Genomic DNA, 54,739 nt, shown 5'->3' with positions numbered 1-54,739 from the left:
AGCCCGGCCTGATCGAGCGGCGCAGCCACGACTACGTCCGGCACGGCACCAGCACCCTGTTCGCGGCGCTGGACATCGCCACCGGTCAGGTCACCGCCGCACTCAAACCGCGTCACCGGAACCAGGAGTTCCTGGCGTTTTTGAAGCAGATCGAGCGGGCGTACCGTCATGTCGTCGATGCCGACGGTCAGCCAGTTGAGCTGCACCTGGTGATGGACAACTACGCCGCCCACAAGCACGCAAACGTCAAGGCCTGGCTGGCCGAAAATCCCCGGTTCAAGGTCCACTTCACACCCACCCACGCGTCGTGGATGAACCTGGTCGAGGTGTGGTTCGGCATCGTCGAACGCCAGGCCATCCGCCGTGGGATCTTTACATCCGTCAAGGACCTCAACGCGAAGATCCGCGCCTTCATCGACGGCTGGAACCACCGATCCCACCCCTTCGTCTGGACGAAAACCGCCGACGAAGTCCTCAAGAAAGCCAACCGTAAGAAGACTTCAAATGCGGACCACTAGGAACCCCCCGACTAACCCGTCAGGACCCGGCACCTTCAACTGCAGAAGGGGAATACTGCCCTCCAATGACTCCCAGACACTGAATCGCTCGGAGGGATGCGCCTGCACTGGCTCAAGATGCTTGTGCAGCGACGTGGATAGTTGGTGAACCGCCTGACCATGTAAGTCAGACCATTCCAGAATGTGCTCCCGGTGATTCAAGTAGAAGTCCAACTTGGAGTCGTCCACTGTCGCTGGCCTTTCTCCGCTCATCTCAAGCGTTTCGATAAGGTCTCGAGCCCCCGGGGCGATGGTCTCCGGACCGATGCGATTTATGAGAACCCGACCAATTGCACCCAGGTCCTGCCACCGCAGTGTTGTCCACTGGTCGACACTGTCCACGGCTGTGGCCGGGACGCCTCCGTCCGAGGTCAAGAAGACGAACGAAGGGCTCTCGGAGCTCCACCCCTCGGCAAGTCGGTCTGCTTGTCTTGCGCCCTCCGGAGCTGAGATCTTTGCTTCGATCAAGACTGTCGCCGCTGTAGTCCGCACAATGATGTCCGCGCGGGTATCCCCGCGAGTTTCCTCTGTGGTGACGGAAGCCTGCTCTGCGCCCTCGACCGACAAGGCGAGCAACTCGAGAAAGGCAGAGAGGTACTCGGAGCCCAGCCCATGCCAACCGTCTGGCGTTAGCAGCCACGCCAGTCCGCGGCACATGTAGACCTCAAGGCGATGTAACCCGAGTTCGCGCACCAAGGTCCGATGACCTGAGCGCCACGTCCGGTCGTTCTTTTGCTGACGGGTTAGCTCGGCCATCTTTCTGAACGCGGTTTCCCATTCGTAGACCACGTCCGGCCCCGTTGAGCGAGGCTGATCGCCGTCAACCATTGAGGACGACATGCGCGATCAGATGGTCGAGCTTCCGGATGTCGACGCCCCGGTTCAGGTTGATCTTGATGTGGCCGGCCCGTGTCCACAGTTCGAGTTCGGAGTTGAAGTCGAGCATCCTCCCCGCGTTTTCGGACGACCACATATTGATCGCGTTGTATGGCAGGGAGTAGATCTCGACCTTCTTGCCGGTGAGGCCCTGGGCATCCCGCACGATGAGGCGCTTGGTGGTGAAGATCGCGGAGTCGCGGAACGTCTTATATGCGGCGATCGGCTGCTCGCCCTGAACGAGCAAAGGCCCGATGTCGTCGGGAATCGGGCATTCAGCGACGAACGTCCAGGCGGCGATGTTGGCAACAGCAGAGGTCAACGGAGGGATCCGATCTATTCGGCGGGTATTCCGCACAGAAGAAGAAGTTGCTCGGGATAGTAAGCACCGATCCCGGGGTTTCGAGACGCAATGAGTAGGACTCGACCGCGAGAGCGCGGCGTCGAAATTGACCGGTGCACCTCGCCGCTCGTGAGGGGCAAGCTGGGGCCATGCCCTCCATCCCGAACCCCACCGCCCTCGAAGCCGCTGTCTCCGACCACCTCCCGTGGCTCCGCGACCTCTATCGCCACTTCCACCGCCACCCGGAGCTCAGCATGGCCGAGCACGCGACGGCGGACCGGATCGAGCAGGAGCTCACCGCGCTGGGCCTGGAGCCCCAGCGCATCGGCGGGACGGGCGTCGTGGCGGTCATCCACAACCCGGGCCCCGCCGGCGCGAAGCCGACCGCCACTGCGGTCGCCGGCGCCGGGCCCAACGGCGAAGCCCCCACCGTCCTCGCCCGCGCCGACATCGACGCGCTGCCCCTCCAGGAGGACACCGGCCTTGAGTACGTCTCCGAAACCCCGGGCGTCATGCACGCGTGCGGCCACGACGCGCACGCGGCGGCGCTGCTGGGTGCCACCCGCATCCTGGCCGAGAACCGGGACGCGTGGTYGGGCACCTACATCGCGGTGTTCCAGCCGGGGGAGGAGACGGCCGCCGGCGCGCGGGCGATGGTCGACGRCGGCCTGCTCGAGCGGGTCCCGCGGCCGGACGTGGCGCTGAGCCAGCACGTCATGCCAAGGGCGGCGGGCACGATCGGCACGGTCGCGGGCCCGGTGCTCTCGGCGGGCGACGCTCTCAAGATCACGATCCGCGGCCGGGGCGCGCACGGGTCGATGCCGCACACGGCGGTGGACCCGGTGGTGCTGGCGTCGTCGATTGTCCTGCGGCTGCAGACCGTCGTCTCGCGCGAGGTGGAGCCGGGCRCGTTCGCGGTGCTCACGGTCGGCTCGCTCACCGCGGGTGCCAAGGCCAACATCATCCCGGACTCGGCGGAGCTGCTGCTCAACATCCGGACCTACGATCTGGCGGTGCGCGAGCAGGTGATCGCGGCGATCGAGCGCATCGTCCGCGGAGAGTGCGCTGCTGCCGGCGCCCCGGCCGACCCGGAGTTCCACTACTACGACCAGTACCCGCTCACCCGCAACGACCCGGCGGTCACGGACACGGTCACCAAGGCGTTCGTCGAGCACTTCGGCCCGCAGGCGGTGTACGAGGCCAGCCGGGTCACGGCGTCGGAGGACTTCTCGCTCATCCCAGACGCGTTCGGGGTGCCATACACGTACTGGACCGTCGGCTCGGTCGATCCCGCCCGCTACCGGGACGCGGTCGCCCGCGGCGCGGTGAGTCAGGAGATCCCGGCCAACCACTCGCCGCACTTCGCGCCGGAGGAGGAGCCGACGCTGCTCACGGCCATGCGCGCCCAGGTGGTGGCGGCGCTGGCCTACCTGGGAGCCGAGCGCGGGGCCGTATAGAAGACGACGACGACAAGGACGCGGCTGCGCCACGCCCCCGCGGTCACCACGGTGGCGAACTTGTCGAAGTGCAGCAATGGCACACGCGATCGCGCGCACAGCGTAAACTTCCCCTCGTCCTGAGGGGAAGGTCCAGAGATGAGACTGGTCATTGCTACCGCGGCAGCCGCGATTGTCACGCTCGGTCTCTCCGGCTGCGGATCCGACAGCGGTGACCCTGTGGAGGCTGGCTCGCTGACGACGAGCACCACCACGAGTGCCAGCACCAGCAGCACGACCTCAACAGTGACCAGCAGCGCGCCCAGCTCGCCTACCACGGAAGCGGAGAGCGCGGCACCCGCGACTAGTGAGACCCCAGCTGTCGCGCCCGCGCCACCGGCAGCGGCAGCGCCGACCCGACCGGTGTTCATGCGGCCGGAGGACTTCGACCCGTACGGTCCTCCGCGGTTCGTCCAGTGCTGGGAGCGAAATGCGGCGGTGATGTCGGACGGGTCCATCGTCACCGACACCGTCAATTGCGCGCCGCCGCTCTCGGGGCCCGAGTCAGCTCCGTTCACCGACCCGCCGCGGGCCGACGGGTGCGTCGGGCCTGCTGCCACCTGCGGCTACTACGACGAGAACGGCAATCCGATCTGGTTCGACAAGGAAACGGGAGAAACCTCGCCGCGCTACTTCGATGAAGACGGCAATCCGACCATGGACCCGAACTAGGACTCGCGGTTCCGGCGGCTCGCCTGTCTATCCGGTCGGGTGGCACCGCGCCCCGTTCAGTTCCGGGCAGGGTCGGTGGTGTCCACCGCGCAGCGGATCGCGTCGAGACTGTCCAGGTCCCGGCGCAGGGCTTCGCGGACCAGCGCGGTCCGGTTAGGAACGCCGAGTTTCATCAGCGCGGACTCAATATGGGTGCGGACAGTGCGGACCGAGATTCCCAGGTGCTCGGCGACCGTGTCATTGGTCCAACCACGTGACAGAAGCCCCACGACGTCCAGTTCGCGAGCGGTGAGGTGATCGTCCGGTTCGGTCCGCTCGAGCCGGATGAGGACCCCGTTCGCGGCGGAAGAGGTGTCTACTCGCCACCAGTGGCCAGCGGCATCCCGGTGCCGGAAGTGCAGGTCCGCGGTCGCCCGCCGGTGAAGTCGCTCAATCTGCGTGAGCCGCTTGGCGGGAAACGGGGAGTCAGTGAGCGTCCCGATTCGCGGTTCGATCCGGCTATCTGACGCCCAGATCACGAGGTCTGCGGGGGAGCGTGGAGGGTCGGGTTGCGGGTCGGTGAGCTTGGCGAGGTCGGGGGCGAGCATGGTGAGCGCGAGTCGGGCGTCGTCGGAAAGAGGCCGCCCGTGAAGGGAGCTGAGGGCGAGGAATCCTGGGCTGGCCGCGTTCGGTCGGGCCGCGTCCTGTTGGCTCGCCCTGAGGTGCAGCGTCCCGAGAGGCACAGTGAGGCCCTCGTGGAATCCGCAGGGTTCGAGCGCTTCTTTGTAGGTACGTAGCGCACGAAAGTCGAAGGGCAGGTCGATGAACCGACGCGCCACGCGGTGCTCAAGGGCGAAGCGGTGTGCAGGGCACTGCAGGGCGTAGGTGGTGACGATGAACTTCACTGCGTCGGTGGGGTAGTCGAGGTTGACCAGCACCGGATGGCCGATTGCCGCGGAGCCGTCCCGCGCACCCTGACCGGGCGGACCACCACGCCGCGGGCCCACGAGAGTCGCGCAGTCGAACCCCAGCCCGTCACGGATCATCCGGATGGGCTCGTCCACGGGCACGTCCCCGCATCCGGCCGCGCGAACGCTGTCGGCAAGTCGGATCCACCAGGTCATGTCCATAGTCGTGCACTCCGCGAGCAGTCGCAGTCGACGCAGCCGGAAAGGACCGGCCAGCGTGACGGCATCGGCCAATCGGCCGATGTGAGCCAAACCACATGATGTCACTGTTGGGGCATCGGCGCGACGTGCCGACCGCGTACACCCCCGGGGCCATTAGTTGCCGGGGACGCCAACCCCTTGGAGGAACCATGAATGTCGAGGAGTACTCGTCGCAGGACGCAACCGGTCTGGCGGCGCTGGTCGCGGCCGGTGAGGTTACAGCGGATGAACTGGCCACGCTGGCTACGGACGGTATCAACGCGGTGAACGAGCACATCAATGCCGTCGCCTCGGGACCGTTCGATGCTCCGCTGGAGTACGCGCAGGAAGGCGCGTTCGCGGGCGTGCCGTTCGTGATCAAAGACCTGGTCTGCCACGCGGAGGGGGTTCCCACGCGTATGGGCACGCGAATGCTGACGGAAGGCATGACTCCGCCGTCGGACACTCATCTGATGGAGCGATTCCGGGCGGCGGGACTGGCGACACTCGCTACCTCCACGACGCCAGAGTTCGGATACAGCGCCAATACCGAGGCTCTGGTCTACGGTTCCACGCGAAACCCTTGGGACACGACGCGGAGTCCGGGTGGATCGAGCGGCGGGTCCGGGGCGCTAGTGGCGGCCGGGGCGGTCCCGATGGCGCACGCCAACGACGGGGGCGGGTCTATTCGCATTCCCGCTGCGGTCAATGGGCTCGTCGGGCTGAAGCCGAGCCGCGGCCGCGTCCCGCTCGGCCCGGACGTGGACGGGAACGCGCTGAGCGGTATGGCCATCGAATTCGCGGTGACGCGTTCCGTGCGCGACGCGGCGGCGCTGCTCGACGAGGTAGCGGTGAACTACCCGGGTGACCGCTTCATCATCGCTCCGCCCGAGCGGCCGTGGGCACAGGAGGTCGGGGCAGACCCGGGCCGGCTCCGCATCGCCGTGCACACGGAAGCATGGTCGGGGACATCGGTCGATCCGGAGGTAGCGGCCGCGGTGGAGCTGGTGGCGAAGACGCTCGAAGAGGCGGGCCATCACGTGGAGTGGGCGACACCCTCGTTCGAGTGGGAACCCTTCCTCGAGGCCACTGCGAAGGCATGGGCGGCGTTCCTCGCGGAGTCGGTGGCCGGTATCGAGGCTATGACGGGGAAGACGGCGGGCCCGGACAACCTGGAGGCCACCACGTGGGCATGTGTGCAGTACGGCCGGGGCCTATCGGTGTTGGAGATGGCGGCGGCCAACGCGACGTTCAACTCGATCTCCCGCGAGGTCGGCCGCTTCTTCGAGAGCTACGACGTCCTGCTCACGCCGACGACCAACCATCCGGCGATGGAACTGGGTTACCTGGACGCGAACGCCGATCTGGACGCGTTGGGATGGACTCGCCGGATCTTCGAGTCGTTCTCATTCACGCCGCTGTTCAACACCACGGGGACCCCGGCGATCAGCCTGCCGCTGGCCGAGTCACGGGGCGGACTGCCCATCGGCGTGCAGTTGGCGGGGCGGATGTCCTCCGAGTCGATGCTGCTCCGGCTCGCCTCGCAGCTCGAGTCGGCGTTGCCGTGGGCAGAGCGCAGGCCGGGCGTCCACGTCACGAAGGTGTGACCCGGGCACCGCGGTACGTACCCGCGTAGCAGCCGTCGCGGGAGGGACCTGAGGATGCGACGGCGAACAGCCGTCGCATCCTCAGGTCTCGCGGCCGTTCAGGCGTGAGCGCTGATGAGCTCCTCCATGGAGTCGCCGGTGTGCGCTGCCCACAGGCTGAAGACCGCGGCTGTCATGGCCGCGGCGGCGTAGAGGGCGGACGCCGGCCCGTGCTCGCGGACCACGGTGCGGATGCCGGCGGCGGCGTCGCAGTCAAGCAGGACCGCCTCGCACAGCTCGGACATGCCTTCCGGAGCGTCTTCCAAACGCGCCCGGTCCCGGACCGCGCCGATGACGTCCGCCGGTAGCTGCGGCGCCAGCGTCTGGGCGAGCTGGGCGAAGCGCGTTGCCACGGTCAACGCGTCGGGGATCGGCGGTGGAGTGGCCTCGGCGGTCAGCTCCAGCTCCTCGAGGAGCGCGCCGGCGGCGGAGATGTCGTCGCGGGCGTGGGCGTCCAGGACAGCGCGGACCCGGGCGACCGCAGCAGCGTGGCGCTGCTTGGCGCGCTCCATCCCGGCGTCGAGGTCAGCGACGGACACGGTCCACACATCGACGCCCTCGCGGGCCAGGAGAGGGGCGAGGAGCTCGAACTGCGCGCGCTGATCCGGAGATGACATGCACCCATTGTCTCCGGCGTCCCTGCCGGTGCGCGCGCGGCTGCCCCCGCATGCGTGCCCGGCAGCCCCCGCACGAGTGCCCGGCAGCCGATGCGCGCGCGGCCGCGGCTAATCCTCCTCGCGCCGCCTCACATTGGCGAGAACCCGGGCCACGCCGGCCAGGAAGTCCCGGCTGCGCCGCGCGGCCTGCTGTTCGAGGAGCAGCAGATCCAACGCCCGGATCACCGCGGCGAGATCGGCGCCGGCGCCCAACCGATCCAGAGCCGCTGCCGCCGCGACCGCCTGCCCCTCATGGAACGCCAGGTCCGGCAGCACGGCCTCCACGGCCCGGGACAGCTCGCCCGCGGGCCGATCGTCGAACGCCGCGCTCACGGAGACGCGGTACTGCTCGAACCGGTCCCGGGCGGCGTCGAGCTCCTGGCGAAGGTTCGCGGTCGCAGACATGGTCGCCAAGCCTACGACGACGACGAGGTCGCCTCGCCCTCACGGTCCCGCGGCCACCGCGACTGCGCGCGCGGTCACACCCCGAACGCCGCGGGATAACGGATGACGCCGCCTGGGACGGCAGAGGAGTCGTCGAGGGGCAGGGCCATCAACGCCTCGTCGGGGACGTCGAACGACGCGCGGATGCCGAAGCTGGAGGCGCGGCGGAAGCCGAACCGCGGGTAGTAGCCGGCATGGCCCAGCACCACGACGAGCGACTCGCCCATCGCCCGAGCCGAGGCCAGGGCCGCGAGGATGGCGGCCGAGCCGGCGCCGGTGCGCTGGAACTCGGGCAGCACCGAGCACGGCGCCAACGCGAGGGCGGGCTCGTCCCCGACGTGGCAGCGGGTGAGCAGCGCGTGGCCCACCGGACGCCCGCCGGCGGTCGCGGCGATCATCGACAGCCCGTCGATCCACGCGGCCGGGTCAGCGCGGAGGGCGTCGACGAGGTCGGCCTCGGCGGCGGTGGGAAAGGCGCGGAGGATGATGTGGCGGATCGCGGCGATGTCAGCGTCGGACTCGGGGCGGGTGGCCCAGGTGGTCATGCGGCTCCTACCCGGGGCGTTCCCGGCGGGAAGAGTTGGGCGAGGTCGCGAACGCAGCGTCCGGCCGACACCGCTGGTGGCTGTCCGCGTCTCGGAGCGTCGGAAGAACAGACAATGAAACACTTAGCCTTGCTCCGTATAGCTGACGCTTGTGAACTGGCGCGGCCGTTCCTATAGTGGGCCTCGTTGGCGCAACATGATCCCCCCTCATGTCGCCGACCCCGCCGCGTCGCGCGGAACACGCGGACCGTCCCCGGTCGCGACCCGCGCGTCGTGCGATGGAATCGCCGGCGGTCGCTGACCCCCCTTCCGCGGCCGCTGGCGGTTCACTCCCGTGGAGCGCCGAGCGCCGGGAGCCGAGCGCCGGGCCGTGTGGAGCGTCAGCGGTTGACGAGCTTGAAGAAGGTACTGCCTTCTCCGCTGGCCTTCTTCTCCTGGTACAGCAGGGCCAGCCCCTGCGAGTCGAACTTCTCGAACCACTCGTCCCAGCTGATCTGCTCGAGGGATTCGTCGCCGGCACCGCCGGGGAAGTCGAAGCGCAGGACGCCGGGGTCGTCGCCCTTGCCGGTGTCGCGGACGCAGGCGGGCTTGCCGTCGTTACTCTCGACCCACTTACGGATCTCGTCGTGGTCGGTCGTGGTGTTGGACTCGGATGCCGTGTCGGACACTCCTTCTGACGTGAGGCGGTGTGTCCCTTCCGATGGCACCACTCGGGCACGTTCGGATCAACCGGTCTGAGCCCTGGGCTGACGGTCGATCGCCGGGCCAGGGCCCGGTTCAGCAAGCGGGCTTGAGGAACGCCTTGAAGTAGCCGCCGGTCTCGTGGAGGAGGGCGTACCTGCGGGAGATCTGCGTGGGCCGGGGTGTGTCGGTGACGTAGACGGGCCCCTCAAAGCACTGCTCAAAGTAGATGCGGACTCGCGAGACGTGCCCCCAGTAGGTCACCACCAGGAGCGAGCCGTATCCCCGGTCCCGAGCGATGCGGGTCGCCGCGGTGGTTTCGCCCTCTGTAGTACTGACATCGGGCTGGAAGCACTCGACCTCGATACGCCGCCCGTCGCGGGCGACCACAGGGCTGTTCTCGCAATACGCATGGATCGCGGTGGAGTAGGAGTCGTCGCCCCTGGGTGACGGATGGGACACCAAGATCCGGTCAGAGACCCCCGTCTCAGCCAAGTGGCGGGCGTAGATGTAGCGGTCATCGTTCATTCCGGCAACCACGACGATCGCGTCGACGTGCTCGATTGAGTCGACCTGGGGGAAGAGGACCGAACGTGCGGCGATCAATCCGAGCACGGTGACGGCCACCAACACAAGCGTTACAGTGAGCGCGGCTAGGCGACGACGGGAACTTGGCCTCACCAGGCCGACGTTACGGCGGCGCTCTGAGCGACAGCTGAGCCACTTGACAGCGTTCGGAGGGGGAGAGAACCGTTCGTTTCTTGACCCGTCATTCTGACGCTCGGCGAAACGCTTAGCTCGTTCCTAGGCAATTGACGCTAATGGGCTGTAGTAGCTGTTCCAAAAATTGGCCACGTCGGTGGCAAAGCACGAAACCCCGCTTCATGACGCTGCCGCCGCAGCGGCACGCGTGCATCGCTGAGTGCCCCGTTGTTGACGACGGTCGCGAACTGCGCGCCATCCAGATGATTCGCAGGCGACCGCTGACCCCTGCTGCGGCCGCTCGTGATTCGCCTCGTGTCTAGGGACGACAGTTGGTCGTTCAGTCCTCGCATGCGGCGACTTCGGGTACCCCTTTGAGGGGGCTGGGCTTGAGCTGATCTGGCCAAATTGGCTCAGTGACGCCAACGAGACACCGAGCTTGTCTGCAGCATGACTTAGTGCGCGACGGCGGACTGGATCGAGCCGGAGCTCGCCGCGCTGGACTCCGAGCCGCAGCGAATCGCAAAGACGTGCTTGGGCGGGTAACGAGCAACGCTCAGGGGCGCGCCGTTCTCGCGAATACCGACATCGACGCCCTGCTAACGTCCGAGGGCCCAGGTCTCGGTCACGCCTTCTAGGGCGTGTCTCCCATAGCTGAGCGGTGACCCGCGAGACCGTGGCCGTATGGGACAGACGAAGTCACGATTTCGCCAGTTCACCGACGAGCAGTGGGAGCGGATAGAGCCCCTGCTGCCCTCCAATGAAGGGCGGCAGGGGCATCCGTTTCGCGACAATCGCAAAGTCGTCGAGGGGATCATCTACCGCTACCGAGCAGGTATTCCCTGGCGGGACCTACCCCGCGAGGAGTTCGGTGCGTGGCAGACCGTGTGGAAGCGTCACGCCCGCTACGCCCGGGACGGGACCTGGGATCGCATCCTGCACGTGATCCTGGCCGATGCCGACGCAGCCGGAAAGATCGACTGGAACGTCTCGGTCGACGCCACCATCTGCCGCGCTCATCAGCACGGCACAAATACAACGCGCCCTGAGCAGGACACAGGGGGCAGGGTCGAATCACAAGAACCGGCCCTTCCGGGACTGTGAACCCGCAGGTCATGGCATCGGTCGCTCGCGAGGAGGGCTGACCACCAAGATTCACAGTGCCGTCGACGGCCGCGGCCGACCGCTGGCGAACGTGATCACCGGTGGGCAACGAAACGACGGCGCGATGCTGGCCGAAGTCCTGGCCGACATCCACGTCCCACGCCACGGCAAGGGCCGACCCCGCACCCGCCCCGACGCGGTGATCGCAGACAAGGCCTACTCGTCTGGCACGATCCGMCGCCAGCTCCGCAGTCGCGGTATCGCCGCTGTCATCCCRGAGAAAAGCGACACCATCGCCGCTCGCGAACGCCGCGGCAGCCGCGGTGGCCGACCCCCGAAACTCGACACTGACCTCTACAAAGACCGAAACGTCGTCGAGCGTTCCTTCGCACTGGCCAAGCAATGGCGAGCGCTGGCCACCCGCTACGACAAACTCGCGATCACTTACCGCGCCGCCGTCACACTCTGCGCAATTCTCACCTGGCTACGCCGATTGGGAGACACACCCTAGGTGCGCACCGGCCGCAGCTAGGAGCTGCTCGATGGGCGAACGAATCGCCGCTTCCGCTTCCCCGGGCCCGGCCAGCTTGGTTTTGCAGCGCTCACCGAACTCGGAGATGGGTAAGTCCCCTGGAGTGGTGGGGTTTGGGGGCCGGGGTTTGGGCTGGCGACGGTGTGGCGGCCCGCCAAGGGGGTGGGCCATCGCGTAGTGGTCAATGAGTTACGACCAAGTAGCTCACGGAAGGACACACCACGCGATGACCCACTCCCATTCTGGCGTACACGCCCAGTTGGATGCACTCCTGTCCGCCGATCCGCAGGCGATGTTCGCCGAACTGGTGCGGGCCGGCCTGCAGGCGCTGATCGAGGCTGAAGCCTCAGCCAAGATCGGCGCCGGCAGGTACGAGCGCAACGAGGACCGCACCACGCACCGCAACGGGTACCGAAACAAGACTGTCTCGACCCCGGCCGGCGATATCGAGGCGCGGATCCCGAAGCTGCGATCGGGGTCGTTCTTCCCCGCTCTGCTCGAGCGGCGCCGGCGCATCGACCGGGCCCTGTACGCGGTGATCATGCAGGCCTACGTACACGGGGTCTCTACACGTGCAGTGGACGATCTCGTGCGGGCTCTCGGTGTAGACACTGGCATCTCGAAGTCTGAGGTGTCCCGCATCTGCGCCGAGCTCGACGCCGAAGTGGAGGCGTTCCGTACCCGCACGCTGGCCCACACCGAGTTCCCGTACGTGTTCGCTGACGCGACGTTCTGCAAGGTCCGTATCGGTGCGCACGTGGTATCTCATGCCATGGTCGTGGCCACTGGCGTTTCCGCTGATGGCACCCGCGAAGTGCTCGGCACGGCGGTCGGGGACAGTGAGTCGTACGAGTTCTGGAATGACTTCCTGCGCTCCCTGAAGGCCCGTGGGCTATCCGGGGTGCACCTGGTCATCTCCGACGCCCATGCGGGCCTCAAGGCGGCCGTAGCCAAGCAGTTTGTGGGCGCCTCCTGGCAGCGCTGCCGGGTGCACTTCATGCGCAACCTGCACGGCACGGTGGCGTCAAAGCACGCACCCGCGGTGACCGCGGCGGTCAAGACGATCTTCGCCCACACCGACCCCAAGGATGTGGCCGCGCAGTGGGACCAGGTCGCCGACACCTTCGCCGGCTCGTTCCCCAAGGCGCACCAGATGATGCGCGAGGCCAAAACGGACGTGCTGGCGTTCACCGCGTTCCCCCGCGGACACTGGCAGAAGATCTGGTCCAACAACCCCATCGAGCGGCTCAACAAAGAGATCAAACGCCGCGCCGACGTCGTAGAAATCTTCCCCAACCCGGAGGCCTTCCTGCGGCTGGCGACCTCGGTGGTGATCGACCAACACGACGAATGGCAAGTCGGTCGCCGCTACCTCTCAGAGAGCTCCATGGGCGAACTCCGAGCCGTCATCGCCGCCAAGCAGCACGCCCTCAACGCCAGCAACGGATATGATCAAAACACGGAACTCGTTGATCACTGCGACTGACCAGACGCGGAACCGATTCCCACCACATCACGGGGCACTATCACCCCCATCTATTAGTATTTGCTCACCCATGTCGGCCACCTTGATATGGCGCGGAGCTGGGTCTTCTGTGCGTCTGGGGCCGAGCTTCCAGTTGTGCTCGTCCACCCCCCCCCGACGCTGTCGAAGTGACCGGGTTGGTTGTGGGTGCGAATCTGGGAGATCACCAGGTCATCGACCAGATCCCAGCCCGAGCGCTTTCGCGGCAGCCGACACGCTGGTGCGGTCGATCACCAGCCGTTGCAGAATCCAGCGGGTGCACCGCTAGGTGGTCCTGGCCTGCGGCTCCGTCAATGACGGCATGCGCTGCTAGGAAATTCGGGTTTCGCACCCGCTGTGGTCGCAGTTGAAGCGCGGCACCCGCACATGCAGCCTCGGGGGATGCCCCACGATCGGCAGATCAGTCACCTTTCGCTCGACATGGTCCCGGAGCCGGCCAGCAGTGCCGCAGTCGGCGCACACCGGGTCAAGGCTCACCGGCGAGCAGAAAAGGTGCGTGAATTCGCCGGCGACGGCGGCGTCGGTGTTGGTCACCCCGAGTTCAGCGGTGCGGCAGATGGTGTCGGCGAGCAGGCTGGCGGTAGCGCTCAAAGCGGGTCCTGGGGTGCTGGATGCAAGCCGTGAGAACCTGCATCTTCACACGCCCCTGGGCCCCCTCATCTACGCCTCACCCTGTCAGCCGCGAACCCCGCTACGCACTCCGGATCTGGAAGGGCCCGTTTGGCGGGTCAGGTGATGCCGATGACGAGGGTGGATCGGGCGGCTTCGACGACGTCGTCGGTGATGGTGTTGAGCTCGTTGATCTGCATGATGCGCTCCATCTGCGTGAACAGTCTGTCGACGAGGCGGAAGTTGCCGCGGGTGATCCGTGCGATCGCTGCGAGGGCTTGAGCGTCGGTGAAGTCGTCGGGGTCGAGGGGGTGCCCGTATTTGGGCCAGCGACGTTCGAGCACGAATCGCAACTCGTCTTTGGTCAGTGGCCGGTATTCGTGGGCGAACCCGACGCGACTGTAGAGCTGCGCGTAGCGGCTAAATCTCTTCTCGATCCCGGGCATGCCGATGAGGATGACGGCGACGTCGTCGCGGTCGTAGTGGTCTCGCACCACTTCCAGGGCGGTGGCATTGAGGCGGTCGGACTCGTCGATGATGATCAGYTCGACGTACTTKCGCAGGTTCCTGGGTCGTGTCTGCAGYTCGCCGGTGTTGATCAGATGCTCGTCGATGCACGCAGATACCTGGACMRTCAGGCCGGTGAGATCGTCTCTGACCTGACGCGGMGTGCTCAGGACCGCGGGGGTGTAGAAGACTGTCCGYTTCCTGGCCAGCGCGGCATAGATCGGGAAATCKGAGTCATCGCGTGGWCCCCATTCCTCGAGGAGCCGCTCGGCTTTGTGCCAGTTCGCATACCGTCTGGCAGACAGTGTYTTACCGATCCCGGCTTGGCCGTAGCAGATGCCAATGGTGCGTTGCCGGCGTACGGCGTCGGCGAACTCGACGAATCTSCGGTGCTGTTTGGTGGCGATGAACCGTTGCGGAGACATCAGTCATCCTCCAGGTAGGTGCGAAGCTTCGTCTTCCTCCGGGCKGGTGGGGTCGGTGCCGGCGGGGCCGGAAAYGAGGGGTCTTCGTGGCYGGCGACGACGGCAATGCGTTCGGTGATCTGGCCGCGTAGCTCGCGTCGGCGGGCTGCGCGTGCGTGTTGAATGTCTTTGAGRCTGACGGTGGYCGATGCGTGATCGGGGTCCACGGCCTTACAGATGTACTGGTTCTTGTGGAAGACRTGGATTTCGGAGATGTCGCGGGGGTCGTACCGGATCACGACCTGYTCTTTGACGTAGGCGGCCAGCAGCGGTGAGACGTACCGCAGGCCCTGGAAGCGCACTCCGTCGCGGTGGACGATGCGCGTTTTGGCCACGGTCAGCAGCAGCAGGTTGAGATCATCGAYGGTCTCGGGCAGGCGRGGMAGCCACCCGTCGCCGATCCAGGTCCGGTAGGGGCTGTCGCCAGTCTCCGGGTGGGTGCGGCGGTGATACTTGGCACTGATGAACTCGCCGATGGCGGTGTCGAGTTCGGGCAGCGTCAGTACCGGCTCGGGGTGCCGCTGACCGCGGGTGAGATAGCCCGGCAGCTCGGCAAGGAGTTCGGTGTTAATCGTGCCGAAGATCCGCTCGATCTTGCCGCGGCCCTGTGGTCGGGCGATGGTCGAGTAGATGATCTGAAAATGCAGGTCCTTGGCGGTTTGGGCGAGATGGTGGCTGGTGAAGTCGGTTCCGTGATCGACGTAGAGCACATCGGGCAGGCCGCACATCGGCCAGTTCGGATCGCTCTTCGGGCAGATTGCGTGCCGCAGCGCCAGTGCGGTGTTCATCGCAGACGGTGCGCCGAGGAAGACCATGTAGCCGCACACTGCCCGGGAGTAGTCGTCGAGGATGACGGTCAACCAGGGCCGGGCGGGCCGCCCGTTGGCGTCGTTGATGAGGATGTCGAGTTCGGTGTGGTCGGCCTGCCAGGTGGCATTGGCCCGCTCGGCTCGGTGTCGCCACACCAGCTCGTAGGTGTCCCGGTAGGCGGCCGCACCCTGGGGTGATCAGCGCCGCCAAACGAAGCTGCAAAATTCCGCCAAACGAAGTTGAGAGTCACATACCGCTCCTGTGTCGCAGGGTCCCGTTGCACTTTTGTGCCAGGTATCCCTATGGGGTCTAGAGTGCATCTGCACTCGCTGGAGCCGCTGGTGGCCGACGAGTGCTGCGCTAGTAGGGGGTGGGTAACAGTGGACCGGACTAGGTTCCGCTGGTGTAGACCACCGCGCGGGTCGAGGCAAAGTGTCGGAGCGGATCGCTATCGTCTGGCAGGTGGTCGCAATCGTTGCTGTGCTTCATACCCTTGCCCTGATAGCCCAGGTGGGCGGCGGTGTTCTGTTAGTGGTTGAGGCCATTCGCACACGACGCAACATCTCGACCTTCCAAGACGCGTTGGTCGAGGCGGAGGGTGTCCGTGAAGAACAGCGGTCCGCGATTGGTGCAGCTCGAGAGAAGACTCTCAGCAGGCTCCACGCCCCAGTAGCTGGGGTGCCTCGCAGTGCGATGCTCCCATCCGGCTTTCAATCGCTTTTGAATTCGTATACCCAGTTCACCAGTCCTGACACTGTCGAAAAACTCGTCAGCGATCACGGCCCCGCGGCCGCTATCGAGCGACGTGCGCTCCTGGCGTTTCTAGACAGCCAGTTCCCGGCCACGCCGCGTCGCTCGCATGGCCCGTGGCCTGGCGTGGTCCTGCTGTTCGCAGGAATCTTGGTGGCCTACGTGGCCAACATGCTGTCGACCCTGGCGCTCTAACGTTCGGGCAGCTGAGACGAAGCCTCGAAGGAGCGTCTCATTCAAGTCGAGATCGTCGGAAAGACGGGACCGCAGCCTCGAGGAGGACGGGCGGTTCACTGCTGGCTGAAGTTGTCTCGCCATTGGAAGGTGTAATGCTCCCAGATGGCCGATGTGTCAGCGGAGGGGAGTGATTGAAGGATTCTGTTGTAGCAGCGGCCGGCGTCGCCGAGCGCGGTATCGAGGTCGTAGTGCTCTGGGGTGAGGGGGCTACTTTTCGCGGTTGCCGTCCACTGTGTCGTCCAGGCAGGTCCAGGTGAGACGAGAGTGTCTGGCATGTCGGAGATGCCTCGAAGATCTCGCTCCCGCTCTACGGCGTCAACTGTAGGTGCGAGATCAATCGGCAGATATTCACTGATGAGAAGTAGATCTACAAGGTCACGGAAGCGTCCGGACGGTAGCCGAGTCGGTCCGAACGTCTCGTAGAGAGCGCACAGTTTGTCGGCGATCTGATCGGCGAGAGGATAGAGCTGGACGGGTCCCTCAGGTGGGAAGTCGTCGGTGTCGATGAGCCGGGGCAGTGGGTGGCGTTCGATATCCCCGACAAGCGGACGTCGGCTGGTGACTAGGTCGATCGAGAATGTGTCGAATTGCCGTCCGCCCAGGTAGGCGGACACGGTCACTGTCGTGCCTTTGTCGCCACTGATTGGTCGTGGACGGCTAAGTTCGAAGCGAAAGTGATCTAGGTGGTGGTCGCGGGCGACACGACGGAGGTCGTCGATGGGATCGACTGAGTCGTCGGCGACCAGGAGGTCGATGTCGTGGCTGTAGCGGGCGTGAGGTAGCCGCACCATCATGCCGACGCCGCCCTTGAGAACCCATCCGTGGGGATCAGCGTCGAAGATCCTGGCCAGAAAACGCGACATTACGAAGCGACGACGAGCTATCTGGTCGTTCTGTCCGTGTTGGCGAGCCTGGGTTTTCAATCGATCGGTCACCGATGCCCGGACGGCTGCTGGCGTACGCGAGGTCGGGCTCACTGGCTACCTTCCCAGAAGCGCTCGAGTGCGCGTCTGGCCCCGGCTGAGGCATCCATAGCCTTGAATGCCTCCGAGAGGTTGGCGTTGTCGGCAGCGGTGAACTTGAAGTCCGGCATAGGGGGCATAGGGAAACGAGTTATCTCGTCAAGCATCGCCCGTGTCGAGGCTGAGCTGAGCTGTGTTATCTGGCGTGCGAGCGCCTCGGATATGGGCGGATTCAGACCCTGAGCCATGCTGGCCCACTGGCTGATTGGGCCAGCTGACTGTTTTCGCACGATGTCTGCCATCGCCAGCGTGGTGGCAGGAACTCCTGCCTCGGCAATCAGTGCGTCGAGAAAGCCTTGGCCGTCGAGTGCTCGATGGCCGTAGTTGAAAGCGAAGGGGGAGAGCGCTTCAGTGACGTCATCGACGGTGCTCAGGTCGCGGGTGAGAGCGTCACGGACGATCGAGGCGAGGTGTCCGGCGTCCAGTGCCGCGGCTGCCAGGTCGCGGATCGTGCGGGACGCTGTTGTTACCGGGAGCCTGTCGACTACCTGCCAGTCGTCGCGATCCAGCGCAGCCCGGTGGGTGACCACGCCGGGGATCGACAGTCTGATTCTGCGGGTGGTGGAAAGCTCCACTTCGTCCGCATTCAGATCGCCCAGGTGGAGAAGCCGCGCTGCTGTGCGATGGGACAGCACTCCCGTGGGCACAGCTTGATCGAGCCGCTCCCAGGTCACCGTGTTCTGGTCGAGCGCCATCCATGCGAGCCGCTCATTGAGATGCTCGTCATCAGGAAGGCGAGTGAGGCGGTAGATCCCGTGGTGAAGTCTTTCCAGCACTCCGGAATCAGCTAGTCGCTTGAGATCTTGTGGAGTGATACCGATTTGCGACCGAGCCTGTCTGCTCGTCACTAGCCCGTCCTGCTCCGCAGCAAGCTCCACAAGGGCTCGGACGCGGTCATTCGAAGACATGGCACAAAACTACCACTTGGGGCCTAGTTTCGTAACACGTCATGTAATTATTGTGCCATGCGCACTGGAGGGCGGGTGTCGCAGCGATAATCCAGACGTTTCGAGTAGAGGCGCGGATCGATGGTGCGGCGGCCTGCCACGACGTGGGCGACGTGGTCCCAGGGAGAGTGGTTTAGCCGTCATGAGGGTCAGGGGTGAGCTCTTCGTCGATGTCGACGAGGTACTCCATCATCGCTGCAGCGCGGTCGGAGGCCGCGGGCTTGGCAAAGATCTCGTCGAGTAGTGCCTCTACGGGGATGGGCTTCGGCGTTCGTCGATAGCGGAGGTGGGCGCTGATCAGGTGCATCGTCGGATCGCGGTTGACGCATTCTAGGATGGGCCTCAGATCGGCCCTTACAGCAACGAACGATGAGATGTCGAAGAACTCGACGGCAGCGGCCAAGGTGACCCAGTCCCTCGTGATGCGGAACTCCTCGATCAGCGACGCAACGATGTCCTGGCGTCCCGCTGTCATGCCGGGGCCAGACTTTCAGGACTGCGTTCACGCTCGGCTTGCTGGTGGCGGTAGAGCGTGGCGCGGGACCACCCGACTAGTCGAGCGGCTTCCTCGGCGGTGCGGCCCTTAGCGCGGGCGTCCCGAACGATGTCGAGCTTCTCCGCGATCACCGCGGGGTCAACAGGTGGACGGCCGAAACGGGTACCGTTCTGTTTCGCGGCAGTGATGCCGGCGTTGACTCGTTCGGTGATGAGCTCGCGCTCGTACTCGGCCAGAGTGGCGAGCATGCCCAGCATCAACCGGCCAGTGGTGGTCTCCGGGTCAATACCGTCAGAGAGGGACCGGATCTTCACGCCTTGGTCGCGAAGCAGGTTCACAGTGTTGAGCACGTCAATCAGGGACCGGCCGAGCCGGTCGATGCGCCACACCACGACGGTGTCGCCGGACTCGACGTACTCCAGCAGTCGCTTCATGCCCGGGCGTTTGATCGCGGTCCGGCTGCCCGAGGTGACATCGGAGAACACATCTCGCTTCTGCACTCCGACATCCATGAGCGCATCCAACTGCAACTGGGCGTCTTGACTCGCAGTACTGACTCGGGTGTAGCCCAACAGCCTCATGGCCCGATTATGTCTCACAAACCCCAATCGGCCATCATCCTGCGACATTTTGCAGTGAGACGACTTTATGAGGCGTCAAACCTCGCTATCGGCCCATGAAGCGAACGTGCGATCGGTCCAGCAACTGGAGTCTCGTAAAACTGTAGGTTTTCGAGCCGTCTCTTCCGGGGCCCGAGCGCATGACAATTCGACGTCAAGACTGACTATTTCTCAGTACTGCGTGGTTCTCGGAGTCGCAAGAGCATGGTTAAGGATCCGCTCGCAACATCAACTGGACGGAAGCCTGCGCGATCGTACAGGCGACGGGCGTAGTTGTCCGATTCCACACTGAGGCTTATCGCTGCCAGCTTCTGCTCATGTGCGGCAGCAAGTAAGGAATCAAGCAGGTGGGACCCAATCCCTCGCCCTCGCCGTTCTCGGATGACGCCCATTGACAATTCAGGAATGTTGGCGCTCACAAAGCCGTAGCCGGGATCGCTCTCGGGAAACAATCGCACCCAGGCGGCACCCACGGGCTGTGCGCCCTCCGACGCGATGACTCCAAGGTCGCCTGACCGTGGCCAGCCTGCGACGTAATGCGCCAGCTGGGGATGGGCTAGCACCTCCGCGACGCTTCCGCTCGGCCCGTCCGGTCGCCAGTACGCCGCCGCGACGAGCATCTCCGCCAGAAAGGGTGCATCGGAGGCTTGAACACGACGGATAGACAAGGCCACAGATCGATCGTAGCTCCCGGTGGGCCGCCACAAACGAACAATCAGTCGTGGCCTCGCATACGAAGAGCGGACTCCAGACGGAGCAGAGCTTGCCCGTCGCGCGTTAGGAATTCACTCACTGTTTTCACGACATTGCCGATGCGAACGGCAGCCTGAAAGCAATCACAGAACGCCGCCACAGAGCGATGCGATTCACAGGAGTGGATCGCGCTCGGGGTCGGACGGCGGTCTCTCGTGTCCAAGGAAATGAGAGTGTGTTGTCTGTCGGCGACAGAGCGACCTTCGGAGGACTGAATGCATCGGATCATCAGTTACGCCCCGGAGTACCGGTCTGCGTTGTTGAACCTCTCGCTCCGGGCCTGGGAGCCAGTCTTTCCGGTGGTGAGGAACGAAGTGCCGGGCTTCGTGTACGGCGCGTTCTACCCGAACGGATGGCGCGTAAGGCAGCTCAAGGACTTGTCGGAAGTGCTTGACAATGAACCTGAGAATGTCGATGTCGCGGTTGATGAGGGGCGGCCAATCGGATGGGTGTGCACTCGCTTGCACCCTGACGACAACATGGGCGAGGTTTTTGTCATCGCTGTGGTTCCCAACTATCAGCAGCGGGGGGTTGGGCGTCATCTCCTGGAGCACGCGTTCGCCCGAGTTCGCGAGGCGGGCATGGCGATGGTGATGGTCGAGACGGGTGGCGATAGCGGGCATGCGCCTGCGCGAAGAGTGTACGAGTCGCTCGGCTTCGAACCGTGGCCCGTTGCGCGATACTTCAAGCAGCTTGATCGGTAGGAGACACGGGGCTCTTTTAGCCTCAATTCACCGATGAAGTAGCCGGGGCGGTCGCTGGCATGGTCGTGGGTCGTGACCGTATGGAGGGCGTGTGAGGTCCGCCGGTCTGCCCGGCTTTCCACTTTGGTTCCTGGTCGTAGGTGCTGGAGTTGGGAGTCAGATCGGCACGTTGGGCCGGCGCGGGGAGAAGACGGTGTCGTAGAGCGCCTGCCAGGCTGTTTGCCATGGCCAGCTTTCGGGTAGATGGAGTCGGAGCCGCCGGGCTGAGGAGGCGATCCGGGCCGGGATGTTGATGAGTTTGCGGCGGATCGTCGCGGTCGTCGCGCGTGCCAGGCTCGAGCTTGTGGTCAGGGTGGCGGCGGCGCGGGTGAGGTTGAACGCCATGACGGCGCAGGTCAGCCAGGCGGCGTTGGCGTTGAACACGCCCGAGGGCAGGTGCGCCAGCGCGGAGGCTTTCAGGTCAGCGTGGACGTTCTCGATGATCGCGTGTGCGCGGTGGGTCTTGTCGGCCGCCACTGTGTCGTACTGCTCTACGGATGTAGTGGTGAAGAACGCATGGAACCGCCAGGTATCGAACAGGCTCGCCTGCCCACTTGCAGCCTTGGGATTCAGGTCGGGGATACGGCGCACCACGAGCCGACCCGGCACCTGGTCGTTCTTGGGCTTCGAGGTGAATGCGGTGAAGTCGACCTCGGCGACTTCGGCGCGGGAGATCCAACGGTTGGTGTGTTCGTCGAAGATCGCGTCGGTGTAGTTGATCGTGGTCCACGCGTCGTCGTCGATGGTGGCGATGGCACGTTTGACCGCCGGGTCCATGCGTACGGTGACCGAGACCTCGGCTCCGGCGGCCAGGCAGGCGGTGACCATGCTGTGGGAGTAGAACGCCGAATCGCCTCGGACCAGCACGTCACGGCCGTGAAGGTGGGTGCGGCGGATCAGTGCCAGCGTGTCGGTGGCCAGCCGGGCAGCCCCTCGCGGGGACCCGGCAGAGCCCTTGCGCAGCCGTTGAGCGGCGATCACCGGAGCAGCCTGCTCGGTGGAGACCGTGGCCAGCAGCGCGTTCAGGCCACGTACCCCGGAGTAGCCGAACGAGGCGCCCTGCTTGGCGTGTCCGTAGACCTCCACGATCGTGTCGTCGATATCGACCATCACCGTCCCGGTGTCCGACTCATGACCGAGCAGTCCGGTGTGTTCGGCCAGTGCGCGCACGAACCGCGAGGCGATCGCATCGGTTTGGCGGACGTGGCCGAAGGTGAACTGCCGCAGGAACGATCCCAGCGTCGAAGGGGCGTACGGGCGGTCGAAGAGTGTGCCCATCGCCCCGTGGCGCAGCAGGGCCATGTCGTCGATGCTATCCGCGCCTGCGGCCATCCCGGCCACGAGCGAGGCCAGTTTCACTCCACCGTTGGAGCCCTTGTCGGTGGGCACGCTCAGATGCTCGTCACCGAGCCGGTGCAGGCCCGCCCGGTCGGCGAGTTTCATCAGCGGCACGAGGCCGGCGCCCGACACGAGGTTGGGCTCATCGAACGTCGCGAAGCTTACGGGCAGAGTGTGAGATAGTTGCATCTGCGGGATGCCCTTCTTGAATTGGCGATACGGACCTTAAGCAAGTCGTATCTTGCCAGTTCAGAAGGGCATTCTCGCGTTCCCACACCGCGCTAGAAGTTCATCTCATCGGTGGATCCAGGTTTAGCGCGGTGTCGGTCGAAAGTGTGGGATGGGGCTGTCCACCGGTGACGCACGCGCCTCCGACGTGTGAGTAGACGGGGGTTGGGGCCGATGGTGTGGCGATCAAGTTTGCCCGAGCCGTTGAGCGCCTACCTCCGGTAGGCGAGTAGTGCTGCGTGGGGACGATGTCCGGGATCGTGCCTGTGCTCCTGGTGGGTGATCGTGAATCCTGCTCGGTGAACGGTCTCGATCATGGTGCTAAGGGGCCAGGTGAAGGCGGGCGCCACGGCGTGGGGGAACTCTTCGACCTTGTCCCCGTCGAAGAATGCGAGGAGAAGTTGCCCTCCCGGCTCCATTGATTGGTACATCGTTGTCAGGGCGGTGGGCACCTCTTTGGGGTCTAGGTGGATAAGGGAGTACCACGAGAAGAGCCCGGCCAGGGGGGGGCGGCCAAGTTTGTCAGGTCGTCGATGGACCCTCGGTGGAACTGCACGGTCGGGTAGGTGCGCTGCGCGTGGTCTATGAACTGTTCAACTGGGTCGATTCCCATTGCGTTGATCCCGGCTTCGGCGAGGTAGGCGGTCCAGTGGCCGGGGCCGCACCCGATGTCGACTACTCGTCCTGAACATCTGCGGGCCCAGCGGTCAACCAGGTCTCGGTCCTCGGGTGCGGTTGAACTGATGTGGCCGAGGAGGTTGATGTATTCGTGCGCGCGGGCTGAGTAGGCCGCATTCACGGGGTTGGGGTGGTCTGGAGTGCGTGGTCGGCTGTTCATGCGGGCCATCCGTTCACGCTAGCCGCGGGTGTTGCACATGATCCTCGTCAACGCCCCTCTTCTGCGCTGCACGACCGTGCTACACCGGCACGGGTCGGGTTTAGGGTGCGAACTGCGTGTTAGGAACGCCTTTCGGAAAGCGCCGTTCTGACGATCGGACAGCGCGCGTACGAGCATCCGGTAGCGGACCCGCAGGGATTCGCTCGGCTCGCGAGCATTCGACCGGTGCCCGCCGTTCCAGGGCGAACGCACGGGCCGCGCGCGACATTGGGTCCGGGTTAGTGCCCGCTTCTTAATCCTCACCGACCGGTCGGGCAGGTTGGGATGCACCGCTCTGAGTGAGTCACTGGCCATTTCCGTGGGGTTCAATGACGTGCTGCTCGTCCCCCGGCTACTGGATGGCCATCCGGGGAGCTGGGGCGCGGTGAAGTCCCACTTCTCAACTGCTAGCTTCTGGCGGCGCGTTGAGGGCAGTCAGGCTCGCGGCGCTCCGCCAACTAGGCGGGGGACTTGGTCCACTGCGCGGCGTCGGTGTTCGAAGGAGCGGCACCGGTTCGGCCTGCCCGACGCGATCAAGAGACGACCGCGTCGTCACCGCCCGGGCCCTGGCGAGCAGGGGGGAACAGGGAGCGTGGCGGGTGGCACTTGCCGCCATCGAGGCGCTATCCGGTAGCCGTCCGAACGCTATCCGATCGTCAGAACCGTGCTATCCGAAGCACGTCCCAAACAAACTGCGCCGATCCCCGACGCGGGGAGAGGGCAACAGGCATCGCGTTAGGCGATCGTCTATCTCGACACCGAGGAATCGGCCTACCGCGGCGGTCAGGGTGCAGCCTGGGGGGTCGGTGGATAGTACTGCGGGTCCAGCCGGAAGATTCGCCGAGGAAAGGTTCGGTACTGGCCGTCGATCTCCGTGTCGACGAACTTCTCCTGCATGTGTGCTGCCCCCGAGTCAACTAGTCCTTGCAGGCCCCGATTGCGGGTGGTCTCCGATAGGCCGTGATGGTCCTTGAAGTACTTGGGGCTGAACCAGATCCCGTCGGTCTCGTGAGTGCCGGCGCGGTAGTAATAGGTCAGAAGTGTGAACATCGCAAGTGATGCTCCGTCTAGGTCCCCGATCAGTCCTTGCGTCCATAGTTTCTCGGATAGTCGGAAATAGCCGCTCCCGCCTTCGTCTGTGTAGGGGAGTGAGTAGTCGTCGTGGGGTGGCGTTTCGTTCAACAACGTGATTTTCGAGTTGTAACCCCTTCGGCCGGGATCTAGTCGGATGAACCCACGCTTGTCGAGTTCGTGGAGGTTAGTGGCGACCGATCTGGCGCCCTTTGTTGCAGGGTCCGGGAGTCCGATGACTTCTGCCCACCATCGAGCTGGCCTTGATGCTGTATGCGGGGGAGCGGAGGCGACCCATAGAAGGCTCAGTAGCAACGCGAGCCGGGTGCGCCCGCCACGGCCCCCGCCGCCAGCGCTCGCGCTACTCATCAGTGAGCCCATTGGCGACTGGGGCTGACCCTCTGCGATGGTCACAAATGCGCGGCGGACTGGCGCTCCCATGCGCGAGCGGTAGCCCATCCGCGCCGCGAACTCGCGAGCAGTGCTGCCCGGCAGTAGAATGTTCACAAGTTCACCACGATCATGTTGATATTACATTGGCCCTGGGTTTGGCGGGGGGTCAATTCCACGCTAGCGATAGTAACACGTCGCCGCGGGGTAGCCATGGTGCGGATGGGGGTTGTAGAGTTGCAGTTGCGGCAGCCCCCACCGAGGCCGATCACCTCATCGGGGCCGTCCCGGCAGTTGGGTAGGCGCGGCCAGGTTAGATCGCGCACGCTTCTCGGCGAATACAGGCGGGCCCTTGTATGGCTACGTAGGTGTTCGCTGAGGGGCGCCCCAGGCTCCTGCCGCTGACGCAAAATGTCGCAAGCGAAGGTCCCCGACGTGCGCGGGGGCCTTCGCTTCTCTATGAGTCGCCGGATTCTTATTGAGGGCCCGCGGGTTGGGGTGTCGGGGACCACTGTTGGGTCTCGGGGGACCAGAGGCCGGCGGTGAACGGGTTGTCGGGGGAGAGAAGGGGATTCAGCAGCGTGCCGGCCAAGGTCAGCGCAGTGTTAACGCTGAGGAGTTCCGGGCGGGGTTGATGCAGGGTGCTGACGAATTTCTTGTAGCCGGTCGTCCACTCGTCACTCGGGAGGGTGAGTTGGGGCGGTAGCGCCACCAATCGAATACGGACCTGTTGGCCCAGTGCAGTGCGCAACTTTTCTGCGTCCACTTCGAGTTCGAGAACGATCAGGCCGATGTCGATTACCTTGGCCGGCGCCGGGCTGCTTTCCTACTTGGCGGCTGCGTACGCTTCCATCACCGTGGCGGGAATGCGGCCGCGGTCAGAGACATCATGGCCATTGTCGCGAGCCCATTCGCGAATCGCCTTGGTGTCCTCGGATGCGGTCTTGGTCGTGGCCTTGCGCGGAGTCTTGGACTTTCCGGTCACCCGCTGGCCGGCCTCGATGTACGGCGCCATGACCTGGTGGAATGTGTCAGCGTTCTCGTCGCTGAGGTCGATCGAATATTCTTTTCCATCGAAGGCGAAGAAGAGAGTGTTCGCCTCGTTGCCCAGGTCAGAGCCGTCGATATCGTCGATGTACCGCATCTGAAAATGCTGTGCCATTGCGTCCCCCTATAGTGATGCCGTCAAAACTGAGTGACAGTATGCACCAAATGGAGAAATCAGGCCCATTACATTCCCGGGCAAGCCTCAGGCGCCGATTCCGCCAGTGGCCGACCCGGCGTCGAGGTGCCGATAGAAGTCGACACGGGTTTTCGGACACTGGTGGCCTGGCGAAACAAGTTGGCTTCGGAAGCGTCGCAAACTCGATCGTTTTACGGATGTGGGAGTGATGTAGCTTTCTGAGGCGATCACAAAATGCCGCGACTGAGCGATTAATCCCGCCACGCGAGGCGGTGGTCAGACGCAGCAGGAGGTGGGCAGTTCGGTGTGGAAGGTGCCTGCGACCAGGCGCAGAGCTTCGGAGACGGTCAAATAGGGGGCCCAGGTGTCGGCAATCTGGCGGGTGGTCATCCGGGCTGTGATGGCGTAGGTCGCCGCGAGCATGATTTCTCCGGCGTGGTCTCCGATGGCGCTGAGTCCGAGGATTCTTCCGGTTTCTGTTTCGGCGACCATTTTGATCGCCCCGCGGGTGTCCTGGTCGACTAAGGCGCGCGGCAGGTCTTCGAAGCTCATCACCCGGGTTTGGCAGCGGTGCCCGGCGGCCCGGGCTGCGGCCTCGGTGAGCCCGGCGGTGGCCAGGTGGGGGCGGGAGAAGATTACCGCTGGCAGTCCGGTGTAGTCGACGACCTCGCCTGGGCCCTGCGGATCGGTGCGAAGGGCGTTGGCGGCGGCGGCTTTTCCGGTGGCAGCAGCGACGTAGACGAACTGGGGTGCCGAGGTGGCGTCACCGGCGGCGAAGACGCGCCGGTTGGTGGTGCGCTGATGCTCGTCGACGAGGATGAATCCGTCCGGGTCGGTGGTGATTCCTGCGGCTGGCAGGTTGAGGCGGTCTGTGGACGGGCGACGCCCGGTGGCCACCAGTAGACGCTCTGCGCAGTGGCTGCGGCCCGAAGCGGTGCGGACTGTGACCTGTGCGTGCTGCCGGTCGACAGAGGTGGCGTGCTCCTCGATCACCGTGATCCCGTCCTGGGCCAGGGCCTGGCGAAGGATGGCGACCAGTTCCGGCTCGGCAGCAGGGGTGATCCTGCCGATGATGGTCACCCGGGTGCCCAGATGGGCGAAGAGTTGGGCCTGTTCGATACCGACGTAGCCACCGCCGATGACGATCATGGAGTCGGGCAGTTCAGTTAATTCCATGGCGGTGGTCGAGGTCAGATGCTCCACCTCGTCCAGCCCGGTTACCTCCTTCGGTAGTGCCGGTTCTGCTCCGGTGGCCAGTACCACCGAACCGGCCGCCACCGGATCCCCATCGATCACCAGAGTGTCGGGATCGAGGAAGGAAGCCTCCCCACGGCGGATTTCGAAGCCATGGGCGTTCGCGACGTCGGCGTACTTGGTCTCTCGCAGTCGAGTGACCAGCTGGTCCTTCTGCTTGACCAGCGCTCCCAGATCAACGCCCCGGGCAAGGGTGGGGACCCCGGGGAAGGGATTGGTCAGTGCGGCCTGGCGGGTGCCGGCAGCGGCCAGCAGCGTCTTGGACGGGACGCACCCGATGTTCACGCAGGTGCCGCCCATGGTGCCGCGCTCGATCACCAGCACCGTCCTGCCGGCCTGTCGAGCGGTGATAGCGGCCGCCATGGCTGCCCCGCCGGAGCCCACCACCGCCAAATCGAATTCGAAACCCGGTTCCATCAGATGGCCCCTCTCTTTCTTCGCTCATTAGGATGGACCTTCCAGTGCACTGGAAGGTCAACCCAGGCGGTCTTGAAGGAGCGGTAATTTCAATGAGGATCGGCGAACTGGCTGCCGCGGCGGGCACCACTCCGAAAACCCTTCGCTACTACGAATCCGTGGGCCTTCTCCCGCCTCCACAACGAACCCTCAACGGTTACCGTGACTACCCTGAGCACGTGATCTCCCGGCTCGATTTCATCCGGCGGGGCCAGAGCGCGGGGCTATCGCTTGCCCGCATCGGTGAGATCCTCCGGATTCGCGATGACGGACAGGCACCTTGCGCTCACGTCGACACGCTCCTGGTGACTCGACTGGACGAGATCGACCAGCAGATAGCCGATCTCTTGCAGCTGCGTCAGGCAGTCGCCCAGCTCCAGTCCGCCAGCCGCACAGTGGACCCTGCGACCTGCCAAGCCGAGACGATCTGCCGCTACCTCTGACTGGCGGTGCTGTGGTCCATGCGGGACGCACCGCCTTCCCTGCCGGCCGGGGGCCGCGACCCGGCGGGGGGTTGTTGATGCGGGGAGGGGGGTTGTCAGGTGAGTCTCATGGTGGTCAGGCAGGTGAGGTCCTGGTCTCCGGTGGCGATCGGAACAGTGGCCGACTTGTCGTCGTAGTCGATGGTGAGCGTGGCAGTGATGTCTCGCGGTAGCCAGAATCCGAGGAAGCCGTTGTCGTAGGTGGTGCGTGGTTCGTCGATGAGGATGTCTCCGGTGGCGGTATCGGTGACGGTGACGTGCACCTCTTCGGTGGCCATCTCGCCGCGGCAGGTGGTCAGGCTGTGGAACTGGCAGGGGTGGGTGCTGGTGTTGTAGGGCGCCACTGACAGATAGAACTGGTCATCTGGCATAGGCATCGTTGCCAGGCCCTCATCGCTACTGGTCAAGACCAGTTCGGTCGGCTGCACCGAGGCGATCAGATCATCCGGCCTATCGGCCACCGGCATGGTGTCGAGTTTGTTGATGATCTGGGGCGCGTCGAGACCGGCGAGGCCGTAGGACTCCAACGACGGGTTGGGTGGTTCTGTCGAAGCGTTCTCGGACGGCCCGGTCGAGCAGCCGGCGAAAGTTAACGCGGCGGCAGCAAGGAACGCGGACGCGACTCGTCGCCGCGAGTGGTGTCTGATGGTCATCGTGTTTATCATCGCTCCATCGCTCTTGTGACGGATTCTGGACTCAGGTCGAGGCGGCGTAGCAGCTGGGCGTTGAGAGCGACAACGACTGTCGATAGCGACATGAGGATGGCGCCGACGCTCATGGGCAGCACGAATCCGACCGGGGCCAGGACACCTGCGGCCAGGGGCACGGCGGCGAGGTTGTAGCCGGCGGCCCACCACAGGTTCTGCTTCATCTTGCGGTAGCTCGCCCGGGAGAGTTCGATGACCGAGAGCACAGAGCGGGGATCCGATGAGGCCAGGATGACGCCGGCGGAGCCGATCGCCACGTCGGTCCCGGCGCCGATGGCGATGCCCACATCGGCTTGGGCCAGTGCGGGCGCGTCGTTGACCCCGTCGCCGACCATGGCGACCTTGCGGCCCTCGTGCTGGAGTTGGGCGACCTTGGCGGCCTTGTCTTCGGGCCGGACCCCGGCGAAGACCCGGTCGATGCCGAGCTCGGCGGCGACGGTGTCAGCGACGGCCTGAGCATCGCCGGTGATCATGACGACCTGCGCACCGGCAGCATGGAGCGCGTCGACGGCGTCACGGGACTCGGGCCGGATCTCATCGGCCAACCGCAGCGCGCCGATCACCCGGCTATCGGCGAGGACGTGCAGGATGATCGCGCCCTCGGTACGCCACTGATCGGCGACGGGGAGTTCGTCGCGATCGTGCTGGTCGAGGAGATAGGGGCCGCCGACCTCGACCACGGTGCCCTCCACCGTGGCCTTCACGCCCACAGCTGGCGAGGAGGAGAAGTCGGTCGCCTTCGCCACGGTCAGTTCGCGGGCCCTTGCGGCCCCGACCACTGCTCTGGCGAGCGGGTGCTCGCTGTCGCTCTCGGCCGCCGCGGCGAGGGCGAGTACCTCGTCTTGGGTGTGTCCCTCGATCGGTTCGATTCCGGTGACGGTGGGTTCGCCCTTGGTCAGGGTGCCGGTCTTGTCGAACAGGACGGCGTCGACGGTGCGCATCGATTCGAGCGCGAGGCGGTCCTTGATCAGTACGCCGCCGCGGGCGGCGCGTTCGGTGGCGATCGAGACCACCAGCGGGATCGCCAATCCCAGGGCGTGCGGGCAGGCGATCACCAGCACGGTGATCGTGCGAACCACCGCCGCATCCGGCAACCCCAGGACACTCCAAATGACCGCGGTGATCGCCGCCGATGCGAGGGCGAACCAGAACAACCAGCCGGCCGCGGTGTCGGCGATGCGCTGGGCACGCGAGGAGGATGCCTGCGCGTCGGCCACCAGCTTCTGAATTCCGGCCAGAGCTGTGTCGTCACCGATTGCGGAGACTTCGACGCGCAAGCCGGAGTCGGTGGCCACCGTGCCGGCGACCACTTGCTCGCCGATCTCACGGCGGACCGCCTTGGACTCGCCGGTGACCATGGATTCGTCCATGCTGGCCGAGCCGTCGATAATCTTGCCGTCGGCGGGCACAGAAGCGCCGGGGCGGACGATCACGACGTCACCGACCGCCAGGTCGGCTGGTGCGACTGTGACCACGTCGTCGCCGTCGAGCTTCTCGGCCTCATCGGGTAGCAGTGCCGCCAGGGAGTCGAGTGCAGAGGTGGTTTGCGCCAGGGAGCGCATCTCGATCCAGTGGCCCAGCAGCATGATGACTACCAGCAGGGCCAGTTCCCACCAGAAGTTCAGCTCAGGATCCAGGATGCGCAAGGTAGCGCCCCAGGAGGCGATGAACGCCACCGTGATCGCCAAGCCGATGAGCAGCATCATGCCGGGTTGACGAGCGCGGACCTCGGAGAGAGCGCCGGTCAGGAACGGCCGGCCGCCCCAGAGGTAGATCACTGTGCCCAGGATGGGGGAGACCCACCACACCCATCCGGCGTCGATGAGGTGGTAGCCAAGGAGGTGGGCGAACATGTCGTTGAAGCCGACCACCGGTACCGCCAGGACGAGCATGATCCAGAAAAGACGTCGGAACTGTCCGACGTGGTCTGCGTGCCCGGCATGACCGCCGTGGTCTTCATGTCCGGCGTGATGCTGCCCCGCCTGGTCGTGGCCGGTGGTGTCATGGGGCGCGTCCGGGTGATGATGCTCGGCTACCGCCGCGCCCCTATCGTCGAGGCGCCCGGCCGAGTCGCCACCGGGTCCGTGCCGGTGGGCGTGGTCATGATGATCGTGTGGCTGACTCATTCGTTCACTTCCGTCTTGTCCAGTGCCGCGCGGTTGGCGTGATCTTCGGGCAGCAGCCGTCCGGCAGCTTCGATATCCAGAAGTTTCGAGGGAGTGGAGCAGCACGAACACGACTCCCTGACAGCCGTTAGCGGTAGCGCATGGTGCGTTCTAGAGGTCATGGACATTCCTTCCCGCAGGCCCAGTTGCGAATGCTCTCGGCCAAGAGACGATACCCCCATAGGGTATCGATCCATGTTCGTCGTCTGTGTCGGCCGCACAAAGTTCACGGATGCGAAACCGGGGTTGTGGGCCGCTGCCGCGGCCCGCAACGATCGGGTGGTTAGAGCGAGTTGAGCAGGTCGCGCATGGTGTCGATTTCCTGTTGCTGGGTGTCGATGATGGTCTGGGCCAGGTCGACGGCAGGCTGGAAACTGCCGTTTTCGACCTCGTCTTCGGCCATGGTGATCGCGCCTTCGTGGTGGGCGATCATCTGCTCCAGGAACAGTCGTGCGGCGTCGGTGCCTTCGGCGTCGGACAGTTGCTGCAGTTCGTCGGCGCTGAGCATGCCGTCCATCTCAGCCATGTTGTGGCCGCCGTGACCGCCCTGCGGTTCGGTGGGTTCACCCCACTGCTCGAGCCACTCGGTCAGCTGCTGGATCTCTGGGCCTTGAGCGTTCTTGATGTCCTCGGCCAGCGTGGTGACGTCCTCGGGGATGCCGTCCTTGGCCAGAATGATGTCGCTCATCTCGATCGCCTGTTGATGGTGCGGCATCATCATCTGCGCGAACATCACGTCCGCCTCAGAGTGTTCCGCGGCCGCACTGGATGTGGCGGTCGTCGTCGATTCGACGGCCGACGAGATGACAGAGGTCGTGGCTTCGGCGGTGGTGTCGTCGCTGTCGTTGGTGCACGCGGAGAGGGCGAGCAGCGCGGCTGCCGCAACTGCGGTGACTAGCTTGGGCTTGCGGATCATCGTGGGAGTGCCTTTCTCGATGGGTATAGGTCGGGCCGGGAGTGGTCAGGCGAGGTAGGACAGGGTGGTCATCATTCCGGCTTCCTGGTGGTAGGCGTTGTGGCAGTGGAAGGCCCATTGGCCGGGGTTGTTCGCGTCGAACTCGATCTCGATAGTCCGCATGGGGCGGATCGTGACGGTGTCTTTGCGCAGCCCGCTGTCGGCGAGGGCGAAGGTGTGACCGTGAAGGTGCATCGGGTGGGCCATGTCGGACATGTTGCGCAGCCGCATCCGGACCCGGTCGCCGCGGGAGACCTCCAACGGCGTGGTGTCGGGGTGGGTTTGCCCGTTGAGTGTCCAGCGATACGGCATCATGCTGCCGCCCATGTCGACGCTGAGGTAGCGGTCGTGCCCTCGGCCGGGCAGTCGAGAGTCCGGCGCTGGGGTCAGATCCGCGGCCAGCAGCACCGGTCCGTCGAGTTCGCCGGGGCGCGGGTCGGCGGGTAGCTCGCCGGCCCCGGTGCGCACGAGGGCGTACCCGTACCCGTTCTTGCCTTCTGCCTCGGCGAAGAGGGGAAACACCCCGTCTGTCAGCGTGACCACGGCGTCGACCCTCTCGCCCATCCCGAGCAGGATCGCCTCCGTCTCCTGGGGAGCGGTGGGAAAGCCGTCGGTGTCGGTGACGGTCATCGTGTGTCCGCCGAGGGCGACGCGGAAGAACGTGTCCGCCCCGGCGTTGATGATCCGGATCTTCGCGCGTTGGCCCGGGCTGGCAGTCCACGAGACCGGATCGGCCGGGACTCGGCCGTTGACCAAGTAGTGCGGATAGTGGACGTCCCCGGCGACACCGAGCAACCGGGAGGTCATCATCGGGTTGCTGGACCGTGCGCCCCCCATCTGGCCATGCCCCATTCCGGCCATCGGCCGGCCCCGAGCGCCGGGGGCATCCATGCCCACTCGCCCGGCGGCGTCCTCGGGCGTGCCGTCGATGCCGTCGATCCAGTCGTCGAGGACGACGATCCATTCGTGGTCATAGTCCCCGGGGTCGGCGGGATCGTCGATGATCAGCGGACCGTACAGGCCCCGGTCGAGCTGCAGCCCGGAGTGTGAGTGGTACCAATGAGTCCCGGCGTGGGGGACTGTGAAGTCGTAGGTGAACCGGGCGCCCGGATGGATCGGGTCCTGGGTCAGACCGGGCACTCCGTCCATATCGTTGCGCAGGGCGATGCCGTGCCAGTGCACGCTCGTCTCCTGGTCGAGCTGGTTATCCACCTCGACTTGCAGCAGATCTCCTGCCCGGGCCCGCAGGACCGGACCCGGAACAGTGTCAGCAAATGCCCAGGTCGACACCACGAGACCACCGAGATCGACCTCCACCGGGCGCGGGGACAGCCGAGCGTTCACCACCTGCTGGCCTGGTCGCTGGCGCTCGGCCTCCAGGTCCCGGATCGCCGGATCCGACGCCGACACCGGCACCCCCGAGGGCGCCGGCTCGCTGCAGGCGGTCACCGCACCCGCGCCGGCCAGGACCGAACCGATGAGAAATGCCCGCCGCGACAACTCCTTCACCGGTCGTCCGCCGAGGGCGACGGCCCGAACAGCGCAGTGACCAGGAGCAGGGTCGACGCCCACAGTGCGGTGACGACCACGGCGCCGACCGACAATGCGACCCATCCGCGCATGAGGTACCTCCCGTGTCCGACTCGACCACCTATGGTGACCGGCCACCCGAGCGCTCCCGATGGAGATCGTGTGAAGATTCGGTCAAGGCGCCCACTCGGGTGAAGGACTTCCAGGAGTTGCGGCGAAGATGGCCGGCATGCCCCCTTCCGTTTTTGGCGCTCGCCGTTCGAATCCCCAGCAGCCCGCCGGTCCGCGGGCGCTGGTGGTCGATGACGAGGAGCCCCTCGCCGACCTGGTCGGCTCCTATCTCCAGCGCGACGGGTTCGATGTCACGATCACCGGGGACGGACAAGAGGCGGTGGCTCTGGCTCGCCGAATCGATCCCGATGTCATCGTTCTCGACCTGGGGCTGCCCGGGCTGGACGGGATCGAGGTATGCCGGCAGGTCAGAACGCACTCCGACGCCTACATCGTCATGCTCACGGCCCGGACCGAGGAGATCGACACGCTGATCGGCCTGTCCGTCGGCGCGGATGACTACATGACCAAACCGTTCAGCCCACGCGAGCTCTTGGCCAGGATCCAGGCGATGATGCGCAGACCGCGAACCGGCGCCACCGAGACCCACCACGGAAGGTCGCCGGAACAGGTACAAACCGTCGGCGACCTGACGATCGACACCGCGGGCCGAGAAGTCACCGTCGGCGGCGCCGATGTCGCGCTGACCCGCACCGAGTTCGATATCCTCGCCGCGCTCACCCGCGACCCTGGGGTCGTCTTCAGCCGAGCGCAGCTCATGGCCGCCGTGTGGGGCCCGAACTGGGTGGGTGATGACCACCTGGTGGACGTCCACATCGGTCACCTTCGTCGCAAGCTGGGCGACGATGCCTCCCGAGGCCGTTTCGTGCGCACGGTCAGAGGAGTTGGCTACCGCATGGGAACGGGCCAGTGAACGACATACCATCGCCGGACGCGGCCACAACTCGGCCCCACACCAGCCGACGCATCGCTGGATTCAGCTTCGGTACCCGCCTGCTCCTGGCCATGTCCAGCGTGGTCGTCGGGTGCGCGGTCAGCGCGTGGCTCGTCGCCTCCGCCCTGGCCCCGGGCATTTTCCACGACCACCTCGGTCAAGCCGGAATCGACCACGATTCGAACGAAGCAGCCCACGTCGAAGAAGCCTTCACGGTCGCCATAGTCCTGGCCTGGGGGCTGGCGGTAGCCATCGCGGTCCTGGTGGCCTTGCTCACCAGCTGGTACCTCACCCGCCGAGTCCAGCGCTCGGTCACCATGGTCACCACCTCGACGGCAGACATAGCGCGAGGGCAATACGAGACCCGGGTGGCGAGCCCGAAACTTGGCCGGGAGTTCGACGATCTGGCCACCAGCGTGAACGAACTGGCCAGGCGTCTCGATGCGACAGATGCCACCAGGCGAAGGATGCTCGCGGATCTGGGTCACGAGCTGCGCACCCCGCTGGCCACCATCGACTCCTACCTCGAGGCCGTGGACGACGGAGTCCGTGCCTTCGACGACTCCACAAGGCAGGTGCTGTGGGCGGCCACCCGGCGGCTCGAACGGCTCGCCTCGGACATCGTCGACGTCTCCGATGCAGAAGAACACCTCACACAACTGCAACCAGTTCGAACCACCACCAAAGACCTGGTGGCAACGGCAGTTAACGCAGCACGCGAACGCTACGCGGACAAAGGCGTCCAGCTGCACATAGGCGACATCGAGCCGACCGACGTCACCGTGGACGCCGAACGAATCGGACAGGTATTGGGAAACCTCCTCGACAACGCCCTACGACACACACCGACCGGAGGGACCGTCACCCTCAGGGCTGCTCCTTCGAGAACGAACACAACCGCGATCGCCGTCTCCGACACCGGGGAAGGGATCGCCGCCCAGCACCTAGATCATCTCTTCGACCGCTTCTACCGAGCCGATCCCGCCCGAGCCCGAAACGCAGGCGGCTCCGGAATCGGCCTGGCGATCACCCGAGCACTGGTCGAAGCACACGGAGGGCGAATCCGAGTAAGCAGCCGCGGCCTAGGCCACGGAGCACAATTCACACTCGAACTCCCCTGTGCGCGAGAGGCGCAAGGAACCACAATGCAGTCATAAACTAGTCCACCACCTATTTATGCCCCCACCCTCGCTGATCTCTCGGCATATACACAATTGTCTCCCGAGTTAACATGAGGGAATCTCACGGTCTTCGAGCGACACCATCTCGGCCCCCACCGGACGAGGCCAACACCAGATAAGGGGAGACAATTGACGGAGCGACGATGGACCGTGAACGGTCTAGGAGATCATTCGGAAGTCTTTGACGAGCAACAGCAGTCATGGGTGAAGGCAAGCAAGCAAGTCGTCACACCATCCGGACTGGTGAAGGTGACCGGCCGCAACAACAGCGGGGAGAAGGTCACCATTCGGATGTGTGAGGGCGAGACCTGGCTGGTCCGCTAGAAGCCACATCTGTTGCGTTCTTAGGAAGCCGACCTCCGTAGCTTTACAGAATCTACGTTCTCGGCCATTGTTCCAATCACCTGAGATGGATCGGGTCCGGCGACATACTCCAGCGCCACATCGCAGGTGACAGTGGCTACGGTGAGGCTTGGCGGGCTCCAAGTTCGGCGACCTTGATGAAGTAGAGAAGAAATCCCTGCAGCGATGGTTCTTGCGGGCTCTGGCTACTTGGGTTCAAGTCGGCCGCTGTCGCGCATGCCCGTAATAGTGAGGCGACGGGATTGGTCGCCGAACCTGGTCCGGAGATCCTCACCGCATGCCCGTCTTACGAAGTGGATAAGGCCTGATGGGCTGCCCGTGGCGCGGGACGCAAATACAGCCGCCCGTCTCGAGGGCGCACGCGTAATCTCAACAGGCATGACGCCTCGCGACAATGATGAACGGCTCATCGGGGCCCTTGGCCCTACCGCCTGCGTCCGCTTGAGCTCCTGCGTCCAGCAGCACCGGTTGATCTCCGGCGGCGCAGGGCCTGCAATCGAGTCGCAGCGCACCTACTGTGGGCAGCGGACATGACCGTGCCCGCGTCCGGACGGCGGGTGCTGGTCACCGGCGCCACCCAGGGTATTGGCCGTGCCGTGGCACAGGCGTTTGCCCGGCTCGGGGATATCGTGGCTGTTCACTACGCATCGCGCCCCGAGGAAGCCCGACGTACGCTCGAGTCCCTTGATGGCGAGGGGCACGTCATGGTGAACGCCGACATGAGTGACCCGCACCAGTGCCGAGCCCTCGTGCAGAAGGTCCTGAGCGAGCTGGGAGGGGTGGACGTGCTGATCAACAACGCAGGTATCGCTCCGAGCCCGTTCAACGCTCATCCGATCGTAGACGCAACGTTCGAGGACTGGACGGATCGTTGGGAGCAGATGTTGTCGGTCAATCTCCTGGGAGCCGCCCACGTCACCTGGGCGTTCGCGCAGCAGCTCCGGGAAGGCGGCGGTTCTGGCGCCGTGGTGAACATCGGGTCGCGCGGCGCGTTCAAGGGCGAGCCCGAGCACCCGGCCGATGCGGCCAGTAAAGCCGCACTCCACGCGTTCGGGCAGTCAATCGCCGCGACGCTTGCCCCGTACGGAATCTCGGTCTCGTCGGTGGCGCCGGGCGTCGTAGCTACCGAACGCCAGGCGACAACACTGGCTGGCCCGGACGGCGATGGGCTGCGCGCACAGAGCCCTTTCGGTCGCGTTGCCACCCCGGAGGAGGTCGCACACGCCGTGCTCTACCTTGCCTCCCCCGAGGCGGTCTGGTCCTCGGGCGCCGTACTCGACCTCAACGGAGCCTCGTACTTCCATCCGTAGAGGGCTGATGGCTGCCCCATATGCCGGGTGCATCTCAACAGCAATGCTGGTCGTGAGTCTCCGCCGGGCCGTTAATTCCCGCCGGCCACTAGACCCAGTCGACGGTCTGCAGCAGCGGCTCCTCGAGCTCCAGAGCGGGGTGCCCAAACAGTGGTATGCCAGGGGACGGGCGTCCTCCGGCAGCGGAACGCTCCCGGAGAAGTGGTCGGGATCGACGAAGCTCGTGACGTGCCATGGTTGGCTCAGCCCGACGCTCGGCGCCACGGCGAAGACGCGGGGAGCCGCTCGACGGTCTGGCGCGAAAGGGGTGTGGTGGAAGTGCCGATGGTCCCGGCGCGCGTTGCCAGAACGCGCCACAATGCTTCGACATTGTCCGCGCGATCGTCGCCCGGGCCGGGACCGGTGCTCATACCCGCACGAATCGGGGGCTCCACACCCGCCCGGAGTCCGTGATCCGCGTCCCGGAGGCGCCCACGATGAGCAGACACTTCATGTCGATCGACCCACAGTCGAGTTCGCCGAGGGTGGTGACGGTCAACGATTCCTCGGCTCGGCCCACGTCACGGCCCACCACGACGGGCGTGGTCGGGGAGCGGCGCCGGAGCAGGATCTCGCGGGCGTCGGAGACCTGGTGGGTGCGCGAGCGGGAGGCGGGGTTGTAGACCGCCAGGACCAGATCCGCGGCGGCGATCGCGTCCAGCCGCTGGTCGATCACGTCCCACGGCTTGAGCCGGTCCGACAGGCTCACCACGGCAAAGTCCGCACCGATGGGAGCGCCCGCCCGCGCGGCCACCGCCTGTACAGCGGAGACCCCGGGAGCGACGCGGATGTCGATGCCGGTGAAACGCGGATCCTCCGCGGCCTCGAAGACCGCCGAGGCCATGCCGAACACGCCCGCGTCGCCGCCGGAGACCACGGCCACTTGCTCGCCCGTGCCGGCCAACTCCAGGGCGAGTGCCGCCCGGTCGACCTCGACGGTGTTGCCGGAGCAGTGTCGGCGCAAGCCCGCCCGCTGCGGGACTCGGTCGACGTACGGGGCGTACCCCACCACGTGGTCGACCTCGGACAGGATCTGCGAAGCCTCCGGGGTCAGCCACTCTGTCGGGCCCGGGCCCAGACCGACGACGTGCACGACGCCGCGCGATGCTGGGGACTGCTCCTCAACCGAGCCGGCGGTACGCCCCGGGGAGGGCTCCTCGGGTGCAGAGAGCTGCGCGGTCCGGCGGCCGGTGGGGTCGGAGTGCTGAGAGTCGCCGGGGACGACGATGAGCGAGAAGTACGGCACGGAGTCCGGGTCGACCTCGCTGACCGGGTGATGTGCCTCCGCGTCGGTTGACGCCCGCTCCACATAGACCGCGCCGTCGAGCCGACCGGCCGCCTCGAGGGCCCGCCGGACGGCGGGGAAGTTGCGGCCGAGCTTCATGATGATCGCGCCGTCGGTGTCTGCAAGTCGTCGGGCGAGCTCGGGCTCGGGCAGGGTGCCGGGCAGGACGGTAAGGACGTCGGTCTGCCGGACCAGGGGAGTGGCGGCTGCGGCGGTGGCGGCGGCGAAGGCCGGGATGCCCGGCACGATTTCGGTCTCGAATCGAGGGGCGAGCTTGTCGTGCATGTACATGAAGGAGCCGTAGAACAGCGGGTCTCCCTCCGAGAGTAGGACCACGTCCCGGCCGGCGGACAGGTGCTCGGCCAGTCGCTGCGCGCTGCGCTCGTAGAAGTCCGCGATCGCGCCCGCGTACCCGCCCGGGTGGTCGGTGACACCCGTGGTCACGGGGTATTCCAGTCGCTCCTGGATCGCGCCAGAAGGGATGAGATCGGCGGCGATCCGTCGGGCGTTGGACTCCTTGCCGCGGCCGGCGTGAAAAGCCACGACGTCGGCGGCGCCGACGAGACGGGCTGCCTTGAGGGTGAGCAACTCGGGATCGCCCGGTCCCACGCCGACGCCGTACAGCCGGCCGGTCACTCCGCCTCCTGGGCCAGGGCGTTGAGGGCCGAGGCGGTCATCGCGGACCCGCCGCGCCGGCCGTGGACGGTGACGAAGGGGATGTCGATGCCGTGATCGTCCGCGAACACGGCGAGCGCGGCCTTGGACTCCGCGGCGCCGATGAAGCCGACCGGACAGCCGACGATCGCGGCGGGTCGGGGAGCACCGTCGAGGATCATTTCCAGCAGGTGGAACAGGGCGGTGGGGGCATTGCCGATCGCCACCACCGCGCCGTCGAGGCGGTCGCCCCACAACGCCAGCGCCGCAGCGGATCGGGTCGTGCCCATTCGCGCGGCCAGGTCGCGAACGCCGGGATCGGACAGGGTGCACACCACGTCGTTGTCGCGGGGGAGCCGGGCCCGGGTGATCCCCGAGGCGACCATGTGGGCGTCGCACAAGATCGGCGCGCCGACGTCCAGGGCGCCCCGGGCTGCGGACACGAGCCCGGGGTGCACCTGTAGGTCACGGGTCAGGTCGGTCTGGCCGGTGCCGTGCACCATCCGCACGGCGAGTCGCTCGGCGTCGGCCGGAACGCGGGACAGGTCGGTCTCGCCGCGGATGGTCGCGAAGGAGTCGACGTAGATGGCGGGCCCGTCGTCGACGTAGTCGTAGCGACGCGGCGGCCTCAGGGCAGCACTCATGGGGTCCTCCTCGGGGTTCTCGCCCCGGTGTGAGAAGTCGCAGCGACGCGGTGGGAGCGCGCTGATCCCCGGTGAGTATCTGGCTCGGCCCACCTGCTCGACGGGCCTCACAGTGGCGGAACCGCCCCGGACTTGCACCGGGTTCCTCGCCGTGGGACAGCCCGCAGCCTACTCGCGGACGGCCAGCACCCCGCGCCACGGGGTCACGATGAGCTCGGCGACGTCGCCGCCGGTGAGCCGGGCGATGAGGTGGCGGTCGAGGATCCCGCCCGGCGCCTCGACGTGCTCGATCCGCCCCGCCGACCCCGCGACCGGCCCGTACGGCAGCGCCGGGGCCGGGCTCGGCAGCCGGCCGTCCGCAGTGCGGGCCGCGACGAGGGGGGCGGGCAGTTCCCGCACGTGCCACGGCGCGTCCGGGCCGGTGCCGCGGGCTCGGACGAAGGCGCGGGCCAGCTCGACCAGCCGGTCGGCGGCGTCGACCAGCGGCACCACCTCGGACCAGCGGTCGCCCACCCGCAGCTGCGCGGTGTCGGCATCCAGGGCGACCAGGCCCAGGTCGCAGGAGCGGTCGAGCAGGTCCCCGTGGCCGTCGTCCAGGACGAACAGGAATCGGCCCGGCAGGCCGCCGAGCGCAGGGTCGGCCAGCAGTCCGGCGTCCAGCGCCTCGGTCACCGGCCGCAGGTCCGCGCGGCCTCGGGCCTGCCCGCCGAACGACTCGCCCAGGCCTGTCATCGGCGAGACGAGGACGTTGCGCACCAGCTCGTGCCCGGGCGCGGGGAGCAGGCCCGTCTCCGCGATCGCCGCCACCACCTCGCCGGGCAGCTGCCCGTCCGGACCGATCGGCAGGGCCCGAAGCTGCAGGTTCGCACGCGTGGTCACGTGCACGTTGTCGTCGTCGCCATATCTCACGGCGACCCCGTGCAGGGCGGACAGGGCCGCCGGTGACACGCGGCCACCCGGCACGCGCAGTCGGACCAGGGCGCCGTCGGAGGCCGGCCACGGCCGCAGGACGCCCGGGCACAGGTCGCCACGGGTCCGGCGGGTGGGTTCGGCGATGCTCACGGGGGCCATTGTGGCAGCCCGACGCGCGCGTTCAATTTCCCGATCCCCGGCGGTAAGTTTTTTCTTCACAACTGAAGAAACGGAGCTCCACCGTGATACCTCGCCGCGTACCCACCCTTCTCGGCTCCGCCCTCACCGCAGTCGCACTGGTCGCGGCCGGGTGCTCGTCGGACGCCGCCACCGAACCCGCCGCCGCCGAAGCGGCCGCCACCACCACGGCATCACCGGCCGCCGGGTCCGTCGCCGGGGTGACCGTCCCGGACGCGTTCACCGCGCTGACGATGATTCCCATCGGCAACCCGCCGCTGCCGTTCAAGGGCACCGACGGCAAGTACCACGTGGCCTACGACCTGCAGCTCACCAACGCCACCAAGGTGCCGGCGAGCGTGGACAAGATCGACGTGGTGGACGGCACTGATCCCACCAAGGTCATCGCCAGCTTCTCCGCCGCCGCTCTCGTGGACCCGGACTGCGTCTTCGGTGACTGCAACCGCCTGCGCGACCTGCCCGCCGGGTACGTCGACACCGCGCAGATCCCGCCGCAGGAGAGCCGGGTCATGTTCATCGACTTCACCCTCGACTCGCTCGACCAGGCCCCGGACGCGGTGCTGCACCACCTCTACGGGACCGGTGCCGCCTCGCCGGCGTTCGGGGAGCCGGGACCCATCGACTACCTTACGACACCGGTTGCCTTCTCCACCCGCACCGTGCCGGTCATCGCGCCGCCCGTGCGGGGCGAGAACTGGGTGGCCCTCAACGGGTGTTGCGAACCGGGGTTCCCGCACCGCAGTTCGGTGATGTCGGTCAACGGCAAACTCAACAACAGCCAGCGGTTCGCAATCGACTGGAAGCGCACCAACGACCAGGGCGAGTTCTACACCGGCGACAGGAACCACAACGAGAGCTACGTGGACTACGGCGCCGAGATCCTCGCCGTCGCCGACGCCACCGTCGTCTCGGTCCTCGACGGGATGGAGGCCAATGCGCCGGGGGTCCTGCCCGCCAGCAACCCGGAACTGGCGTCCAAGCTCACCGTCGAGAACGTGGACGGCAACCACGTGGTGCTCGACCTCGGCGACGGCGTGTACGCGATGTACGCACACATGATCTCCGGCTCGGTCACGGTGAAACCCGGCGACACGGTGACCGAGGGGCAGGTGCTGGGCAAGCTCGGGAACACCGGCAATGCCAACGCCTCGCACCTTCACTTCCAGCTCATGGACGGGCCGAGCCTGCTCGAGGCCGACTCGCTGCCGTACGAGCTGAAGGGGTTCGACTACGCCGGGCAGGTCCCGCCGCAGCGGATCGCCGACGCCGACGACTTCCTGTCCGGCACCTTCGTCGACGAGGCGACCCTCTCGCCGGAGCCGCGGAGAGGCGAGCTGCCACTCAACCTCGCGGTGGTGGACTTCCCCTGACCGGGATGGCCGTCCCTGGCTGACGCGAGGCAGCCGGTCGGCCACGGGCGGGGTGCGCCGGATAGGCTCGCCGGTGCCGTGGTGCTCGGGAAGCCGGAGGAAAAGCCGGCGCGGCCCTCGCCACTGTAGTCGCGGAGTCGCGCACCCTCGTCCGTCCCTCACGGGGCGGAGACCACTGGACCCTCCAGGATCCGGGAAGGTCGGTCGCACGGCGTTGATGCGAAAGCCAGGAGACCGGCCACGGCGACATGTTCCACGAGGGTTTGGAGAAGAACATGCGCCCCGACCGGCGTTCGGCGTCCCCTGATGACGCCTCGGCACAGCACGACGTGCCCCGCATCACCCTGTTGTCCACCTCCGATACGGACCTGCTCTCCGCGCGCGAATCCGGCGCGGCGTTCACGCTCGGCAACCCGTCCCGACTCGACGTCGAGGCGAATCTGCCCGCACTGCTCGTCGGCGCCGACCTGGTGGTGGTCCGCATTCTCGGCTCCCGACGATCCTGGGAGGCCGGGTTCGCCGCCGTGCTCGGCGCGGGCGTCCCGGTAGTGGTCCTGGGTGGGGAGCAGACCCCCGACGCCGACCTGATGGAGCTGTCCACGGTCCCGATCGGCATCGCGGCCGAGGCGCACCGCTATCTCGCCGAGGGCGGCCCGGGCAACCTCGCGCAGCTGCACGCATTCCTGGCCGACACCGTGCTGCTCACCGGCGTCGGGTTCGAGCCGCCGGAGAACGTGCCGGTGTGGGGTATGCCGCCGCGGCCGGACACGACGGAAGCCCCCGGCCTGCCCCGCGTCGGAGTGCTCTACTACCGCGCCCACGAGGTGAGCGGGAACTCCGGGTTCGCGCACTCGCTGGCCGACGCGATCGACGCCGCTGGCGCGGTGGGAGTGCCGGTCTTCGCCGGCTCCCTGCGCTCGGCCCCCGACGAGCTGTTTGACGCGCTCGGCACTCTCGATGCGCTGGTCGTGACGGTTCTCGCTGCCGGCGGCACCACGCCCGGCGCGGTGAGTGCGGGCGGCGAGGACGAGACGTGGGACGTCGAGCGCATCGCCGCGCTGGACATCCCCGTCCTGCAGGGCCTGTGCCTGACGTGGAGCCGGGAGGACTGGTCTGCCTCAGACGACGGCGTCAACCCGCTGGACTCCGCCAACCAGATCGCGATCCCCGAGTTCGACGGCCGGATCATCACCGCGCCGTTCTCGTTCAAGGAGATCGACGCCGACGGCCTGCCCCGCTACGTGGCCGATCCGGAGCGGTGCGCGCGCGTCGCCGGGATCGCCGTGGCCCACGCGCGGCTGCGCCATGTGGCGCCCGCCGACCGCAAGGTCGCGCTGGTCCTGTCGGCCTATCCGACCAAGCACTCCCGCATCGGCAACGCCGTCGGCCTGGACACCCCGGTCTCGACCATCCGCCTGCTGCGCCGGATGCGCGACGAGGGCTACGACCTGGGCCCGGACGACGGCCCCATCGCGCAGTATCTTGATCAATCGAGTCTGGACCCCGCCGGGGCCGCCGGGGACTACGCCGACGACACCGCCGCCGGCGACGCCCTCATCCACGCGCTCATCGACGCGGGCGGGCAGGACGAGGAGTGGCTCACCAGCGCCCAGCTCACCGACAGTCACGTGCGGATCTCCACCGACGACTACCTGCGCTGGACCGCGGACCTGCCCGAGGCGCTGCGTGCGGAGATGGTCGAGGCGTGGGGGCCCGCGCCGGGCGAGCTGTTCGTCAACGACGCCGGCGAGATCGTCCTGGCCACCATCCAGGCCGGCAATGTCGTCCTGTTGATCCAGCCGCCCCGCGGCTTCGGCGAGAACCCGGTCGCCATCTATCACGACCCCGAGCTCGCGCCGTCCCACCACTACCTGGCCGCCTATCGCTGGCTCGCCCACGGCTTCGGGGCGCATGCGCTGGTGCACATCGGCAAACACGGCTCGCTCGAATGGCTGCCGGGCAAGAACGCGGCGCTCTCGGCGGACTGTGCCACCGACGCGGCGATCGCCGACCTTCCGCTGATCTACCCGTTCCTCGTCAACGACCCCGGCGAGGGCGCGCAGGCCAAGCGCCGTGCGCACGCGACGATCGTCGACCACCTGGTCCCGCCCATGGCGCGTGCCGAGTCGTACGGGGACATCGCGCGGCTGGAGCAGCTGCTCGACGAGTACGGGAACATCGCGTCGATGGATCCGGCCAAGCTCCCGGCCATCCGCGCGCAGATCTGGACCCTCATGCAGTCCGCGCACATGCACGAGGACCTTGGCCTCGAGCAGCGGCCCGACGACGAGGAGTTCGACGACTTCCTCCTCCACGTCGACGGCTGGTTGTGCGAGATCAAGGACGTTCAGATCCGCGACGGCCTGCACGTCCTGGGCCAGGCGCCCGCGGGCGAGGCGCGCGTCAACCTGGTGCTGGCGATCCTGCGGGCCTCGCAGGTGTGGGGCGGCGAGTCCGGCGCGGTTCCGGGCCTGCGCCGCGCACTCGGGCTGGCCGAGGGCGCGCCGACCGAGGAGGTCGACCGGGTCGAGGCGCTCGCCAAGGCGCTGGTCGAGGGGATGGACGCGCGGGAGTGGGACGTCGCCGCGGTGCCCGACGTCCTCGCCGCCGCGGGCCTCACCGCGGGTGGGGCGGGTGACGGCGGCGCGGGTGACGGCGCGCCAGAGGGCGACGACGACGAGGTCGCGCAGGTGCTCGAGTTCGCCGCCCGCGAGGTGGTGCCGCGCCTGGCCGCCACTGTCGACGAGCTGGACGCCGTCATCCACGCACTGGACGGCGGGTTCATCCCGGCCGGGCCCTCGGGATCCCCGCTGCGGGGTCTGGTCAATGTGCTGCCCACGGGCCGGAACTTCTACACGGTGGACCCGCGCGCCGTCCCGTCGCGGCTGGCGTGGGAGACCGGTCAGGCCATGGCGGACTCGCTGCTGGACCGGCACGTCGCCGAGACCGGGGAGTACCCGAGCTCGGTGGGGCTGTCGATCTGGGGCACCTCGGCCATGCGCACCTCCGGGGACGACATCGCCGAGGTCCTGGCCCTGCTGGGCGTCCGCCCCGAGTGGGACGAGGCCTCCCGCCGGGTCACGGGCCTGGAGGTGGTCCCGTCCGAGGAACTGGGCCGCCCGCGCGTCGACGTGACCGTGCGCATCTCGGGCTTCTTCCGCGATGCGTTCCCGCACGTCATCGGGATGCTCGACGACGCCGTGCGGATGGTCGCCGAGCTGGACGAGCCCGACGAACACAACTTCGTCGCCGCCCACACGCGGGCCGATCTGGCCGAGCACTCCGACCACCGCCGGGCCACCACCCGCATATTCGGCTCCGCACCGGGCTCCTACGGCGCCGGGATCCTGCAGACCATCGAGGCGGGCAACTGGCGCGACGACCGAGACCTGGCCGAGGTCTACACCCGCTGGGGCGGGTACGCCTACGGCCGCGACCTCGACGGAGTCCCCGCGGCCGACGACATGCGCACCAACTACCGGCGCATCGCGGTGGCGGCCAAGAACATCGACACCCGCGAGCACGACATCGCCGACTCGGACGACTACTTCCAGTACCACGGCGGGATGATCGCCACCGTCCGCGCGCTCACCGGCGCCGAGCCGCGCGCCTATGTGGGCGACTCGACCACGCCTGATGCCGTGCGCACCCGGTCGCTGGCGGAGGAGACAACGCGGGTATTCCGCGCCCGCGTGGTGAACCCGCGGTGGATCGCGGCCATGCAACGTCACGGCTACAAGGGCGCGTTCGAGCTGGCGGCCACGGTGGACTACCTCTTCGGGTTCGACGCCACCGCCGGCGTGGTCCACGACTGGATGTACGACTCGCTCGCCCGCGAGTACGTCCTGGACGAGACCAACCAGGAGTTCCTGCGCCGGTCCAACCCGTGGGCGCTGCGCGGGATGATCGAGCGGCTCTCCGAGGCCGCCGACCGCGGGATGTGGGCCGAGCCCGACGCGGACATCATGGACCGGATGCGGCAGGTCTACCTCGATGTGGAGGGCGATCTCGAGGAGTCCCACGGTGACTGAGTTCCCCACCGGCCGCAGGCGGGTGCGGGTCGTGGGCATCGGCTCGGGCGGGCTCGACCAGATCACGGTCGAGGCCGCCCGGGCCCTGCGCGCCAGCGACTACGCCCTCGCGGCCGTGAAAGGCCCGGCCGACCCGTTGGTCGATCTCCGCGCGCGGCTGCTCGCCCGCCACGCGCCGGGCGTCGAGTTGGTGGGTGTGCCCGATCCGGAGAGGGACCGCTCGTCGTCGTCGACCTCCTCCGACGCCGGGTATCGCGGCGTGGTGACGGACTGGCACGAGGCCCGCTCCCTGGCCTGGGAACGCGTCGTGGCCTCCCGGCCCGGCGATGTGGCGATCCCCGTGTGGGGCGACCCGGCGTTCTACGACTCCACGCTGAGGATCCTCGACCGGATCGCCGAGCGCGGTGCGCTGGACCTGGAGGTGGAGGTCGTGCCCGGGATCTCCGCGCTCCAGGTTCTGGCCGCGCGCCACCGTCTGGTCCTGCACGAGATCGGCGGCACGGTCACCGTGACCACCGGTCGCCGGCTGCGCGAGGTCGTGGCCGCCGGCGCCGACAACGTGGTGGTGATGCTCAACGGCGACCTGCCGCTCGATGACCTGGCCGACTGGAACATCTGGTGGGGCGGGAACCTCGGCGACGCCGGCGAGACGCTCGTCGCGGGCCGCGTGGGCGACGTCCTGCCGGACCTGCGCGCGCACCGCGAGCGGCTGCGCGACGAGCACGGCTGGGTGATGGACGTGTATCTACTGCGACGCGGAGAAGGGACGACGGCCCGATGACGGCTGAGAAGGACACCGCCGGGGCGACGGCCGGGACGACCGGCGGGAAGGACAGCGCCGGCGCCACGGCCGCGCGGGACTGCGCGGGCCGGGTCGTGCTGGTCGGCGGCGGGCCGGGGGACCCGGGGCTGATGACCGTGGCCGGCCTCGACGCCGTCCGCACCGCCGATGTGGTGGTGACCGACCGCCTGGGACCGGTGTCGATCCTCGACGAGCTCGACCCCGGCATCGAGGTGATCGACGTGGGCAAGGTGCCCTTCGGTCCGGCGACCCCGCAGGAGGAGATCAACCGGATCCTCGTCGAGCACGCGCGGCGCGGGCGCACCGTCGTCCGACTCAAGGGCGGCGACAGCTTCCTGTTCGGCCGCGGCGCCGAGGAGCACCTCGCGTGCACCGCGGCCGGGGTGCCCGTCACCGTGATCCCGGGCGTCACCTCGGCCCTGTCGGTTCCGGCCCTCGCCGGCGTCCCGGCCACCCACCGCGGGCTCTCGCAGGGCGTGTCGGTGATCTCCGGGCACGACCCGCCGGACAGCCCGCACTCGACCCTCGACTACGGCGCGCTCGCCCGATCCGGGACCACGCTCGTGCTGCTCATGGCGGTGACGAACCTCGCCGCCATCACCGCCGAGCTTCTCGCCGAAGGGCTTGCAGCGGATACTCCCGCGATCATGATCGAGAACGGCTCGACCCCGGCGCAGCGCGTCCTGCGTGGGACGCTGGCGACGATCGCGCGGCAGGCGGCCGAAGCGGAGGTCGCGCCGCCCGCGATCACCGTGATCGGGGCGGTCGCCGGGCTGGCAGGGCAGCTGTCCGCCGGAACGAGCTGTGGGTAGTCGGCCGGCCGGGTCCGCCCTCGACGAGTGGTCGCGGATGCGCGGATCGCGAAACTATGGCCGACGGACGAGCTCGGCTCGGTGGTCCTCCGGGGCACGGCGCGGGCAGCTCGCGCACGTGCCGCCGTCGGTGGCCAGATAGATGAGGCAGCAGGAGCTGCGGCGGACGAACCGGCGCGTCCGCTCGGGGCCCTCCACATCGGTGTACCGAGCCGGTAGCAACGGCGGGCGGCACACGGCGTGTGCGAGCTCGGAGCCGCGGTTCGGGTCGCCCGCCGCGCGGCCCGCCTCGAGCGCGCGGTTCGCGATGGAGTCGGTCGCGATCGCCCACAGCGCCCGCGGTGCCGCGCCCGAGACCTCCGCGAGGGCGGCGATCACCTCGCCGTGGGCCTCCAGCAGCGCGTCGGCGTAGGCCGCGGTCGACGGCAGGAGGTGTTCCGACAGCGCCGAGTGGAGATAGCCGTTCGGCTGCAGCGAGACGGAGAGCCGCTGCGGTCGGGGATCGGGCGCGCGGCCGATCGCGAGCAGCATGACCAGCGGCGCGGCCACCAGCGTCGAACTGGCCGAGTACCACCACAGCGTGCCATTCACCCGCGGATCGCCATGGTTCCAGCGCCGGCCGGTGTTCTCCACCCGCCGGGCCAGCCACCGCGGGTCCGTCAGCACCGATCCGGGCAGGACCTCCGGGCCGTGTTCGATGGTGCGGACGAAGTCGCCGAGGAGGTCCGAGACGCCCGAGTACGCGGCTGTCACGGTCTCGGGGGCGCGGAGCTCGTCGTCGTCGCCGTCGTCACCCACGGTCCCGTCACTCATCGGCGAGCCCCGCCACGTCGAGCGTGCGGCGGCCGTCCGGCCCCGCCCGCACCTCGCCACGCACCCCGAACACCTCCCGCAGTACCGCGGCGTCCAGGACCTCCTCCGGCGCGCCGGTCGCGACAAGGTGACCGCGGTGCAGGACCGCGATGACATCGCAGTACTCGGTGGCCATCCGCAGATCGTGGATCGTGAGCAGCACCGCCAGCCCGTCGGCCGCCAACTCGCGGAGCAGGAGGAGAACCGACAATTGCTGGTGCAGGTCGAGGTGATTGGTCGGCTCGTCCAGCAGGAGCACCTCGGGCCGCTGGGCGAGGGTGCGCGCGATCGACACGCGTTGCTTCTCGCCGCCGGACAATGCCACCACGTCTCGCTCGGCCAGCTCGGTCAGCCCGACCCGGGCGAGGACATCCTCCACGACCGCCGAGTCGTCGGCGCCGAAGGGCTCGAGAAGTCCCCGTGTGACCGTCCGGCCCAGGCGAACCGATTCGCGGACCGTGATGCCGCCCAACGAGACCGGTTCCTGCGTACTGGCCCCCACCGCGCGGGCCAGCGTGCGGCGACGCAGCGAGGAGACGTCCGCTCCGTCCACCGAGACCATCCCGGCCGACACCGGCAGGGCGCGGTAGCAGGTGCGCAGCAGCGTCGTCTTGCCGCTGCCGTTCGGGCCGACGAGTGCGGTGACCCGGCCGGGCGCGACCGTGAGGTCGACACCGTGGAGGATCCGTCGACCGCCGAGCCGGGCGGAGACGCCGTGCGCGGAGAGGGTGCTCATCGCGACGCCTTCCCGTAGCGGTGCCACAGCATGAGCAGGAACACCGGGCCGCCCACGACGCCGGTCACCACGCCCACCGGCAGCTCGGTGCCCTCGCTCACCGCGCGGGCGGCGAGGTCGGCCAGCACCAACGCGACGGCGCCGAGCAGCGCCGCCGCGGGAAGCAGGCGCGCCGCCGTGCGGCCCGTGAAGAGCCCCGCGAGGTGGGGGATGAGCAGGCCGATGAAGCCGATCGTCCCGGAGACCGCCACCGCGCCCGCGGTGAGCAACGAGACGAGCAGCAGCATGAGCACCCGGAAGCGCGGGACGTTGACGCCCATCGCGGTGGCGCCGTCGTCACCGGTGAGAAGCAGGTCGAGGTGGCGGCTGCACAGCATCACCACCGTGCCGGCGACGGCGAGGATAGCCACGGGCGCCCACAGCATGGTCCACCCGGCGTCACCGAACCCGCCCGCCAGCCAGCGCATGACGGTACCGAGTTGATGGTCGTCGCCGAGGACCAGCAACGTGAACGTGTTGAGCGCACCGAACACCATCGTCATGGCCGCCCCGACCAGCACGATGGCGGTCGTATCATGGGCGCGGCGGGCCACCAGGACGACGCCCGCCAGCGGGAGCAGCGCGCCGAGGAACGCCGCGATCGGCAGGGTGAACACGCCCCACATCCCGGCGCCCACGCCGAGGACCGTGAGCACCACGACGCCGAAGCCCGCGCCCGAGGAGACACCGAGCAGATACGGGTCGGCGAGCGGATTGCGGGTGACCGCCTGGGCGACGCCACCCGCCACGGCCAGCGACGCGCCCACGGCCGCCGCCATGAGCGCCCGGGGCAGTCGCGACTCGAGGACGATCGCCTCGCGGGCGTCGGTCCACCACGGGTCGAAGACCCCCGGCGCCAGTCGGTGCGCGACGATCGCCCACACGTCCCCGATCGGGATGGACACCGAGCCCAGGGAGACCCCGGCCGCGATCGTCATCGCGAGCACCGCCACGAGCGGGAGGCAGATGAGCCACAGCGACCGCCGCCCGGTGGGCGGGGCATCGGCGATGCGCCCGGAGCCGGGGCGGGGATCGATGCCCGTGCCGGCGCGGTCAACGCGCCCGCCGGTGTTCTCGGCGACGGTCGTCATGTCACTGCCCGAACGCGTGCGGGTGCAGCTCACGGGCGATGGTCTCGGTGGAGGTCGTCATCCGCGAGCTCTCGAAGAAGTCGGACAGCGGGACCACCACGATGCGGTTCTCACGGATTGCCGGCGTCGTGGACATGATGGGCTGCGCGCGCAGGTAGGCGATCTTGTCCTCCGCGCTGGTGGCGCCGTAGTCGAGTACCACGATCGCCTCGGGCTGACGCTCGCCCAGGATCTCCCATGTGGACGTGAGATAGGGGCGGTCGCCCTCGGAGAAGATGTTGTCCGCGCCCGCGTACTCGCCGATCAGTTGTCCGATGCCCACGCCGCCGATCGTCGTCGGTTCTGATTCGCCGCCGTCGTAGAAGAACGTGGGGGTGCCGGTGGCACCCGACGCATCGAGCGTCTCTCGGACCTCCCTCATCTCGGCGGAGATCCGGTCCGTGAGGTCCCGTGCCCCCGGCTCGACGTCGAGGATCCGGCCGAGCTGGGAGAAGTCGGTCTCGAGCATCGACAGGTCACCGAAGCCTTCTCCGCAGTACTCGGAGAACAGGAAGGTGTTGATCCCCGCGGCCTCGAGGGCGTCGCGGCTGCGGCCTTCCTTGTCGTCGAAGGCGCTGCGCATCCCGGCCACCACGAGGTCCGGCTCGAGGTCCACGATCTGCTCCCAGGTGGGGTACTCCTCCGAGAGGGACGGAATGGCCTCGAACTGCTCGGCGACCTCCGGCAGGACATCGTCCTGCTCGCCGTAGCCCATGCCGACGATCCGGTCGCCGGCCCCCATCTGGATGAGGGTCTCGGTGACGTGGTCATTCATCGAGATGATGCGCCGGGGCGCAGCGGTGTAGGTGGTCTCGCGCTCACAGTTGGTGACGGTCACAGGGTCGGCGAACGACTCGACCGGGCCGCCTTCCGCGAGCGCCTCGCCGCGGGAGCAGCCGGTGAGGGCGACCCCCGCGACGAGGAGGGTGGCGAGCGTGATTCTGGGGTGGCGACGGAACATGATCAGTCCTCGGATCGTGTCGTGCGGTCGACGACACGTGAGACCCGCAGGAGGGTAGGAGTCGACGACGACACCACGTCACCTGACAGGACCCCGGATCGCAGACCTCGGCGATGTACTCGGAGTCGCGAACATCCGGGCAGGTAATCGGGCTCGCGGACACGAAAGTGGCCACACACCGTTGCGGGTCAGCGCCGGATTCCCACCGGTCTTCCCCTGCTCGTTCCGGATGTCAGCAGTACGCCCTCAGGATAGGCACACCGCGTCCGCGTGCGGTGCAGGTACCCCGGCTCGGCGGAGCCGACCACCCGCGCTTCGTGGCCCGGCGACGCCCGAGGACGGCGCGACGCACGACCACACCCAGCACGGCCATCGCGGCGGTGGCCAGCTGGACGCGGTCGTGCAGCAGAACCGCGCGGCGGATGTCGTCGGCCCGGACCGACCGGCCGTCACCGAGGACCGCCCGGTCCTCCACGCCGTACGGGTACGGCGTGGGCCCGCCGAGCCTGACCCCGAGCGCGCCCGCGCACACGGCCTCGACGACCCCGGCGTTCGGGCTCGGGTGCGCCCGCGCATCACGGAGCCACGCCCGCAGGGCCCCGGCGGGACTCCCGCCCACGGTCGGGGCGCAGACCACCCCGAGCGCGCCGGCCACCCGGGCCGGCAGGAACCCCAGCACGTCGTCGAGCCGCGCCGCAGCGGTGCCGAAGTGGCGGTACCGCTCCGAACGGTGACCCACCATCGCGTCGAGCGTGTTGGCCGCGCGGTGGACGGCGGCGCCGGGCGAACCCGCCACCGCGGCCCAGAACAGCGTCGCCACCGCCGCATCGGAGGTGTTCTCCGCGACCGACTCGACGACCGCTCGCGCGAGATCCTCCGGGCCGAGCGCGGCCGGATCCCGTCCGCACAACCACGGCAACAGGTCCCGGGAACCCGCGTGATCGCCCCGGACGAGAAGGTCACCCTGCCGCCGCGCAACCGCGAGCAACGAGGACCCGCCCAGGCACGACCACACCACGGCCGCGTCCCACGCCACTGCCGCGACGCGGTTCCGTCCGGCGAGACGTCCGACGGCCGTCACCGCAGCGGCGGTGCTCCCCACGAGGACGCCGGTGAACAGCAGGCCCGCCGCCCTCTGGGCGTTGGCCGTCCGGCCGGGCCGCAGGAGTCGCGACTCCACGGCGCGCGCGACAAGGCCGAAGCCCGCGACGGGGTGGAACCGTCGTGGGTCGCCGACGAGGCGATCGAGGGCGAACCCCGCCGCGATGCCCGCCGCGCGGGCGGCGGAGGCGTTCCGGCGGCCCCCGCGGCCCCCGCGGCCCCCGCGACGCGCACGCGGGTCAGCGCGCGAGATAGCGGACATGCGCCCCCCGCCCGTCATGGGTCACCTCGGCCTCCACTCCGTACACCTCCCGGATCAGGTCGGCGGTGAGCACCTCGTGGGGCGCGCCGCCGGTCACGAGTCGCCCACCGGACAACACGATCAGATGGTCGCAGAACGTGGCCGCCAGGGTGAGATCGTGCAGGGCCGCGATCACCGTGGTGTCCGTGGCGCGGACCAGGGCCAGCAGGTCGAGCTGGTGGCGGATGTCGAGGTGGTTGGTCGGCTCGTCGAGGACCAGTACACCGGGTTCCTGGGCCAGGGCCCGCGCGATCTGCACCCGCTGCCGCTCGCCGCCGGACAGCGTCGCGTACCGCTGGTCCAGGCGGTCGCCGAGGCCGGTCGTGGCCGCCGCGCGCCGCACCACCCCGTCGTCCCCGGGACCCGGACCCGACCAGGCCGCGCGATGGGGGATGCGGCCGAGTTCGATGACCTCCCGGACCGTGGGGTTCTGGTCGGTGGTCGCCTCCTGCGCCACCAGGGCCACGCGCCGGGACAGGCGTTTGCGGGGGATCGACCGGATGTCCGTGCCGTCGAGGTGCACCGATCCGGTATCGGGCCGGAGCAGGCCCGTCAGGATGCGCAGGAGCGTCGACTTGCCGGACCCGTTCGGCCCCAGCACCCCGACCATCGTGCCGGGGGCGGGAGCTACGGTGACGTCGTCGAGGATGGTCCGGCCGCGCACGGACCACGAGACACAGCGCGCCTCGAGCGTCGACGGGGCGGCGGTCATCGGCCGTGTCCCCGTCGCAGGAGGAGCCCGACGAAGGCCGGGACGCCGATGAGTGCGGTCGCCACCCCGATCGGCAACTCCTGGGGCGCGATCACGGTGCGGGAGACGGCGTCGATCCACACGACGAACACGGCGCCCATCAGCGCCGCGGTCGGGACGAGGACCCGGTGCCGGCCCCCGACCAGGGCCCGCGCGGCGTGCGGCAGCACCAGACCCACGAAGCCGATCGCCCCGCAGGTGCTCACGATGACGGCCGTGACGAGCGCCGTCACCACCATGAGCACCAGCCGCGTGCGGGCCACGTTGACGCCGAGGGCGGCCGCGGCGTCCTGGCCGAAGGTGAACGCGTCGAGGCTGGAGGTGTGCAGCAGGCACGCCACCAGCCCGAGCAGGACCACGACGCCGCACACCGCCACGTCCGACCAGCGGACGGACGCCAGCGAGCCCAGCAGCCAGAACAGCACGCCGCGGGTCTGCTCGGCGTCGGCGGCGATGTAGACGACGAACGAGGTCACCGCGGAGAACAGCTGAGTCGCCGCGACCCCCGCCAGCACCACCCGGTCGGTGGTGCCGCCGGACGCGAAGGCCAGGACCAGGACGAAGCCGAACGCGGCGAGCGCTCCGACGAACGCCCCCGTGGTGAGCCCGACCGCGCCCGCGCCGACCCCGAGCACCACCACGAGGACCGCCCCGGTCGAGGCGCCGGAGGAGATGCCGAGGATGTACGGGTCGGCCAGGGGGTTGCGCAGCAGCGACTGCAGGATGACGCCGCACAATGCGAGCCCCGCCCCGGCCAGGGC

Annotated in this window: 51 protein-coding genes, 1 pseudogene and 3 riboswitches (1 of these 55 running past the window's edge); of the genes and pseudogenes, 19 read left to right on the top strand and 33 right to left on the bottom strand. The window is 67.5% G+C overall.

What is annotated here, in order from left to right; all coding sequences use genetic code 11:
* Window positions 1-518: IS630 family transposase (locus G6R20_RS12395; protein WP_163376571.1), on the top strand; the 518-nt coding region annotated here is incomplete at its 5' end.
* Window positions 519-1,377: 859 nt separating this feature from the next.
* Here G6R20_RS12395 and G6R20_RS12385 read toward each other — a convergent pair.
* Window positions 1,378-1,755 (bottom strand): PH domain-containing protein, encoded by a 378-nt coding sequence (locus G6R20_RS12385; RefSeq protein WP_043565875.1) that lies wholly within the window; start codon window positions 1,753-1,755, stop codon window positions 1,378-1,380.
* A gap of 170 nt (window positions 1,756-1,925) precedes the next feature.
* Here G6R20_RS12385 and G6R20_RS12380 point away from each other — a divergent pair, with 170 nt between their 5' ends.
* Entirely contained in the window at window positions 1,926-3,233 is a 1,308-nt protein-coding gene (locus tag G6R20_RS12380; RefSeq protein ID WP_163376569.1) for an amidohydrolase, read from the top strand.
* Here G6R20_RS12380 and G6R20_RS12375 read toward each other — a convergent pair.
* Window positions 3,203-3,730 carry a hypothetical protein gene (locus G6R20_RS12375; protein ID WP_163376568.1) on the bottom strand — a complete coding sequence of 176 codons (528 nt, stop codon included), beginning with the start codon at window positions 3,728-3,730 and terminating at the stop codon, window positions 3,203-3,205. The two genes, G6R20_RS12380 and G6R20_RS12375, sit on opposite strands and share 31 nt — an antisense overlap.
* Here G6R20_RS12375 and G6R20_RS12370 point away from each other — a divergent pair.
* Window positions 3,714-3,944 (top strand): hypothetical protein, encoded by a 231-nt coding sequence (locus G6R20_RS12370; protein ID WP_163376567.1) that lies wholly within the window; start codon window positions 3,714-3,716, stop codon window positions 3,942-3,944. The genes G6R20_RS12375 and G6R20_RS12370 overlap by 17 nt on opposite strands.
* 56 nt (window positions 3,945-4,000) lie before the next feature.
* Here G6R20_RS12370 and G6R20_RS18775 read toward each other — a convergent pair whose 3' ends face one another.
* Window positions 4,001-5,125 (bottom strand): helix-turn-helix transcriptional regulator, encoded by a 1,125-nt coding sequence (locus G6R20_RS18775; protein ID WP_240341439.1) that lies wholly within the window; start codon window positions 5,123-5,125, stop codon window positions 4,001-4,003.
* A gap of 116 nt (window positions 5,126-5,241) precedes the next feature.
* Between G6R20_RS18775 and G6R20_RS12360 the strand changes: the two genes are divergently transcribed.
* Window positions 5,242-6,678 (top strand): amidase family protein, encoded by a 1,437-nt coding sequence (locus tag G6R20_RS12360; RefSeq protein WP_163376566.1) that lies wholly within the window; start codon window positions 5,242-5,244, stop codon window positions 6,676-6,678.
* A gap of 98 nt (window positions 6,679-6,776) precedes the next feature.
* Here G6R20_RS12360 and G6R20_RS12355 read toward each other — a convergent pair whose 3' ends face one another.
* The 5 genes from G6R20_RS12355 to G6R20_RS12335 all read right to left on the bottom strand — a co-directional run bounded on the left by G6R20_RS12355 (window position 6,777) and on the right by G6R20_RS12335 (window position 9,670).
* Entirely contained in the window at window positions 6,777-7,334 is a 558-nt protein-coding gene (locus G6R20_RS12355; protein WP_163376565.1) for a hypothetical protein, read from the bottom strand.
* Window positions 7,335-7,442: 108 nt separating this feature from the next.
* Window positions 7,443-7,778: a hypothetical protein gene (locus G6R20_RS12350; RefSeq protein ID WP_163376564.1), complete on the bottom strand. Its 336-nt coding sequence runs from the start codon at window positions 7,776-7,778 to the stop codon at window positions 7,443-7,445.
* A 74-nt stretch (window positions 7,779-7,852) separates the two neighbouring features.
* Window positions 7,853-8,362 carry an N-acetyltransferase gene (locus G6R20_RS12345; protein WP_163376563.1) on the bottom strand — a complete coding sequence of 170 codons (510 nt, stop codon included), beginning with the start codon at window positions 8,360-8,362 and terminating at the stop codon, window positions 7,853-7,855.
* A 380-nt stretch (window positions 8,363-8,742) separates the two neighbouring features.
* Window positions 8,743-9,030: a hypothetical protein gene (locus tag G6R20_RS12340; protein ID WP_163376562.1), complete on the bottom strand. Its 288-nt coding sequence runs from the start codon at window positions 9,028-9,030 to the stop codon at window positions 8,743-8,745.
* A gap of 109 nt (window positions 9,031-9,139) precedes the next feature.
* Window positions 9,140-9,670, bottom strand: coding sequence for an ElyC/SanA/YdcF family protein (locus G6R20_RS12335; RefSeq protein WP_240341438.1), 531 nt, complete (start codon window positions 9,668-9,670; stop codon window positions 9,140-9,142).
* 759 nt (window positions 9,671-10,429) lie between these two features.
* Here G6R20_RS12335 and G6R20_RS12330 point away from each other — a divergent pair.
* Both G6R20_RS12330 and G6R20_RS12325 read left to right on the top strand, forming a co-directional pair.
* Window positions 10,430-11,360 (top strand): annotated as a pseudogene (locus tag G6R20_RS12330) (IS5 family transposase).
* A 247-nt stretch (window positions 11,361-11,607) separates the two neighbouring features.
* A complete protein-coding gene (locus G6R20_RS12325; RefSeq protein WP_163376561.1) occupies window positions 11,608-12,867 on the top strand; it encodes an IS256 family transposase in 1,260 nt (419 codons plus the stop codon).
* 348 nt (window positions 12,868-13,215) lie between these two features.
* Here G6R20_RS12325 and G6R20_RS18770 read toward each other — a convergent pair whose 3' ends face one another.
* From G6R20_RS18770 to G6R20_RS12310, 3 genes are all read right to left on the bottom strand, one after another.
* Window positions 13,216-13,497, bottom strand: a complete 282-nt coding sequence (locus G6R20_RS18770) for a transposase family protein (protein ID WP_240341437.1) — start codon at window positions 13,495-13,497, stop codon at window positions 13,216-13,218.
* Between the two features lie 137 nt (window positions 13,498-13,634).
* Entirely contained in the window at window positions 13,635-14,447 is an 813-nt protein-coding gene (locus tag G6R20_RS12315) for an AAA family ATPase (RefSeq protein ID WP_163376560.1), read from the bottom strand.
* The gene (locus G6R20_RS12310) at window positions 14,447-15,451 is read right to left on the bottom strand and encodes a Mu transposase C-terminal domain-containing protein (RefSeq protein WP_205475854.1); all 1,005 of its coding nucleotides are present in this window, start codon (window positions 15,449-15,451) and stop codon (window positions 14,447-14,449) included. The genes G6R20_RS12315 and G6R20_RS12310 overlap by 1 nt, the downstream gene beginning before the upstream one ends.
* A 307-nt stretch (window positions 15,452-15,758) precedes the next feature.
* Between G6R20_RS12310 and G6R20_RS12305 the strand changes: the two genes are divergently transcribed.
* Entirely contained in the window at window positions 15,759-16,241 is a 483-nt protein-coding gene (locus G6R20_RS12305; protein ID WP_163376559.1) for a hypothetical protein, read from the top strand.
* 95 nt (window positions 16,242-16,336) lie between these two features.
* On the opposite strand, the gene G6R20_RS12300 is transcribed toward G6R20_RS12305, so the two are convergent.
* The 4 genes from G6R20_RS12300 to G6R20_RS12285 form a co-directional block, all read right to left on the bottom strand.
* The gene (locus tag G6R20_RS12300) at window positions 16,337-17,260 is read right to left on the bottom strand and encodes a nucleotidyl transferase AbiEii/AbiGii toxin family protein (protein WP_163376558.1); all 924 of its coding nucleotides are present in this window, start codon (window positions 17,258-17,260) and stop codon (window positions 16,337-16,339) included.
* Window positions 17,257-18,213, bottom strand: coding sequence for a type IV toxin-antitoxin system AbiEi family antitoxin domain-containing protein (locus G6R20_RS12295; protein ID WP_163376557.1), 957 nt, complete (start codon window positions 18,211-18,213; stop codon window positions 17,257-17,259). Before G6R20_RS12295 ends, G6R20_RS12300 begins: the two co-directional genes overlap by 4 nt.
* Window positions 18,214-18,385: 172 nt before the next feature.
* Window positions 18,386-18,727 carry a hypothetical protein gene (locus G6R20_RS12290; protein ID WP_163376556.1) on the bottom strand — a complete coding sequence of 114 codons (342 nt, stop codon included), beginning with the start codon at window positions 18,725-18,727 and terminating at the stop codon, window positions 18,386-18,388.
* Complete coding sequence (locus tag G6R20_RS12285) at window positions 18,724-19,377, bottom strand: recombinase family protein (protein ID WP_240341435.1); 654 nt, start codon at window positions 19,375-19,377, stop codon at window positions 18,724-18,726. The genes G6R20_RS12290 and G6R20_RS12285 overlap by 4 nt, the downstream gene beginning before the upstream one ends.
* A 959-nt stretch (window positions 19,378-20,336) precedes the next feature.
* On the opposite strand from G6R20_RS12285, the gene G6R20_RS12275 reads away from it, so the two are divergent.
* Window positions 20,337-20,825, top strand: coding sequence for a GNAT family N-acetyltransferase (locus tag G6R20_RS12275; RefSeq protein WP_163376555.1), 489 nt, complete (start codon window positions 20,337-20,339; stop codon window positions 20,823-20,825).
* 156 nt (window positions 20,826-20,981) lie between these two features.
* On the opposite strand, the gene G6R20_RS12270 is transcribed toward G6R20_RS12275, so the two are convergent.
* A complete protein-coding gene (locus tag G6R20_RS12270) occupies window positions 20,982-22,391 on the bottom strand; it encodes an IS1380 family transposase (RefSeq protein WP_069389547.1) in 1,410 nt (469 codons plus the stop codon).
* A 583-nt stretch (window positions 22,392-22,974) separates the two neighbouring features.
* Here G6R20_RS12270 and G6R20_RS18765 point away from each other — a divergent pair.
* Window positions 22,975-23,118 carry a hypothetical protein gene (locus G6R20_RS18765; RefSeq protein ID WP_240341434.1) on the top strand — a complete coding sequence of 48 codons (144 nt, stop codon included), beginning with the start codon at window positions 22,975-22,977 and terminating at the stop codon, window positions 23,116-23,118.
* 972 nt (window positions 23,119-24,090) lie between these two features.
* Here G6R20_RS18765 and G6R20_RS12260 read toward each other — a convergent pair.
* The 3 genes from G6R20_RS12260 to merA form a co-directional block, all read right to left on the bottom strand.
* The gene (locus G6R20_RS12260; protein ID WP_163376553.1) at window positions 24,091-24,357 is read right to left on the bottom strand and encodes a hypothetical protein; all 267 of its coding nucleotides are present in this window, start codon (window positions 24,355-24,357) and stop codon (window positions 24,091-24,093) included.
* 1,237 nt (window positions 24,358-25,594) lie between these two features.
* Window positions 25,595-25,930, bottom strand: a complete 336-nt coding sequence (locus G6R20_RS12255; RefSeq protein ID WP_061230208.1) for an Lsr2 family protein — start codon at window positions 25,928-25,930, stop codon at window positions 25,595-25,597.
* A gap of 297 nt (window positions 25,931-26,227) precedes the next feature.
* The gene (gene merA / locus G6R20_RS12250; protein WP_163376552.1) at window positions 26,228-27,622 is read right to left on the bottom strand and encodes a mercury(II) reductase; all 1,395 of its coding nucleotides are present in this window, start codon (window positions 27,620-27,622) and stop codon (window positions 26,228-26,230) included.
* 92 nt (window positions 27,623-27,714) lie between these two features.
* Between merA and G6R20_RS12245 the strand changes: the two genes are divergently transcribed.
* Entirely contained in the window at window positions 27,715-28,104 is a 390-nt protein-coding gene (locus tag G6R20_RS12245; RefSeq protein WP_096907655.1) for a heavy metal-responsive transcriptional regulator, read from the top strand.
* A gap of 95 nt (window positions 28,105-28,199) precedes the next feature.
* Here G6R20_RS12245 and G6R20_RS12240 read toward each other — a convergent pair whose 3' ends face one another.
* Window positions 28,200-28,796: a CueP family metal-binding protein gene (locus G6R20_RS12240; protein WP_173674812.1), complete on the bottom strand. Its 597-nt coding sequence runs from the start codon at window positions 28,794-28,796 to the stop codon at window positions 28,200-28,202.
* A gap of 8 nt (window positions 28,797-28,804) precedes the next feature.
* Window positions 28,805-30,742, bottom strand: coding sequence for a heavy metal translocating P-type ATPase (locus G6R20_RS12235; protein WP_163376551.1), 1,938 nt, complete (start codon window positions 30,740-30,742; stop codon window positions 28,805-28,807).
* A 48-nt stretch (window positions 30,743-30,790) separates the two neighbouring features.
* On the opposite strand from G6R20_RS12235, the gene G6R20_RS12230 reads away from it, so the two are divergent.
* Entirely contained in the window at window positions 30,791-31,018 is a 228-nt protein-coding gene (locus G6R20_RS12230) for a hypothetical protein (protein ID WP_240341443.1), read from the top strand.
* A 280-nt stretch (window positions 31,019-31,298) separates the two neighbouring features.
* Here G6R20_RS12230 and G6R20_RS12225 read toward each other — a convergent pair whose 3' ends face one another.
* Both G6R20_RS12225 and G6R20_RS12220 read right to left on the bottom strand, forming a co-directional pair.
* A complete protein-coding gene (locus G6R20_RS12225) occupies window positions 31,299-31,931 on the bottom strand; it encodes a DUF305 domain-containing protein (RefSeq protein WP_163376550.1) in 633 nt (210 codons plus the stop codon).
* A gap of 45 nt (window positions 31,932-31,976) precedes the next feature.
* A complete protein-coding gene (locus G6R20_RS12220; protein ID WP_120285757.1) occupies window positions 31,977-33,479 on the bottom strand; it encodes a multicopper oxidase family protein in 1,503 nt (500 codons plus the stop codon).
* 313 nt (window positions 33,480-33,792) lie between these two features.
* Between G6R20_RS12220 and G6R20_RS12215 the strand changes: the two genes are divergently transcribed.
* From G6R20_RS12215 to G6R20_RS12200, 4 genes are all read left to right on the top strand, one after another.
* Complete coding sequence (locus G6R20_RS12215; RefSeq protein WP_163376591.1) at window positions 33,793-34,485, top strand: response regulator transcription factor; 693 nt, start codon at window positions 33,793-33,795, stop codon at window positions 34,483-34,485.
* Window positions 34,486-34,577: 92 nt separating this feature from the next.
* Window positions 34,578-35,663 (top strand): ATP-binding protein, encoded by a 1,086-nt coding sequence (locus G6R20_RS12210; RefSeq protein WP_163376548.1) that lies wholly within the window; start codon window positions 34,578-34,580, stop codon window positions 35,661-35,663.
* Window positions 35,664-35,837: 174 nt separating this feature from the next.
* Complete coding sequence (locus tag G6R20_RS12205) at window positions 35,838-36,011, top strand: hypothetical protein (protein WP_163376547.1); 174 nt, start codon at window positions 35,838-35,840, stop codon at window positions 36,009-36,011.
* Between the two features lie 569 nt (window positions 36,012-36,580).
* Entirely contained in the window at window positions 36,581-37,360 is a 780-nt protein-coding gene (locus G6R20_RS12200) for an SDR family oxidoreductase (RefSeq protein WP_163376546.1), read from the top strand.
* A 406-nt stretch (window positions 37,361-37,766) separates the two neighbouring features.
* On the opposite strand, the gene G6R20_RS12195 is transcribed toward G6R20_RS12200, so the two are convergent.
* From G6R20_RS12195 to G6R20_RS12185, 3 genes are all read right to left on the bottom strand, one after another.
* Window positions 37,767-39,320: a precorrin-2 C(20)-methyltransferase gene (locus tag G6R20_RS12195; protein WP_163376545.1), complete on the bottom strand. Its 1,554-nt coding sequence runs from the start codon at window positions 39,318-39,320 to the stop codon at window positions 37,767-37,769.
* Complete coding sequence (locus G6R20_RS12190; RefSeq protein ID WP_163376544.1) at window positions 39,317-39,982, bottom strand: precorrin-8X methylmutase; 666 nt, start codon at window positions 39,980-39,982, stop codon at window positions 39,317-39,319. Before G6R20_RS12190 ends, G6R20_RS12195 begins: the two co-directional genes overlap by 4 nt.
* Before the next feature lie 73 nt (window positions 39,983-40,055).
* Window positions 40,056-40,130, bottom strand: a riboswitch (cobalamin riboswitch).
* A gap of 20 nt (window positions 40,131-40,150) precedes the next feature.
* The gene (locus G6R20_RS12185) at window positions 40,151-41,044 is read right to left on the bottom strand and encodes a nitrite reductase (protein WP_163376543.1); all 894 of its coding nucleotides are present in this window, start codon (window positions 41,042-41,044) and stop codon (window positions 40,151-40,153) included.
* A 92-nt stretch (window positions 41,045-41,136) separates the two neighbouring features.
* Here G6R20_RS12185 and G6R20_RS12180 point away from each other — a divergent pair, with 92 nt between their 5' ends.
* From G6R20_RS12180 to cobA, 4 genes are all read left to right on the top strand, one after another.
* Window positions 41,137-42,462: a M23 family metallopeptidase gene (locus G6R20_RS12180; RefSeq protein ID WP_163376542.1), complete on the top strand. Its 1,326-nt coding sequence runs from the start codon at window positions 41,137-41,139 to the stop codon at window positions 42,460-42,462.
* 62 nt (window positions 42,463-42,524) lie between these two features.
* Window positions 42,525-42,720, top strand: a riboswitch (cobalamin riboswitch).
* Between the two features lie 71 nt (window positions 42,721-42,791).
* The gene (gene cobN / locus G6R20_RS12175) at window positions 42,792-46,493 is read left to right on the top strand and encodes a cobaltochelatase subunit CobN (RefSeq protein WP_205475860.1); all 3,702 of its coding nucleotides are present in this window, start codon (window positions 42,792-42,794) and stop codon (window positions 46,491-46,493) included.
* Window positions 46,486-47,274, top strand: a complete 789-nt coding sequence (gene cobF, locus G6R20_RS12170; protein ID WP_240341433.1) for a precorrin-6A synthase (deacetylating) — start codon at window positions 46,486-46,488, stop codon at window positions 47,272-47,274. Before cobN ends, cobF begins: the two co-directional genes overlap by 8 nt.
* Window positions 47,271-48,107, top strand: coding sequence for a uroporphyrinogen-III C-methyltransferase (gene cobA, locus G6R20_RS12165; protein ID WP_240341432.1), 837 nt, complete (start codon window positions 47,271-47,273; stop codon window positions 48,105-48,107). The genes cobF and cobA overlap by 4 nt, the downstream gene beginning before the upstream one ends.
* A 54-nt stretch (window positions 48,108-48,161) precedes the next feature.
* Here the strand turns inward: cobA and G6R20_RS12160 are convergent, their stop codons facing one another.
* The 7 genes from G6R20_RS12160 to G6R20_RS12130 all read right to left on the bottom strand — a co-directional run.
* Window positions 48,162-48,920, bottom strand: a complete 759-nt coding sequence (locus tag G6R20_RS12160) for a (2Fe-2S)-binding protein (protein ID WP_119192613.1) — start codon at window positions 48,918-48,920, stop codon at window positions 48,162-48,164.
* Window positions 48,913-49,695: an ABC transporter ATP-binding protein gene (locus tag G6R20_RS12155; protein ID WP_119192614.1), complete on the bottom strand. Its 783-nt coding sequence runs from the start codon at window positions 49,693-49,695 to the stop codon at window positions 48,913-48,915. The genes G6R20_RS12160 and G6R20_RS12155 overlap by 8 nt, the downstream gene beginning before the upstream one ends.
* Entirely contained in the window at window positions 49,692-50,672 is a 981-nt protein-coding gene (locus G6R20_RS12150) for an iron ABC transporter permease (RefSeq protein ID WP_163376588.1), read from the bottom strand. Before G6R20_RS12150 ends, G6R20_RS12155 begins: the two co-directional genes overlap by 4 nt.
* 154 nt (window positions 50,673-50,826) lie before the next feature.
* Window positions 50,827-51,825: an ABC transporter substrate-binding protein gene (locus G6R20_RS12145; protein WP_159149076.1), complete on the bottom strand. Its 999-nt coding sequence runs from the start codon at window positions 51,823-51,825 to the stop codon at window positions 50,827-50,829.
* Window positions 51,826-51,945: 120 nt separating this feature from the next.
* Window positions 51,946-52,088: riboswitch (cobalamin riboswitch) on the bottom strand.
* Complete coding sequence (locus tag G6R20_RS12140; RefSeq protein WP_163376541.1) at window positions 52,058-53,188, bottom strand: cobalamin biosynthesis protein; 1,131 nt, start codon at window positions 53,186-53,188, stop codon at window positions 52,058-52,060. Its footprint overlaps the riboswitch before it by 31 nt.
* Window positions 53,166-53,939 carry an ABC transporter ATP-binding protein gene (locus G6R20_RS12135; RefSeq protein ID WP_154830967.1) on the bottom strand — a complete coding sequence of 258 codons (774 nt, stop codon included), beginning with the start codon at window positions 53,937-53,939 and terminating at the stop codon, window positions 53,166-53,168. The genes G6R20_RS12140 and G6R20_RS12135 overlap by 23 nt, the downstream gene beginning before the upstream one ends.
* A protein-coding gene (locus G6R20_RS12130; RefSeq protein WP_163376540.1) for an iron chelate uptake ABC transporter family permease subunit crosses the window boundary here: on the bottom strand, window positions 53,936-54,739 show its 3' portion. Its footprint extends 282 nt past the window's final position; the window shows 804 of its 1,086 coding nt (coding positions 283-1,086); its start codon lies beyond the right edge, outside the window — the gene reads right to left on this strand; its stop codon occupies window positions 53,936-53,938. The genes G6R20_RS12135 and G6R20_RS12130 overlap by 4 nt, the downstream gene beginning before the upstream one ends.

It is taken from the genome of Dietzia sp. Alg238-R159 (assembly GCF_900537145.1).
Classification (GTDB): Bacteria; Actinomycetota; Actinomycetes; order Mycobacteriales; family Mycobacteriaceae; genus Dietzia; species Dietzia kunjamensis.
The sequence above is the reverse complement of the archived record's forward strand: the minus strand, read 5'-3'. Positions and strand labels throughout refer to the sequence as shown.

Bases quoted from the DNA above. Each gene is read 5' to 3' on its own strand.
- G6R20_RS12370 (WP_163376567.1), top strand. From the start codon at position 3,714: ATGTCGGACGGGTCCATCGTCACCGACACCGTCAATTGCGCGCCGCCG.
- G6R20_RS12375 (WP_163376568.1), bottom strand. From the start codon at position 3,730: ATGGACCCGTCCGACATCACCGCCGCATTTCGCTCCCAGCACTGGACG.
- G6R20_RS12360 (WP_163376566.1), top strand. From the start codon at position 5,242: ATGAATGTCGAGGAGTACTCGTCGCAGGACGCAACCGGTCTGGCGGCG.
- G6R20_RS12355 (WP_163376565.1), bottom strand. From the start codon at position 7,334: ATGTCATCTCCGGATCAGCGCGCGCAGTTCGAGCTCCTCGCCCCTCTC.
- G6R20_RS12350 (WP_163376564.1), bottom strand. From the start codon at position 7,778: ATGTCTGCGACCGCGAACCTTCGCCAGGAGCTCGACGCCGCCCGGGAC.
- G6R20_RS12345 (WP_163376563.1), bottom strand. From the start codon at position 8,362: ATGACCACCTGGGCCACCCGCCCCGAGTCCGACGCTGACATCGCCGCG.
- G6R20_RS12325 (WP_163376561.1), top strand. From the start codon at position 11,608: ATGACCCACTCCCATTCTGGCGTACACGCCCAGTTGGATGCACTCCTG.
- G6R20_RS12295 (WP_163376557.1), bottom strand. From the start codon at position 18,213: ATGTCTTCGAATGACCGCGTCCGAGCCCTTGTGGAGCTTGCTGCGGAG.
- G6R20_RS12290 (WP_163376556.1), bottom strand. From the start codon at position 18,727: ATGACAGCGGGACGCCAGGACATCGTTGCGTCGCTGATCGAGGAGTTC.
- G6R20_RS12285 (WP_240341435.1), bottom strand. From the start codon at position 19,377: ATGTCGCAGGATGATGGCCGATTGGGGTTTGTGAGACATAATCGGGCC.
- G6R20_RS12275 (WP_163376555.1), top strand. From the start codon at position 20,337: ATGCATCGGATCATCAGTTACGCCCCGGAGTACCGGTCTGCGTTGTTG.
- G6R20_RS12270 (WP_069389547.1), bottom strand. From the start codon at position 22,391: ATGCAACTATCTCACACTCTGCCCGTAAGCTTCGCGACGTTCGATGAG.
- G6R20_RS12260 (WP_163376553.1), bottom strand. From the start codon at position 24,357: ATGTTCACACTTCTGACCTATTACTACCGCGCCGGCACTCACGAGACC.
- G6R20_RS12255 (WP_061230208.1), bottom strand. From the start codon at position 25,930: ATGGCACAGCATTTTCAGATGCGGTACATCGACGATATCGACGGCTCT.
- merA (WP_163376552.1), bottom strand. From the start codon at position 27,622: ATGGAACCGGGTTTCGAATTCGATTTGGCGGTGGTGGGCTCCGGCGGG.
- G6R20_RS12245 (WP_096907655.1), top strand. From the start codon at position 27,715: ATGAGGATCGGCGAACTGGCTGCCGCGGCGGGCACCACTCCGAAAACC.
- G6R20_RS12240 (WP_173674812.1), bottom strand. From the start codon at position 28,796: ATGACCATCAGACACCACTCGCGGCGACGAGTCGCGTCCGCGTTCCTT.
- G6R20_RS12235 (WP_163376551.1), bottom strand. From the start codon at position 30,742: ATGCTCGTCCTGGCGGTACCGGTGGTCGGCTTCAACGACATGTTCGCC.
- G6R20_RS12230 (WP_240341443.1), top strand. From the start codon at position 30,791: ATGACCGCCGTGGTCTTCATGTCCGGCGTGATGCTGCCCCGCCTGGTC.
- G6R20_RS12225 (WP_163376550.1), bottom strand. From the start codon at position 31,931: ATGATCCGCAAGCCCAAGCTAGTCACCGCAGTTGCGGCAGCCGCGCTG.
- G6R20_RS12210 (WP_163376548.1), top strand. From the start codon at position 34,578: ATGTCCAGCGTGGTCGTCGGGTGCGCGGTCAGCGCGTGGCTCGTCGCC.
- G6R20_RS12200 (WP_163376546.1), top strand. From the start codon at position 36,581: ATGACCGTGCCCGCGTCCGGACGGCGGGTGCTGGTCACCGGCGCCACC.
- G6R20_RS12190 (WP_163376544.1), bottom strand. From the start codon at position 39,982: ATGAGTGCTGCCCTGAGGCCGCCGCGTCGCTACGACTACGTCGACGAC.
- cobA (WP_240341432.1), top strand. From the start codon at position 47,271: ATGACGGCTGAGAAGGACACCGCCGGGGCGACGGCCGGGACGACCGGC.
- G6R20_RS12160 (WP_119192613.1), bottom strand. From the start codon at position 48,920: ATGAGTGACGGGACCGTGGGTGACGACGGCGACGACGACGAGCTCCGC.
- G6R20_RS12155 (WP_119192614.1), bottom strand. From the start codon at position 49,695: ATGAGCACCCTCTCCGCGCACGGCGTCTCCGCCCGGCTCGGCGGTCGA.
- G6R20_RS12150 (WP_163376588.1), bottom strand. From the start codon at position 50,672: ATGACGATCGCGGCCGGGGTCTCCCTGGGCTCGGTGTCCATCCCGATC.
- G6R20_RS12145 (WP_159149076.1), bottom strand. From the start codon at position 51,825: ATGTTCCGTCGCCACCCCAGAATCACGCTCGCCACCCTCCTCGTCGCG.
- G6R20_RS12140 (WP_163376541.1), bottom strand. From the start codon at position 53,188: ATGTCCGCTATCTCGCGCGCTGACCCGCGTGCGCGTCGCGGGGGCCGC.
- G6R20_RS12135 (WP_154830967.1), bottom strand. From the start codon at position 53,939: ATGACCGCCGCCCCGTCGACGCTCGAGGCGCGCTGTGTCTCGTGGTCC.